Consider the following 48,609-nt stretch of genomic DNA (forward strand, 5'->3'; position numbering starts at 1 on the left):
ACCAATATGGGCCCGGGCACCGAGTTTGCCGTTAGCCATCATGGGATACCGGTACAAGTTCCCCACCTGGTCAACCCCCAAAACCTCGCCACGACCATCACGATCCATATCTGGCGAAGCCATGATCTGGCCGAACGGCGTCACCGGCGCTGGGCCGGGGTCAACGTAGGCGGCAATTTGGATCCAGGTTGACTTCAGGCCTAGTTTGGAGCGGAAGTCGGTGGTCTTGAGTGTGGCGGTTTTGCCGTTGGAAGCGGTGGCCACTATTTGGCGGGGCGAGCCGCCGGCCGTCTTGCCGCTAGCACCAATCTTGGCAACATCTGGCAAACCGAAAGCCTTGGCCATGGTGGCCTGGGAAACCGTCTCGGTCCACGAACGGTAGTTGGCCGGGGTGGTTGTTTTCATGGACCAGGAATCTGCCACTGACCTGGTGTGGGCCAGTGGGGTGCCTCCCCAGACGTCTTCGTTGTTTTCGGTCCGGCCGGCCGAACTGGCGTAGTAGTAGGTCGTAACCAAGGCGCCGGAAGAGTTGACCACGGCGTTGCCTTGGGTCGAGGAGGTTGATGTGGCGTTGACCGCGGCCACCCACTTGCCGGCCGAGGCACCAGGTTCGAGCTCTTTGTCTCGTCCGGTGTAAACCTGAGACTGGGTGGTCGAATAGACATTACAGTTGCAGGCTGATTTCAGGCTTTGCTGCAAAGCGTAGGTGCGGGCGGCGACAGCCTGGGCTTGAAGGGCCGCCGGCGACCAGCTGGCCGGAACCTCGGCCACGCCGTAAATGTAGTCTCGGGCCAGCGGCAAGTTGGCTACTACGTTGGTTTTACCGCCAATGTTGGTGACTTCGATCTGGCCACGACCGTAGCCTGATTTCGAAGCGGCACCGGCCACTGTTACATAACCGCCTGAAGACCATTTGAAAATGGCCGTCGCCCCAGTCATCGAGCCAAAAACTGATCCTCTGGCAACCACATTCGAGCCGGACACCGACAAGCTCACCACTTCGCCTTTGACGGCGTTCCTAGTGGTGGCGCCAACTGTGACGGTGCCGGCACCACCGGTGAAGGTGATTGACGAAGACGATGTTGCCAGCTGAACCCTGATGTTTCCGCTGGTCTTGGCCGCCACTTTGGTGCCGGTGTAGTAGTAGGCCAGGATTTGGGCCGCGCTGCGTCCGGACAGGGCCTGGGCTTGGGCGCCCCACTGGGACATGCCAACGCCGTGGCCAAAGCCGGATCCGCTGATCTTGAAACTGGCTGGGGCAGCCTGGGCTTCGATTGGGGGCAGCGGGGGCGCGACAACAAGGCCTAGCCCTAGCGCAGTGCTGGCCAATGCGGCCAGGGCAATTCTGGGTTTGCGAATTCTTGGGGAAGTGATCACGGTAGTAGCAGCGTCTTTCCGGTTGTTTGGCGCGCCTCCAGGTCCCGGTGGGTTTGGACAGCCTGGTTCAGGGGTCTAACCGCGCCGATCGACACCGCCAGCCTACCTGATCTGACCAGGCCAAGTAGGCGTGACGCGCGCCTATCCAACTCTCCTGGCGCGCTGACGTAGTCATTCAGCTTTGGGCGAGTTAGGTAGAGCGAGCCGTGGGAATTGAGCTCTTGAGGATCAAATGGCTCAACCTGGCCGGAACTGCCGCCAAACAACACCACCAGGCCGCGCCGTTTGGTCAGGGCCAAAGAAGCGTTGAAAGTCTCGCGGCCAATCGAGTCGTAAACCACATCGGCACCTTGTCCATCTGTCAATTCCGCGACACGGGCGGGCAGGTCCAGGCGGGGCTGTTTCATTGTGCCCATAACCACAATGTCCTTTGGGGCAACCCCGAGCCTGGCCACCGGCTCGATTTTGGCGGCGCTGCCCACTACAGCGATCAGCCTGGCGCCGGCCGCAAGAACCATTTGGGTAACCAATTGGCCCACCCCACCGGCCGCGGCGTACAACACCACGGTGTGGTCTGGGCCAACCTTGAAGGTGTCTTCAGTCAGATAGTCGGCGGTCAAGCCTTGCAACGCCACGGCGGCAGCGGTTTGGCTGGAGACATCGTCTGGCAGGGCAAACGCCTGGTCGGCGTCAACCAGGGCGTATTCGGCGTAGGTGCCAGTGACTGAGTCGGTCCAAGCTACCCGCTGGCCAACCCTGGCGCTGGCATCAACCCCGGCCCCTTCGACTAGGCCAGCGCCTTCGCAACCTGGCACATGTGGAAAGGGCATCTGGTAAACGCCGGCTCGGCGATAAGTGTCGATGAAGTTGACACCGGCGGCCTCGACTCGCACCAGCAGCTGCCCGCCTTTGGGCTCTGGAATGGGGATGTCGGTAAAAACCATGACCTCGGGCCCACCGGCCCGGGCCGCCTGAATTGCCTTCATGGCCACACAATGCCACAGGAAAAACGACGCGGCGTGGACCTTTGGTGATGTTTCACCGGTCCACGCCGCGCCGGACGTAGGAAGAAAACGGTTACCTGTGCACAACCATCTTCAGCGCCTGGTTTTGGGCTGCGGCGCTAAAGACTTCATAGGCGTGTTCGAACTCGTCCAACGGGAAGTGGTGAGTCGCCAGGGCGTCGACCTTGAGTTGGCCGGCGGCAATTAGGTCAAGCATCATTGGGCCTGTGGTCATGTTGACCAGGCCGGTAGTGATGACGACATTGGCTGTCCACAACTTCTCCATTGGCAAGGAGACCGGGGCGCCGTGTACGCCCACGTTGGCCACGCGGCCGCCGGGCTTAACCAGATCCCAGCAGGCTTCGAGGGTCACCGGAATGCCGACGGCCTCGATCATGACGTCGGCGCCATCGGCCCCGACAATAGCCTTGACCTGGGCTTGCCAGTCCGGGTCGCCGGAATTAACTGCATGGCTGGCGCCAAAGCCGGCCTTAGCACTCTCCAGGCGGTTGTCATCCATATCAACGGCCACAACCTGCTTGGGGCCATGCAACCGGGCGGTCAGCATAGCGGCCAGGCCAACCGGGCCGGCGCCAATCACGACCACTGACTGGGCGGCGGCGACTGCGCCGTTGACCACGCCAATTTCATAGCCAGTTGACAGAATGTCTGAGCACATCACGGCCTGGTTGTCCGTGACGCCCTCTGGGAGCTTGAACAGGGAGAGATCGGCTAAGGGAGTGCGCACCATCTGCGCTTGAGTGCCGTTGATGCGGTGGCCTAGTTGCCACGAGTCGCCGCCCATGACCTGGCACTTGGAAGTTAGGCCTTTGCGGCAGTATTCACAGGTGCCGCACATGGACATACAGCTGACAACGACGCGGTCGCCAACTTTGTGGCTACGAACTTGATCGCCGACCTCCAACACGGTGCCCACACCTTCGTGGCCCAGGACGGTGCCGTCGGTGGTCTCCGGCACGTCGCCCTTCAAGATGTGAAGGTCTGAACCGCAAATTGTGGTGGTGTCGATCTGGACAATGGCGTCCAAGGGGTCGGCTAGTTTTGGATCTGGAACAGTCTCCCAGGCCATCTGACCAGGCCCGTGGTAGACGAGTGCTTTCATCCTCGAAAACCCTTTCATATGGGATGTTAGTGCTGAAATTTCTGGCGCCCGCTGGCGCCAAGGTCACAATATGCCTTTTTGTGAAAAAGGGCCAGTATTGGTGGAAAACCCTTAGCGTTGTTTGGCTGCGGTCCCAACCGAACGGCAGCCGGGCCTTGTTTTCTAGGGCCGATGCCGCGCCGTGCGGCCCCAAAAGAAAAGGTCACCTGGGGCCGGGCACCAGCAAAAAAGGCCCCGGTTCCCCCTGACGGGGCCGGGGCCGGTGAGCTGGACGTCAGTAGCCGGCGGCGTGGTACTTAGCCACCACCTTGGCCGGCACCCGGCCGCGGGTTGAAACCGGGATTCCGTTCGACGAGGCCCAGGCGCGCACAGCAGCTGGGTCAAAATCGTCATGCTGGCGCTTGGAGGGTCGCAAGGCGGAACGATGGGTGCCTACCTTCCTCCCGGCCGCCACGTACTTGTCCAAAAGGCCGCGCAACTCAGCTGCGTGGTCCGAGTTGAGATCTATCGTGTAGATCTTGCCGTCTAGTCCAAAGTTGACTGTGGATGTGGCCGGCGTTTGGTCAATATCGTCGAGTAGTTCGACAACTACGCGTTGCGCCATGAAGAGGTCCCGTTCTAATTAGTTGGTCGTGTCCTAGACACCTTTACACAGCCAATATACCCAATAATTGGCCAAGTAAGATCTTCAGCACCATAGCCGAGGGATAGACCATGGCGTAACCGAGTGCAACCCGGGCGTCAGCATTGGTCTTGGCGTTAGCAAATGAGAGCACGGCTGGTTGGGTTTGAACGCCGGCCACCATGCCGGAAAGGCGCGTTCCGCCAATTTTGAAGACTTGTCGCATCACAACGAACATCGAGGCCCCCATGACACTTGTGATGACCGCGCCGAGCAGCAGAATTCGCCACCATTCACCGGAAGAAAAGGCTAGGGAAATCTGAGTCCCAGCGGTCAAGCCGGCCTGGGCCAGGAACAGCAGTAAGCCCAGTTCAGAGATGGCTTGGGCCGAGCTGGTCGGCATGGTTAGGACAACTGGTCCACATCGCCGTAGCCGCCCAAAAATGAGCCCAACTATCAAGGTGCCGGCGGCCGCACCGAGTTTGAATGTGTTCGCCCCAATCGGCACCGGAATCAGGCCAATGCCCACGCCCAGAGCCAGGCCAAGGGCGAAGCCGACCGGGTTGATATCGGCCAGGCCGCGCACTGAATCTCCGAAGAATTTCGTCAATGCGTCCATTCGTTCGCGTGATGCAGTTACCCGGACTCGGTCACCGGTTTGCAGAACCAATGAACCCCGAGCCACCATGTCGACATCGCCTCGCCGCACCCGAATGATGCGGGCCGAATACTGTTCCTCTAGGTCGAGTTCGGCAATGGTGCGGCCAGAAAGCATTGGGTTGGACACGGTGATACGCCTAAAGTCCAAATAGCGGCGGTCTTGCTCTAGGTTGTGCGATGACAAGTGACCCAGTTCCCGAGTTATCGCAGCGGCGCAATCCTTTGACCCAACCACAGTCACAAGGTCATCGCGCCGCAATACATCATCCTCGCTGGCGGCCAGGATTGGCTGGTGTTCACCGTGGCGCACCCGGGCGAATTTGATTCGACCCTCGTAGCGTTCCTCTAAGCCGGCGATGGATGGCAGCGAGTCTGATTCGACCCTAATTGTGCGCGAAACCAACGGGGCCGGTGCGTCAGTGTCGCGGGAGGAGACCCGCAACGCCATCTGCGCCACAATCAACATCCCCAGTACGCCAAAGATGTAGGACACGGCGTAGCCAACAGTGGGTAAAGCCTGGTCAGCCAGGGGCAGGGCACCGGTGGACGCGGCCAGGGCCGGGGTGTTGGTTAGCGCCCCGGCGAAGGTGCCGGCGGCCACCCCGCCAGGCAACCCCAGCAGCCGGCCTCCGCCAAAGGCCAGGCCAGCGCAGGCCACGAACATGACCAGAGTGGCCAGGATTGGCCGCCAGCCGTCGCGTATGGAGGCGAAAAAGTTTGATCCGCTAATCACCCCAACGGTGAAGGTGAACAGGACCAGGCCAAAGGTGCCCAGAATCTCAACCTGGTGGGATTGGCCTGCTTCCATCACAAGGCCCATTGAGGTGGCCCAGGCGGAAAAGCCGATGGCGACGAAAAGCACGGCGGCAGCCGCGATGGAGATGCCCTTGATGCGGATCTCGCCCAGAACCGAGCCCAAACCGACCATTAGCATCATGATCAGCACGGGCTGGGACATCAAAAAGCTGGCCACATCTCGCACCCTTTGTAGGATACTCTTCAGCCAGTTCGGACCAGGTCGTCTCATAGATGGCGTCCACATTGTGGACGCCGCTCGCGGCTGTGGCTTGTAGGCTCTAGGATTGCGGCCATGGAAAAACTGACCGTGGTAGTTACCGGGCGCGTGGTCTAACGCCGCCGGTTCGCCACGCGCTTGCCCTCCAGCCTAAGCTAGCCGGCCGGGGGGTTTTTTCTTGTCCGCCTGGCCCATCCGAAGGAGAAAGCAGATGACACCAACGCAGCCAACGCAGCGCATGACCGGCGCTGAGGGCATCGTCAAAAGCCTCGAGGCGCTCGGTGTTGAAGTAGTCTTCGGCATCCCCGGAGGCATGATCCTGCCCACCTATGACCCACTGTTTGACTCCTCGATCCGCCATATTCTGGTGCGTCACGAGCAGTGCGCCGGGCACGCCGCAGTCGGTTTTGCCGCTTCAACCGGGCGGGTTGGCGTCTGCATCGCCACCTCTGGGCCGGGTGCCACTAATTTGATGACTGCTTTGGCGGACGCCAATATGGATTCGGTTCCCGTGGTGGCTATTACTGGCCAGGTGCCGTCTGGGTCCATTGGCACTGACGCCTTCCAGGAATCTGATGTGGTTGGCGCGACCATGCCGCTGACCAAACACTCCTTCCTGGTCAAGGAGAGCGAAGACATTCCGGACACTATTGCCGCCGCTTTTCATTTAGCGAAAACTGGCCGGCCCGGACCGGTTTTGGTCGACATCACCAAATCAGCCCAAGTGGCGGAGTTTGATTACCACGAGCCGCGCCGCCCGCCGCTACCCGGTTACAGGCCCACTATCAAACCGCATATTGGACAGCTGCGTGAGGCGGCCGAGGTTCTTTCACGTGCCACCAGACCGGTGGTGCTGGCCGGTGGCGGCATTATCCGGGCCGGCGCCGGGCCCGAGCTCGAGGCTCTAATCGCCACCACCGGCCTACCTGTGGTTTCGACTCTGATGGGGATAGGTGTTCTGCCGGACCGCCATCCGAACTATTTGGGCATGGGCGGTATGCACGGTTCTGTGCCAGCCGTGGTGGCGTTGCAGCGGGCCGATCTGATCCTGGCCGTGGGCTGCCGCTTCGATGACCGGCTAACCGGACGTTTGGATACCTTTGCCCCTGAGGCCACGGTGATCCACGCTGATATTGACCCGGCTGAAGTTGGCAAACTGGTCAAGGCCCAAGTTCCGCTGGTCGGTGACGCCAAAGCCGTATTGGCTGGGTTGAAACAGCGGGCCGAAGCCTGGGAGAAACCCCTGGACCTGGGCGACTGGTGGCGCCTCCTGGAGGACCTGCGCCAGCGCTACCCCAAGGGCTACGACCAGCCCAGTGATGGCATGTTGGCGCCCCAGAAGGTGGTCGAGCGCATCGCCGCGCTCAGCCCGGACGATTCGATTTTCGCCACCGGCGTTGGTCAACACCAAATGTGGGCGGCCCAGTTCTTGGAGCATAAGGCGCCGCGCACTTTTCTCAACTCCGGTGGCTTGGGCACCATGGGTTACGGCGTGCCAGCGGCTATGGGGGCTCAGGTGGCCAACCCGGACCGCACCGTTTGGGCGATTGACGGTGACGGCTGTTTCCAAATGACCGGGGCGGAGTTGTCGACCTGCTCAGTCGAGTCGATTCCCATCAAAGTTGCCTTGATGAACAACTCATCCCTTGGCATGGTGCGTCAGTGGCAAACCCTGTTTTATGGTTCGCGCTACTCCAACACCGACCTGCATACCGGCCCGGATACACGCATGATTCCAGATTTCGTCAAACTGGCCGACGCCATGGGCGCTGTCGCTCTGCGCTGCGATCGCGATGACCAAATTGACACTGTGATTGAACAGGCCTTGGCCGTGACCGACCGGCCGGTGCTGGTTGACTTCCACATTTCTCGCGATGCCATGGTCTGGCCCATGGTGGCGGCCGGCGCCTCAAATGACGACATCCAGTACGCCCGCGGCATTGCGCCCGAGTTCGACCGCGAGTAAAGGAGCACCTTCATGTCATCACATACACTTTCGGTCCTGGTTGAAAACAAACCCGGCGTCCTGGCCAGGGTGGCGGGGCTGTTTGCCCGCCGCGGCTTCAACATCAATTCCCTGGCGGTTGGACCGACCGAACGACCCGGGGTTAGCCGCATCACAGTGGTGGTCGATGTTGAGCAGCTTCCGCTTGAACAGGTCACCAAGCAGCTCAACAAACTAATCAACGTGCTCAAAGTGATTGAGCTGGAAGGACCAGAAGGTTCGGTCCAACGCGATTTGCTGCTGGTCAAGGTCAAAACGCCGCCGGAAAGCCGCTCCGCCGTGACCCAATTGGTTGACCTGTTCAGAGCTCACGTAGTTGACGTGGCGGCCGAGACGATGGTGATTGAGGCCACCGGCACCGAATCCAAGCTGGCGGCCATGCTGACCCTGCTTGAACCCCACGGCGTGGTTGAACTGGTCAAGTCCGGCACCGTCGGTATTTCCCGCGGCTCGAAAGCCATGTCGGAGCGGGCCAACAAGAAATCATCCAACTAGAGGTACCAAAACACAGTTAAAAGGAGAAATCAGTGGCAAAGCTGTATTACGACGATGACGCGGATCTGAGCATCATTCAAGGACGCAAGGTTGCGGTGATCGGCTACGGCTCACAGGGCCATGCCCACGCCCAAAACCTGCGTGATTCCGGCGTCGAAGTCCGGGTTGGCCTAAACGCCGAGGCTCCCGACCGCGACAAGCCCGTGGCTGCCGGCTTCACCGTCGACTCCCCAGGGGAAGTAGCCGCCTGGGCCGATGTCATCATGATGTTGGTCCCAGACCAGGTGGCCCGCCACGTCTACGCCAACGAGATCGCCCCCAACCTGGCTGCTGGCAACACTTTGATGTTTGCCCACGGCTTCAACATTCGCTTCGGCTACATCAAGGTGCCCGATGGCGTGGACGTCGCCATGGTGGCGCCCAAGGGCCCTGGGCATTTGGTCAGGCGGGAGTTCGCTGACGGCCGCGGCGTGCCGGTACTGGTGGCGGTCGAGGTCGACGCTACGGGTCAGGCTTGGCCGCAGGTGTTGTCCTATGCCAAGGCCATTGGCGGCCTGAGGGCTGCCGGGATTGAGACCACCTTCTCCGAGGAAACCGAGACTGATCTGTTCGGTGAGCAGGCAGTGCTATGCGGCGGGCTCAGTCACCTGATTGAGGCTGGTTACGAGACTTTGGTCGAGGCCGGTTATCAACCTGAGATCGCCTACTTCGAGGTCTTGCACGAAACCAAGCTGATCGTCGACCTGATTTTCGAAGGCGGTTTGGGCAAGATGCGCTGGTCGGTCAGTGACACGGCCGAATACGGCGACTATGTCTCTGGTCCGCGTGTGATTGATGACCAGGTCAAGGCCAGGATGAAAGACATCTTGGCTGATGTGGTCTCTGGCGCCTTCGCCACTCGTTTTGTGGTTGATCAAGACGCCGGCGGCTCTGAGTTCAAGCGTCTGCGCTCCGAGCAGGCCAGCCACCCAATCGAAGCCGTGGGCCAGCAGCTGCGCCAGCTTTTCGCCTGGTCCAAGGTCCAAGACGACTTCGAAGAGGGGCCTGGCGCCTAATGAACAGCCAGCTCGACCTGGCCGTCATAGCCGGGGATGGCATTGGCCCAGAGGTAGTCGAGCAGGGTCTTAGGGTGTTGCGGGCGGCCTTGGAGCGCGAGTCGCTGGAGGTCAAGGCGACTGAATACGACCTTGGCGCCAAGCGTTGGCACGCCACTGGCGAGACCCTGCCGGCAGACGAACTGGCCGCCATCGGCAGGCACCAGGCCATCTTGTTGGGCGCCATCGGCGATCCGACTGTGCCCAGCGGAGTGCTCGAACGCGGTTTGCTGCTCAAGCTGCGCTTCGCCCTTGACCAGTACGTTAACCTGCGGCCGGCTAAGTTGTACAACGGCGTCTCATCGCCTTTGTACAAGCCCGGCGCAATTGACTTCATGGTTGTACGGGAGGGCACTGAAGGACCGTACGTTGGCAACGGCGGCGCTATCAGGGCCGGCACGGAACACGAGATCGCCACTGAGGTCTCGATCAACACTGCCTTTGGCGCCTTGCGCACTATCGAATACGCCTTCGAGCTGGCGGCCAAACGTGAGCGCCAAAAGCTCACTTTGGTCCACAAACACAACGTCCTGGTTCACGCCGGACATTTGTGGCAGCGCCTGGTTGAGCAGGTCAGCCCGGCATATCCGCAGGTCACAGTCGACTATTTGCATGTCGATGCGGCCACAATTTTCATGGTCAACGACCCGGGCCGCTTCGATGTGATTGTGACAGACAATCTCTTTGGCGACATTTTGACCGACCTGGCCGGTGCTGTGGTGGGCGGCATTGGTCTGGCGGCCTCCGGCAACATCAACCCCGAGGGTCGCTTCCCCTCAATGTTCGAACCAGTCCACGGTTCGGCACCAGATATTGCCGGACAATCTAAAGCCGATCCAACCGCCACCGTCCTGTCAGTTGGTCTGATGCTGCGGCATCTGGGCCATCAAGCTGCGGCGCTGCGGGTCGAACAGGCCGTTGCGGCCGATCTTGCTTTCCGCGGCACCGCCAGCCGCTCGACTGAAGAAGTTGGCGATTCACTGGTCACCTTGGCCACCTCAGCCCCCTAGGAGGAAACGACATGGCAGAGCTAACTACTGCCGCCGGCCCCAGTTTCGAGCTGGAGCTAACGGCCAAACCTCTGCCCCAAGCCGAGCGAGCGGCTGTCATGACCAACCCAGGCTTCGGCTCAGTTTTCACCGATCACATGGTCAGGGTCGACTGGGACAGCCAAAGCGGCTGGGGTGGTCACCGGGTGGTAGCGAACCAACCGATCTCGCTTTGGCCGGCGGCGGCAGTCCTGCACTACGCCCAAGAGATCTTTGAAGGCCTCAAGGCCTACCGCTGGGATGACGGTTCGATTAGAACCTTTAGGCCCTGGGCTAACGCCGAACGTTTTGGACGCTCGGCGCAGGCCTTGGCTTTGCCGGTGCTCGATCCGGCCGCATTTGTCGCCTCACTGGAGGCCTTAGTGCAGGTGGACGGGGAGTGGACACCCAGTGGCGACGGTACCTCGCTGTACTTGAGGCCGTTCATGTTCGCCACCGAGCCGTTTGTTGGAGTCAGGCCTGCCCGCCAGGTGACCTACCTGCTAATTGCCTCGCCGGTCGGAGCCTATTTTGCCGGCGGCCTGGCGCCGGTTTCGATCTGGATTGACACCGTCCACCACCGGGCGGCCAGGGGCGGTACCGGTGCGGCCAAATGCGGCGGCAACTACGCCGCCTCGCTGGTCAGCCAGCAATTGGCAGCGGCCAACGGCTGCGACCAGGTGTTGTTCCTAGATGCTGAGACCGAGAGCCACCTCGAAGAGCTGGGTGGCATGAACGTAATGGTGGTGACGGCAGCGGGGCAGGTGTTGACCCCGCCGCTGGACGGTTGCATTTTGGCGGGCATTACCCGCGAATCGATTATCCAGCTGTGCTGCGAGCGCTCCGTCGAGGTCCAAGAACAAGCCATTCGCCTGGACTGGCTGCTCGAGGCGGCGGCCTCAGGCGAGGTCAGTGAGGTCTTTGCCTGTGGCACAGCGGCGGTGATCACGCCGGTGGGCCGCCTGGCCGGTGAAGGCTTCGAGATCGAAGTTGGCGGCGGCGAGATTGGGCCGCTAACGCTGTCGCTCTACCAAGAACTGACTGACATCCAATACGGCCGGCGCCCAGATACCCGCGGCTGGACCCACCGCCTGGCCTAGCGTCGTAGCCTTCACATTCCGAGAAGTGCTAGTGGAATGACGGCCACACCGTCGGAGCGCCGGTACGCGTGGGCGCCGGTGTTGATGACAATCTTGTCGGCTAGTCGGTCTCTGATTTGTTGGTGGAGCCAGTGAAGGTGGCGAACGTCGCGATCGGTGACGGTGCCAGCTAGCTTGATCTCGATGGCTACGACCCGACGGTCATCACCCTCCACTATGACGTCGACCTCACGTGGCCCGCGTCCATTGTTAACGCGAAGGTGGCTGACGCTTGCACGTTGGGCCTCGGCATAGACCCGAACGGATTGGACAACAAGAGACTCGAAGAGCGCGCCCAGCCAGGTGCCCGTGGCGGCCGATGGCGCGGAACCGTCACCCATGAGCAGGGCGGTCTTTTTGACGCCAACTAGCCGCGCGGCGAGGGCAGGGTCGACCAGGTGGTGTTTTGGTGCGGCTGCCAGCTTTTTCAACGGGTTGAACGACGGGTGCCAGGCTTGAAGTGGTTCAAGGATGAAGATGCGGCTGAGGTGGTCGCGGTAGGTATCGGCTGTGGTCCGGGTTGGCTTGCTGTCCTCTCCGGGCGTCGCCGCGTCAAGAATCGTCGAATACGAGGCGGTGCCTGCTGTAGCCGCCGCGTAGGCGGCAAGCCAGGAGCGCAACACGCTTGACCTGCGAACTGTGATGCCGTTTTCGGGTAGTTCGTGGTCGGCGATCCGTGCAATGTAGGTGTCAAGCTGGTCGTCTCGGAAATCCTGGTCAGGTAAGCGCCGGATGCCCGGAAACCCCGAAGCCAAGATCTCATCGGTGTAGTCGCTCAGCGTGAGAGGCGAGGAGCCCTCCACTGGCCGGGCTTTGCCGGCAAGGAGTTCACGCAAAGACACCGTCGGGCTGACCAATCCGCGCTCGGCGATTGACATGGGGCGCATCCGAAGGCTCACAATGCGTGCCGCGCCCGAATGGATTCGTACGCCAGGGTCTGCTGAGGCTGATCCAGCCAGGATGAACCGCCCAGGTGTCCAGTCGGCGTCGACTGCCCGCCTGACGGAGTCCCACACGCTGGGAACTAGCTGCCACTCGTCGACAAACACAGGCCCGGGGAGCGCTGCAAGTAAATCCTCATTCGCCTGCGCCGCCGCCCGCCGTTCGGTCATCGACAGGTCAACCACGGTTGCCGCCCGCTGGGACGCTGTTGCGGTCTTGCCCACACCTTTCGCCCCTTCTAGGGCAATAGCCGCATGTCCCTGCAGCCAGCGATCCAGCGTCGTATCGACCGCGCGCCGCGTGTATCTCATGCCTGCAATCTAGCAGATTTGCGCATCCCTACTATGAAGATTTCCGCATTTCTATTAGGAACATTTCCGCATCCCTACTATGAAAATTTCCGCAGCCTGAGACTCACGGTTTGTCTTTTCGCCTGTGCCGGGCGGCCAAGAGGAGCGCGCCTATGAGCAGTGCCGCAAGTGCGACGAGTCCCGGCAGGAGCAGATTGGAGCCGGTAAAAGGGAGAGCTCCGCGGGCGTCCCCGCGGGCTTCTGGGCAATCGCCACCTTGCAGAGTTACTTGTACGTCGTAGGTCAGGATCTTGGAGGCTTGACCCTGGTTCTTGCCGGTTGTGATGGATTTGGGGAACTCGTAGATCAACGAGAGTTGTTCGGTCTGGTTCTTGCCCAGGGGGATGGTGACCAGGTCATACTGGCTGCGCCAGGCCAGGTCTGTGAAGCGGATGGTGCCGCTCTGCCCGGCCAACGTCCAGCGGATTAGCGACATCTGGTCGAACGGATCGTCCGCGTGATTAACCGTGCCGCCGGCGACATCGGCCTTGGCGCCTACCAGGCTGACGGTTAGAGTCCCGCTGCAAGGCCCACAGTTTGTGATGCCTTCCTCGCGGTGGATTACATCACCGGGAACGGCCACCGGTTCCCCGTGGAACGAGCTGGTCGCCTGGCTGTACTCATAGGACCCGGACCAGTGCAGGTGCATGGTGGGCCCATCCCAGTGGGCGTCCAGCGCGGATGGAACCGGTGTTGGCGGCGGGGCCGCCAACACCGGAACAGGGGCCAGCCAACCCGCACACACCAATGCCAGCAACAAGGCGCCAAAGGAGGGTATGACGCCCCGCCAGCGCCCGCCTTTGCAGGCGGGCCTGGTCAAGGATCTGTTGCTGGACACTGGTGTGAGCTGGGCTGCCTAAGTTCTAGTTCTAGGGTCTAGCGGAAGTTGCCAACAAATGGCTCGCGCGTTTGTTCCAGACTGGCCACGACCTGGTCCAGATCCAAAAGCACCGACTGGGCGTAGTCCCTGTCCTGGTGGTTGCCATCAAAGGTGACGGACATGATGAAGCAGACGTTGAAGTCGGTCCCGGTCAGCGCTGCCCTGTCAATAACTGGGATCAGTTCGCCACTGGGGTAGACATAGTCGTAACGGGCATCTGGTCCCGAACCTTTTCCGGCTTGGAGCAGAGCCACCGGCTGGCCGGTGGTGTCAACCGGCACCGGCGTGCCATCAATCAGAAGCCAGAAAACCGGGTCCGTCAGGGCCGGATCGCTCAGGTTAGGCAGGCCGTTGAGCTTCAGTTCAGCCACCATGTTGTCGCCATCCAAAGCCACCTCGAGCGGCCACACGGCCAAGACCCGGTCACCGGGAACCATGTTCCACTCATCGATGTTGGGAATGCTATGCGCCAGGTAGTTGGTTGGGTCAACGCTTGGGTCAACGTTCGAGTCGCTGCCGCCACAAGAAAGCCTCTTGCCGGCCAAACTAGGCTCACTGTTGGCCAACAAGAACTTGACTGGCTCGGTCTGGTCGGTCCGGCCACTGTTTTCCGGTGTTGAGGGCGCCGGCTGGCTCGGCGTGTAGTTGCCACCGGCATCGACGGTGCCGCCAGTGGAGATGTCATAGAAATAGGCGTGGTGAGCGCTGCTGATGTCCAGATTGCCGGCCGTAATGGTGCCGCCGCCAACAGTGGTTGAGGCCGACCAAAGGGCCCAAGTGCCGCCAGCAGTGAGTATTGCGGCGCCGGCGGCGATGGCGACTAGGCCTTTGATGCGGCGCTGGCGCCGTGCATTGGGGGTTTTCAATTCCTTCTTACCTTTCATTTTTGTGTTCAGGGACCAAACTGGCCGCCTGTGTAGGGCACCGAGGGGGTGGGGCGGGTGCCGGTGCCATTTTGGGTTGGGTGGCGAAGCTTGCAGCGAAGCGCCAATTGGGCGTCCGCATTGTGGGACCGGCGCCGATGGCGAGGCCTCCAGCGGGGGGAGGAACCGTCATCGGGCGGGGTTACTTACTGAAAGTGGCCAATCCCCGGGGTCCGTACCTGTGTCAAAGTGACAGGAGAATCCTGGATCTCCAGCAGTTTGGTCAACACCAGGTCCCTGTTCTGTGTGTCGGGGTCGAAGCGAGCGCCCAGCGCCACACAGACGTTGTATCCGGCAGCGCCCGCGCCCAAGCTGGTCTTGGTCACAACCGGGATTTCCAGACCGGTGGCTGGATCAACATCCCTGCTGCCACCTGGTTGGCTGTCAGCCTGGAGCAGGATCGAGTACGAGCCGCCTTGGTCGGTTGGAATCTCGGTTTTGATGCCGTCTGTCCAAACAGCAAGCTCTATGTTGTCTAGACCATTTGTGGTGTTGAGGCTAGGTAGACCCAGAGCCAACTCGGCCACCAAGTTGTCACCCTGGAGGGCCACCTCAAGTGGCCAAACAATGGTCACGCGGTCGCCGGGAACCATATTCCAGGCCTTGATGTCGTCAATCGGATGGCCGTGCCGCCAGATCGGATCACGGTCGCCCGGAATGTGACCCCAGTGCGGGCCAGTGCCAAAGCAGGGTAGCTGGTCCTCGTTGACGCGTGATCCGGCCATCCAATGCATCACAGTTTCGGTCTGGTCCGCCCTGGGAGAGAAGCTTTCCTGGTAGACGTTCCACATGTTGTAGGCGCCGCCTCTTGAGACGTCAAAGAGCTGGGCGTCACCGCCACCCAGCTCGAGGTTGCCGGCGGCAACGACGCCTCCACCAAGACTGGCCTGATCCGACCAAAGGGCCCAAGTGCCGCCAGCCAGCAGAAGAGCCACACCGGCCGCGCCCGAGACAAAGCCTTTGACACGCCGTTGGCGCCGAGTATTGGGGGTATTCAATTCCACATGCCTTTCCATCGCGCGGTCAGGGGCGGGTCAACGCCATTGTTTGTCAGGCAGCGGCGCTCAGAGCGAAAGTGGGACCAGGCGTCCACATTCTGAGATGGCAGCCGATGGCGAGACCCCCAACAGGATTGCGCCAAAGCACAGTGTCGCGGCAAAGAGGCTGGTGGGCGCGCCGCCCGAGTGTCGCGGTTAGGAGGTGGGTTCGCCTTCGCGGCGGGATTGTGCGAAGGCTCGGTGTCGCGGTAGATGTGTGAATGCTCGGTGTCGCGGCAAAGAGGCTGGTCAGCCATGCCATTCCAGCGAGGCCGAGGTTTGACACAGTGGGGGATTGTGCGAAGGCTCGACGTCGTGGCAGAAGTGTGTCAATGCTCGGTGTCGCGGCAAAGAGGCTGGTGGGCGCGCCGCTCGAGTGTCGCGGTTAGGCGGTCGGCTCGTCTTGGCGGCGCCGGCGACGGCGGGCGGCTAGGAGCAAGACTCCGGTCAACAGGAGGACCGCGGCGGTCAAGCCGGGGACCATCGGATCAGACCCAGTGAATGCGAGGGCGCCCTTACCGCCAGGGCCCCCAGGACCGCCGGGGCCCGGGCTGGTCGTGGGACTGATTGTGGGGCCGGAACAGGGTTGGCCCTGAACGACGAATTGAACGTCATAGAGCAGGATCTGCGACGGGGAACCCAGGTGCTTGCCCGTGGTCATGGCGTAGGGGAAGTCGTAAGCCAGCTTGACCTGCTCGGTGGCGTTCAGGGCAATTGGGATGGTGGCCAGGTCCATTTGGCCAGCTGCGGCCACATCGGCAAAGCTGATGGTACCGGTCTGCCCGGCCACATCCCAATGGATCAGCGACATTTCCTCAAACGGGTCACCGACGTGGTTCTTGGTGTTGAAGGCGGTAATGGTGCTGGCGCGAATCATTGACACCGTTAAGGTGGCGTCACATGGTCCGCAGTTCTGAACGTTCAGCGTGCGATGGACTAGGTCGCCGGGCACGGCGGTGACTTGACCGTGGAAGGCGTCGATCACGACGTACGTACGGCTCATACCTTGCCAATGCAGACCTTTTGTCGGGCCGTCCCAGTCAGACACGACGATTGAGGGGTTGGGCGTGGCCGCAACCGGTGCCGGTGCGGCCGTCGCAATTAGGCCGCCGGCTATCGCCAGTCCGGTTGTTAGAGCAACGACTGCCAGGGTGGTCAGTTGGCGGGTGCCGAGGCGCATCAGTAGTCTCCTCCGGCTCGATGGCGCGGGCCAGCGTGTTCCGCGGGGGCGGCCGGAGGCCCTTGACCAACCAAAACCGGTGCCTCTTGTTCGGCATTGGCTTGAGGCCGGGCCTGACCCGGCGAAGCGGCAGCATCGCCAGGGCCCTGGTCATTGGCGTTGGTTGGGTCCGCACCAGTTGGTGTTGCCTGGTCATCAAGACGGTCACCGCGGCTGTCCTGACGGCGGCCAAAGAATTGCCAGGCGCCATATCCAATTAGGGCAACGCCAAACAGGACCACGGCGGTTCGTTTCTCGCCGCCGGCCCAGTTGGTCAAATAGCCCAGTTTGGGCAGTTTGAAAAGCAACTTGCCGCGAATCTGTTTTGGGTAAACTGGCGGGTCATCAGCCCCGTTATTGTCCCCCCTGGTGACGAAGTAGCTGCCGTCTTTGCCGTCACCATAGCCAATGATCCGGTGAGTGATCAGGCTCGGATCGTCAGGCTCTGGCAAGAAGGTGACAATGTCGCCCACCTTCAGCTTGTCGGGGTCATTAACGCCGCTGACAATCAATAGATCACCCGGCTTGAGGGTCGGTTCCATGGAACCAGACAAAACCGCCAGGGCCTGGCCGCCGGTGGCCGCCGGAACGGCGACCACCGTGACGGCAAGAGCACACAGCAATACCAGCAACACTGTGCCGATCACGGCGATGGCACCACGCCAGAACCCGCCCTTTGGGGCGGGTCTGGCCAGGTCGTTGTTGCTGGACACTGCTGCTACCTGGTAGTTAGAGGATCACCAGAAGTAGTGTCCGATGCCCGGTTCGCGCGTCTGCTTCAGCGTGATGTCTACATTTTGCAGCGCACCGAGGATCCGGGTTGCGTGCATCCGGTCCTTGACAGTGTCCCCATCAAAGGTGACAGCCAGGACCACGCAGGCGTTGGCATTGCCGGTGATCGTGGTGTTGGTAACGACCGGAATCCCGGGATCGTTTGTCCCATTGGGTTCGTTGTCCGCCTGCAGTAATGCCACCAGCTGGCCGGCAGCATTAACCGCCGAAGCCTGGTCACCGTCGACCCAGACGTCGAAAGTTGGGTCAGTGAAATACGGGGGCAGGGCGTTTAGGGCGGGCAGGCCGTCGAGCGTCAGCTCGGCCACCAAGTTGTCACCCTCAAGTGCAACCTCAATTGGCCAAATCGCCACAATCCGGTCGCCCGGAACCATATGCCAATCGGCAATAAAGGGGATGTCATGAGCGTTTTCCGTGGTGGGGTCATGGAAATACGAGTTGTAGGGGGTCCAGCAGGGCAGCTGGGCCGTGCCGCCAAGCAGGGCCTGAGACAGGAACCAACGTGGGTGGTGGGTCTGGTCTCCACGAGCTGCCGAGATCCTCGGGGTGTAGACGCCTGTTGTCGGGTCAATTGTGCCGCTGGTGGAAATGTCGAAGAAGTAGGCATCGCTGGGCGCGCTCAATTCGAGGTTGCCGGCGGTAATGATGCCACCGTTGACGCTGTCCGAGTCCGACCAGAGAGCCCAGGTGCCGCCGGCCAGGAGAAGAGCAGCGCCGGCCGCGCCGGCGATCAGGCCCTTAACGCGCCGTTGGCGCTTGTTTCGATCGGTTGTCATTTGAGTTGTGCCTTTCTGGGTTATGTGCCAGGGGCCGCACCGGCCACCTGCATTTCATACGGGTGGCCGGGTTAGCCCGGCCGGATGAGCTCATGGCTCACCAAGATTTTCGTGTCGACGGAGCCGGCGAGGGGGGTAATCGCGGGCCAATCCGCCCGGGCCTGCTGTGGTCCCAAAGGTGTGCCAACCTCGACCGAGGCGCTGGCGCCAAAACCGGCTGCCCGGTTGGGGTCTTTGGTGATCTCCAGGCAGTATTCGAAGCTGTCCCGCCGATCCGTCCATGAGGTGGAGACCAGGGGCACATTGGTGGTGGCTTCGGGTACCCCACTGTCCTTGCAGTATCCGCCGCGCGTTGTCCCGTTCGACGGGTACCAACCCAGGATCACGCCGGTGCCATTGAAAGCAGTGTCATCAATGGTGAATTGCAGGCCGACGTTGCCATCGGCCCTACCCCACAGTGTCACCAGCATGTAAAACGGCACACCTGTGTCTTTGACGCCGTCCAATTCCCCGACGGTCACTACAAACCCAATTGGGTCGGCCTTGTTGGTGTTATCCACCACTTCATATGGCGCCAAGCCGTCGTATCGGGAACCGGAAAACCCCACCTGGCCCTGGCCAACGCTGGCGCCTTCCAGTTGTGTGTCGTCCTGCCACAGACCTGAGGCCAGCTGCGAAACACCCAGGGTGCCACCAAGCAACAGGGCTGCTACGGCGGCCCGAGCTGCCCACCTGCGACCGGTCATGGTGCCCACCCCGCACCGGAACGCACCTGCTTGACGGTGACGGTGAGATCGGGCAAAAGCTTGGAATCCTGGGCGATAGGTAGCCGTGCCCTGGGGTCGACGTAATCAAAGCCGGTTTGGCTGTCCCAGGAAACAGTCACCACCAAATGCCATTCCAGATCCGTTGGCACGGACCGATCAGCGGAGGATGGCCCGCGGGCGTCGGGGAAAACATGCTGAGCGGTGCCAGAGGTCCCGATCGGCTGTTCGAAGACGGTACCCGCCGCGTTCAACGGCACCGTAACCTCGTCGAGTCCGCCACCGGCAGTCCAGCGGTAGGTCTTGACCTGGTAGGTGGCACTGACACCAGGGGGGAGCTGCGATGAATCCCAACCGGGCTGCCAGGTGAGTTCCAGGTCAACATCAAGGTTGTCGCCGTCGATGTAGGTTTCGACGCAATAGTCGATCTCCAGGGAGTCGCCTGGACGGTCAGGATTGTTGAGCCCACCCTGGGCCAAGAAGGTTTTCAGGCTGGGCAAATCCGGACCCTCTCTAAGGAGGCTCGCGTCTTTCTGGCCTAGATCTGCAGTAGTTTCCTGCCACGTCACGGGATCGTTGGTACAGGCCCGTGCTGCCAGGTCACCGGCCTGGATGGTGAAGCCATTGGCGTGAGTGTCATTGTTCCACAGGGCGCTGGTGGTGTAACCACCAGCCAGGGCGGTCACCAGCAGACAGGCGGCTCCTAGGCCCGCGGCCAGCCGGCCGGGACGGCGCTGGAGTGTGCGGCGATGTCGAAAGGCGGCGGCTTGCTGGATTTGGGCATCATGCCGGGTGGCGATGGTCAGTCCGCCCCAGGGGTCGCCTTGTTCTGGGACCGGCGGCGGTTGCCAGGTCAAGTTTGGTGCCGCCACCGGGGGCGGTGGGGTGGATACCACGGTCGCGGTGGGGACGGGGACCGAGCTGAGGTCATGGTCCTGGGCTGGCCTGGGCAGGACTGGTGCCGCCGGTTTGATCGCTCTGGGTTTGGCTGGGCGAATTGTGGTGGAGCGGGGCCTGGTGCGCCAGGCTGGGGCCGCCAGAGCGACCATGCGGCGTGAGGCGTTTGCGCCCTTGGCCCCGGTCACTGGGCGTTGCTTTCGACTGGTTGACTGGCCGTTGGGCTGAGGCAGGAGGCGGTGTAGCCATGCGGCACCACGTCGTTGGCCAGCACCGGCACCGACGGGAATTCAGCAGTAGCCGTGGCCTTCAGCCACTTTGGCAGGCCATAGGCCCCCGCCAACTCCTTGGCGTAGTCCGGGCCTGAGTCCTGGTCCAACGCTGGGCGACATTGCCACATTGGACCGCCGGTGGTCGGATTGACCACATTGACCGTGCCACCTTGGAATTGCAGCGCACCCCACTGGCCAGTGTTGGTAATGGTGTAGCGCCAAACCACTTTGGCATTGCGCGGCAGCCCGTTTACTTGGTCGGGATTGTCAGAGTTTTGCAGCAGACGTCCCCGGGCTACGCATTCGGCAGGTTTGGCCTGTCCCGGCGGGCAGAGGTAACCGTCAACCTCAAGGTTAACCATCCGCTGGCCATAGCCGCCGCCGGTGGCTGGCACGGTGGCCAAAGCGGCGGCGTAGAGCTCTTCAATGGCTTGGCAGGTTTGACGCGCCCCAGAGCTGTCGGCACCCATCCAGGCGGAATCGACCGCTTGGCGCAGCTCGACCTGGGTGGACTGGGAGGTTGACCGGGCCAGGACTTCACCCATGGCCTCGATGTTGAACAAAACCCTGTCTAGGTCGCCTTGGCTAGTCACCGAATCGCAGCCAAGACCACTGGGGGGCATCTGGAAGGGCTGGTCAACCAACCCACCGACACCAGCCGAACCAAATTGGTTGTTGGTATTGGGTGTTACTGCACTTGGCGGGGGCATCCGGTTGGTGCTGTTGCTGGGTTTGGGCGCCGGCAATTCGGGCGGAGCGGGAGCGGAATTGTCGACAGGACCAACGGACTGGCCGACGGCGTCAGTGCCGTCCTGGTCGCCAGCATCGCCCATGGCCATGCCGGACTGAACCAGCAAACCCACTGCCGCCAGAACGGCAATGGCTCCAAACTTTGAGGCGGTCCAGGGGAACCGCCCCATTTCCTTGCCCATCGCACCTCGGTGGGGATATAGGGGATAGTTCGCAGAGCGGTTCCGCGCTGGGCAGTTAAGCCCTGCGCCAAACGAAGACAACGCTAGCGCATTTAGGGTCTGTTGCTTAATGTGGCGCCGTTCACAGTTACTCCTGCCCTACGAAAATAGGAGTTTCTACGTATAGCTAAGGTTGAGACCAGCCCAATCGCGCCTTGCCCAACCCCAAATGCGCGACTTGCTGGGGGCCGGTGGGCCGGGCCACAGCTCAACCACTCGCCTTGACCGCTTGGAGACTTGGCGTATTATGACCGGGTGCCCATAACGGTGCTGATTATTTGCTAGCGCGCTGCGGTTTGCCCCGGCGCGCAACCTCCTGTCGCCTTGGCGGGAGGTTTTTTGTTGCCAGGACACCCCGACAGGGCCAAGACTCAAGGATTACCTCATGAGCCAGTTCCACGTCTACGACACCACTTTGCGCGACGGCGCCCAGCAAGAAGGGATGAATTTGTCCGTGGCGGACAAACTCGAGATTGCCGCGCTGGTTGACCGCTTGGGCGTGGGTTACATCGAGGGCGGCTGGCCCGGCGCCATTCCCAAGGACACTGAGTTCTTTGCCCGGGCCAACAAAGAACTGCGCTTGGCCAACGCCCAAATGGCGGCTTTTGGCGCCACCCGTAAGGCCGGCGGCACCGCCGCCTCAGACCCACAGGTCAGGGCCCTACTTGAAGCCGAGACCCCGGTTGTCACGCTGGTAGCCAAGTCAGATATCCGCCACGTTGAGCGGGCCCTGAAGACCACGCCAGAAGAGAACCTGGCCATGATCACCGACACGGTGACCTACCTCAAGGCCCAGGACCGGACGGTTTTCCTGGACTGCGAGCACTACTTTGACGGCTACCGTTTTGACCCGGACTACGCCCTGGCCTGCGTCGACGCGGCCACCCAGGCCGGCGCCGATGTAGTGGTGTTATGTGACACCAATGGTGGCATGTTGCCGCCCTGGATCAGTCAGGTGGTGGCCGCCACCGGCGCCAATTCCGGCGCCAAGCTGGGCATTCACTGTCACAATGACACTGGCTGCGCTGTCGCCAACTCACTAGCGGCCGTTGAGGCCGGCGCCATGCACGTCCAGGGCACCATCAACGGCTACGGTGAGCGGACCGGCAACGCCAACCTGGCCGCGGTCATACCCAACTTGATCTTGAAAACCGGGGTAGACGCCATCGGGCAAGCCAAGCTGACGGAGCTGACCGGCATCTCCAATGCTGTCTCCGAAATCACCAACATCGCACCGCAGGCCAGGGCGCCCTATGTGGGCTATTCGGCCTTCGCTCACAAGGCCGGGCTGCACGCCTCGGCCATCCGAGTGGACCCGGATATGTACCAGCATTGCGATCCGCAGCTGGTCGGCAACGATATGCGCATGCTGGTCACCGAAATGGCCGGGCGGGCCTCGGTTGAGCTCAAGGGCCGCGAGCTGGGTTTCGAACTGGCCGGCAACAACGAGGTCCTGACCCAGGTGACCAACCAGGTCAAGGACCTAGAAGCGCGCGGATACACCTTCGACGCGGCCGACGCCTCCTTCGAACTGCTGCTGCGCCGCGCCCTGGGGTTGCTGCCCAGCTATTTCGCGGTCGAGTCGTGGCGGACCATTTCTGAGGCCGCTGGCGCCATCGGTGTGCCGCCCGATGCCGGCTCCCGCGCTTCGGCCGCAGGCGTCAGCGAGGCCACGGTCAAGTTGCATGCCGGGGATAGGCGGATTGTTGCCACCGGCGAAGGCAACGGCCCAGTCAACGCTTTAGATGCGGCCCTGAGGTTGGCCCTGATTGAGGTCTACCCGGAGCTGGCCGGGATCGAGCTGGTTGACTACAAGGTCAGGATTCTGGACACCTCTCGCGGCACCGATGCGGTCACCCGGGTTTTGATCGAATCAACTGACGGCAGCCGGGTTTGGCGGACGGTGGGGGTGGGCCCCAACATCATCGAAGCCTCTTGGGAGGCCTTGACCGACTCGGTGGTCTATGGCCTGGTCCAAAGCGGGGTCGAGGTACGCTAAGAGGGTGTTTGGCAGCACGTTCGAGGACGCGGCTCAACCTTTTCACGCCACGTTTTGGCTGGTGAACGCTTCGCATCCAAGGTCCGCGATACGACTTGTGGTCAAATGAGCGCTTCGAACTTTGGGCAGTACAAGGCTCCCGGCGGCAAACTGGTTTCAGTCAGCCTGATTGTGGCGGCTGGCGGCTCGACCATCGACCGGCTGGTGGTGGCTGGGGACTTCTTTCTTGAGCCCGACGAGGCCTTGGGGCGGATCGAAGGCGCCCTGGTGGGTGCTGATCTGACCGAATCCGCTGCGTCGTTGGCCAAACGGATCGAAGCCGCCCTAGACCCGGACGATGCGCTGATCGGTTTCGATGCCCGGTCGGTGGCCGTGGCTGTGCGGCGTGCCCTGGGCCAGTCCTCGACCTGGGCGGACCACCAGTTCACCCTGATCGAGGACGGGCCGCGCCCACCGTTGATGCATATGGCCTTGGACCAGGTCTACGCCGAAGAATTGGCGGCCGGGCGGCGAGGTCCAACCCTGCGCTTTTGGCAATGGGGTGCCAACGCCGTCATCATTGGTTCCTACCAGTCTCGGTCAAACGAGGTTGACCTGGCCGGGGCCGAGCGGCATTCGGTTGAGGTGGTGCGCCGGGTTTCCGGCGGGGGAGCGATGTTCGTAGAACCTGGCAACACCATCACCTATTCGCTGGTGGTGCCCACGTCCTTGGTTGACGGCATGAGTCTGGTCGATTCCTACGCCTTTTTGGATGCCTGGTGCCTGGGGGCGCTGCGATCACTGGGCATCAACGCCACCTACCAGCCCATCAACGACATTGCCTCACCGGGTGGCAAAATCGCTGGTGCGGCCCAAAAACGCTTCGCCAATGGCGCTGTGCTGCACCACGTCACCATGGCCTACGACATCGACGCCGCCAAGATGATGGAAGTGCTGCGCATTGGCCGGGAAAAGGTCTCTGACAAGGGCACCAAATCGGCCGCCAAACGGGTCGACCCGCTGCGCTCGCAAACCGGTCTGGCGCGCGCCGATGTCATTGATGCGTTCACTAGCCACTTTGACCAGCTGCACGGGCTGGAGCGTTCGGCCCCCACCGCGGCCGAGCTGGCCCGCGCGGCCGAGCTAGTCGAAACCAAGTTCGGCACCGAACAGTGGCTCAACCGCGTGCCGTGAGCCCGGCTCTAGCCGCCGCCCCCACCAGCCCCACCACCCGCCAGGTTGAGCCCTGGCATGAAAAGGCCGGGACGGGCCGCGGAGCGTCGTCGCGCGCCGTGTTTTGGGGCGATCCCGCGCATCGCCAAAAACACATGCCCGGAGCCAATCCCCGACTACACTCCCCGGCCCGCCCCTCAGCTCGAGGGGGTGGCCTTGGCGTCGCACCTCTAGTTCGCCAGGTTGAGCGTTGGCATGAATGACGACGCCACGCAAGAGCGCGCCATCGGGCGGCGGGTTGTCGCCCTGGCGGTGCCAGCGCTAGGCGCCCTGGTGGCCGAACCGCTGTTCGTGCTGGTCGACAGCGCCATTGTGGGGCACCTGGGCAAGGACGCGCTGGCTGGACTGGCGCTGGCGGGCACCGTGCTGAACACGGTGGTTTATCTCTGTGTTTTCCTGGCCTATGCCACCACGGCCAAAGTGGCCCGGCTCTTTGGCGCCGGGGACATTGGCGGTTCGGCCCGGCTTGGACTGGACGGAATCTGGCTCGGTTTTGGCTTGGGGCTGATCTTGATGGTGACCGGCTTTGCCACGGCCGGGCCAACCCTGCGGGCATTGGGCGCCGAAGGTCCGGTGCTCGAAGCGGCCTTGGCCTATTTGACCTGGTCGTTACCCGGTCTGCCGGCCATGTTGGTGGTATTGGCGGCGGTCGGGGTGTTGCGCGGTTGGCAGAACATCAAAGCCACTATGGCGGTGGCAGTGGCCGGCGCTGCCGGCAACGCCCTGCTCAGCTACCTGCTGACCTGGCCGTTGGGCCTGGGGATTAGGGGTTCGGCCCTGGCAACTGTCCTCACCCAGTACGCCATGGCGGCGGTGTTGGCCTGGCTGGTCATCAAAATGGCGCTGGCGCATCAGGTCGGCTTGCCACCAAAGCTGGCCGGCTTGTGGGGTTCGATCAAGGCCGGCGCACCGCTGTTGGCGCGCACGGTCTGCCTGCGGGCCGCCATTTTGCTGACCGTCTGGACGGCCACGGCCTTGGGGCCCGTCGCCCTGGGTGGCCACCAGATCGTCAACTCTCTTTGGGCGCTGGGGGCCCTGATAGTTGATGCCCTGGCCATCGCCGCCCAGACGCTGGTTGGGGCCGCCCTTGGGGCCGGCTCCGGTAGGCAATTGGCCCAGGTCAGCCGGGCCGTGACCCGGCTCGGCTGGGTGGCCGGAGCGGGCGTTGGATTGCTGATCGCGGCGCTGGCGCCGTTCTTGCCCAAGTTGATGACAACTGATCCGTCGGTGCGTTGGGCTGCGACGGTTGGCCTGTGGGTTTGCGCCGTGGCCATGCCGATTGGCGCCTACGCTTTCATTCTTGACGGCATTTTGATGGGCGCGGCCGATGGCGTTTACCTGGCCTTTGGCATGTTGCTGGCCCTGACGTTGTACACCCCGTTGATCATGGCGATCAGAGCTTGGGCGCCCAGCGGGGCGGCCGGGCTGGCCTGGTTATGGGTGGCCTTGGGTGGTTTCTACATGGCGCTGCGTTGCGCTTTCTACGCCCCGCGTGTCCGCTATCTCTTGCGCCGTGCCGCCGCCGCGTAGGGCAGCCTATTCGCGACCAATCGAGGCAAATGTGGCGCCGGTCAGCCGGGCTAGATCATCGGCCGAGACTTCGATATCCATGGCGCGGGCACCAGCTGAGACCAAGATGGTTGGGTATTCGCAGGCCGAAACGTCAATTACCGTGGTGTGTTGATTACGCTGGCCAATTGGCGAAATGCCACCAACGATGTATCCGGTGGCGCGCTCGGCCGCGGCCACTTCAGCCATAGTGGCGCGTTTTGTGCCAACGGCTTGAGCCAAGGCTCTTAGGTCAAGCGAACCGCTAACTGGCACAACCGCGCAGACCAAGCCCTTGGGAGTGGTGGCCATTAAGGTCTTGAATACGCGTTTTGGATCGACGCCCAAGGCTCTGGCACTTTTGACTCCAAAACTGCGTCTGGCGAGGCGGTCGGCTTCAAAGCGGCGCAGCTTGTAGTCAACGCCGGCTTCCTGTAGGGCTATTAGGGCTGGGGTGCCACTTGGACGTTTGGTCAGAACCAACGCCAACCAACTCCTCCCATTCAGTCAACAGTGACGAATCAACTCCAGTAACGACCGCTTCGAGCCAGCCGACAATCGGTGCGAGCCCCTTTCGCGCCGTTGCGGGTGTAGAGCGGTCAAGAGCATGATACGCGTCTGTCAAGTAGCGCAAAAGACCTCCTTCGGTTCGTACCACCCCGAATCTTGATACGAACTCGTGGAACGTCATTGCTCCTTCCCGCATTAGCCGAACAATCGACTTCGGTTCCAGTTGACTATCATCTACCCAAGGGTGGCCTTGGCGGTAGACCCTCATTGCAGCCTCTAACATATCCTTCAGCGGTTCTGGATAAGTTACCTGGTCAAGGGCGTCCATACGCTCGTAGTAATCCCAGCCTTCGGCCTTGATACGGGCCAGGGTTTCGGATTTGGCCGCCTTCTCCTGGGCGATCAGAATTGCCTTGGGTCCCTCCAAGGTGGCCTCAAAGCAGCTCACCACATCCAAGGCATAGCTGTCCGAATCGGGGTCGAGCAGCTCAATGGCCGCCAGCGCGAATGGCGTGAGTGGCTGGTTCAATGCGAAATCGGCCGGAAGATGCGCTGTTAGGCGAATTCTGGGTGGTTCGGAGTGGGCCCCGGAGTGGGTCACCAAATCACCGGATTTGAGCGCCCGGTAAACCCTGGCGCCTTGGCGCAGTAGCTTGTTTCGCGCTGCTTTCGGTTCGTGGTTGTCACTCAGCAAGTTGTAGGCCGCTTTGACCGGATCACCCGGGCGCTCGAGCAACTGCAGGGCCATGGCGGCGGAAAAGCGCATTTGAGAGACAAGCTTCTCCGGTTCGGCTTGTTTGAGCTTGTCGAGGGTTTGCTGTGACCAGGACACCTGGCCCTTTGGCGCGGCCGGAGTCTTTTTGGTTTTGCGGCCGGTGGCTTGAGCCTTGGCTTGGGCTTTCATTTGCTCGATGGCGTGGGCTGGGGCTTGGACAATAACGTGGCCGTCAGAGTCGTAGCCGGCCCGGCCGGCACGTCCGGCGATTTGATGGAACTCTCTGGCTTTGAGCCGGCGAAGGCGGCGACCGTCGAATTTGACCAAGCTGGTCAGTACGACCGAGCGAATCGGCACATTGATCCCGACCCCAAGGGTGTCGGTCCCACATATCACCGCCAGCAGTCCCTCACCGGCTAGGCGTTCCACCAGGCGCCGGTAGACCGGCAGCATGCCGGCATGGTGGACGCCAATGCCGCGGCGGACCAGTTTCGACAGCTGCTGGCCAAAGCCAGCTTTGAACTTGAAGTCGCCCAGGGCCTGGCCAATTTGGTCCTGTTGGTCCCGGCCAATCAACGGCAACGACAACAAGGTGCCGGCCGCCTCAACGGCCTCACGTTGTGTGAAGTGGACCAGGTAGGCCGGTGTGCGGTAGGTCTTGATCAGCTCGGTGACCAGCTCAGGCGTGCGCAACAGCTCGTATTCGTAGCTCAGTGGCACCGGCCGGGGCGCATCAGTGATGGCGGTGACCGGCCGGCCGGTGCGGCGTTGAAGGTCTTGTTTGAAGAAGCTGACGTCTCCAAGGGTGGCGCTCATCAGCGCAAACCGGCTGTTGGTCATTTCCAGTAGTGGAACCTGCCAAGCCCAACCGCGATCTGGGTCGGCGTAGTAGTGGAACTCATCCATCACCACCGTCTCGAAACCAGTGGTTTGGCCGTGGCGTAGGGCCAGATGGGCCAGCACCTCGGCCGTGCAACAAATGATGGGCGCCTCAGGGTTGACCGAGGCGTCGCCAGTCATCAGACCCAGTTTGTCTGCTCCAAACCAACTGGCCAGGTCAAAGAACTTCTCTGAAACCAGCGCCTTGATCGGTGCGGTGTAGACCGCCCGGCCGCCTCGCTGGACCGCAAAGGCCAAGGCGCCAGCCGCCACTAGGGACTTGCCCGTGCCAGTCGGGGTCGACAAAATCAAGTTGTCATCGGTGGCCAGGGCCATGACGGCCTCATCCTGGTGCGGATAGAGCTCATAGCCCAGGTCAACCGCCCAGGCCAGGTAGGCCTCATAGAGCTGGTCCGCCGTCGCCTCTACCGGGACACCTGGCCAAATCACCCTCCCAGACTAAGGTGTCACGCCAAACCCGGGAGCCGGCATCGGGCATGGTGCCAAAGCCCGGCCCACGACGCTAGCTTGAGGCTTGGCGTTTTTGGATCTTGGCCCATTCGTCGCGCAGACCGACGGTGCGGTGAAACAGCCTGGGGGAGTCGGGGTCAGCGGCGAAGTAACCGAGCCGTTCGAATTGGACCACTTGGCCTGGTTCGACCTGGTCCAGGGCCGCTTCGGCCTGGCAGCTGGTCAGAATCTCGACCGAATCAGGGTTGAAATCATCGAGTACATCGCCGGTTTTGTCGCCCGGGACCTGGGCGGCGAAAAGGTGGTCGTAGCATCGGGCCTCGACCGGCACGGCGTGGCCAACCGAAACCCAGTGCATAGTCGATTTGACCCTGCGCCCATCTGGGGCCGAGCCGCCGCGGGTGGCTGGATCGTAAGTCGCGTGGACCTCGACCACATTGCCGGCGGCGTCCTTGACCGCCGATGTCGCGGTGACAAAGTAGGCGCCGCGCAGCCTAACTTCGCGGCCGGGAGCAAGGCGGAAGAACTTGGGCGGCGGATCCTCGGCGAAATCCTCCGCTTCGATGTAAAGCTGGCCTGAAAAGGCGACTTGGCGGGCGGCATCGGCCGGGTTTTCAGGGTTGTTGGGGATTTCGAAATGCTCTACCAACCCACGCCCGTCGGGGCCTTTGGGCCAGTTGTCGATCACCAGCCGGATTGGGCGCAGCACCACCATGCGGCGCAGCGCCGTCCGGTTCAATTCCTCGCGGATGAACCATTCCAGCTGTTCGATGGCGTGGCGAGAGTTGGTTTTTGACGTGCCGATGGCGCTGCAAAAGCGCCGTATGGCGGCTGGCGGGTAACCGCGTCGGCGCAGGCCAGACAGGGTAGGCATACGTGGGTCGTCCCAACCGCTGACCTTGCCCTGATCGACCAGCTGGGCTAGCCGCCGCTTCGAAGTGACGGTGTGGGTCAGCTCCAGCCGGGCAAACTCGAACTGCCTGGGCTGGTCGTGTGGCAAGGTCAAATGGCTCAAGAACCAGTCGTAAAGCGGCCGGTGGTCCTCGAACTCAAGCGTGCAGATCGAATGGGTCACCCCTTCTATGGCATCGGATTGGCCGTGGGCCCAATCGTAGGTCGGGTAGATGCACCACTTATCACCGGTGCGGAAATGGTGGCCGCGGCGAATCCGGTACATAACCGGGTCGCGCAGCTGCATATTGTCTGCCTGCATGTCGATTTTGGCGCGCAGGACCTTGGCGCCATCGGGGAATTGCCCGGCTCTCATTTGGCGGAACAGCTCGAGTGATTCCGTTGGTGGCCGCTCGCGGTAGGGACTGTCCACCCCCGGCTGGCCAAAACCGCCACGGCCGGCGGAAATGGCTTGGGCGTCTTGCTGGTCAACGTATGCCAGGCCACGTTCGATCAGTGATTCGGCCCAGAGGTAGAGCTGATCAAAATAGTCCGAGGCGTGCAGCACCTGATGCGGCTGGTAACCCAACCAGGCGATGTCCCGCAAAATCGATTCGGCGTAGGCGGCCTCTTCAGTGTCCGGGTTGGTGTCGTCAAAGCGGACATTGCAGATGCCGTCGAACTGTTCGGCCACAGAAAAGTCGCTGACAATGGCCTTGGCGTGGCCAATGTGCAGGTAGCCATTGGGCTCGGGCGGGAATCGAGTCTGGACGCGGCCGTTATGTGAGCCGTTGGCTATTTCGGCCCGAATCGAATCAGCTACAAAGTCGCTGGCCTCGGGTTTTGCCGGCTCGGTCATGATGGCAAGCTTTCTGCCAGAGCCCGCAGCCGGGTCAGGCAAGAGTCCTGACCCAGCAGCTCCATCGACTCGAACAAGGGCGGGGAGACCTTCTGGCCGCTGATGGCGGTGCGGATTGGGGCAAAGGCAACTCTGGGTTTGAGCTCCATAACCTCGATCAGGTCTTGGCGCAGCGCGGCCTCGATCTGGCTAGCCTGCCAGCTGGCGCTGGGGATGGCCTCAAGCGACCCGATGGTGGCGGCCAGGATTGGCTGGAGGTCGCCTTTGAGCGAGTCGATGGCTTCCTGGGCGAAAACCAAGTCTTGGTCTGGGGTGTACAAGAACTGCAGCTTGGCGGCGGCCTGGCTCAGTGTGGTCAGGCGCTCTTGGATCAGAGGTGCGGCCCCGGTCAGCCGGTCGGCTGGGGCTGCCTGCCAGCCGGCGGGCCCCTGGCCGGCGTGGGCCCAGTGCTCGGCGATGCGCCGGGCCAGTTCCTCCGGTGGCAGTGCCCTGATGTAGTGGCCGCCGAGCCAGTTGAGTTTGTCGAGGTCGAAGATGGGGCCGGCCGGGTTGACACTGGACCAGGCAAAGCTGGTGATGAATTCTTCCAGGCTGGCCACTTCTTGGTCCGGGTGGACCGGCGGGTAGCCCATCAGCTGAAGGAAGTTGACTAGGGCCTGGGGTAGATAGCCTTGGGCCTGGAACCAGGTCAGCGAGGCCGCCGGGTTGTTGCGTTTGGAGATCTTCGACCGGTCGGTGTTGCGAAGGAGCGGCATATGGGCGAAGGCTGGTGGCTGCCAGCCGAGCCAGCGGTAGAGCAGCAGGTGCTTGGGCGTTGAGCTGATCCATTCCTCACCCCGGACCACATGGGTGATACCCATGAGGTGGTCGTCGACCACCACGGCCAAATGGTATGTCGGGAAGCCATCGGCCTTGACGATGACCTGGTCGTCCGGCGGCGGTGCCGTCAACTGGCCTCGAATCAGGTCAGGGAATGACAGCTCGACATCGTCTGGAATCCGCATCCGGATAACCGGTCGTGGGCTAAACCCGGGTAGACCAGCCCGTTCCTCGCGGGTCCGGCCCAAGCAGAGCCGGTCGTATCCGGTTTGCGCCGTTCTCGAAGTGGCCTGTTCGACGCGCAGATTCGCTAGCCGGGCTTGCGAGCACCAGCAGCGATAGGCCTGGCCCTGTTCCAAGAGTTGATCGACAAAGGGCCAATAGGTCTCTAGGCGCTCAGACTGGCGATACGGGCCAACTGAGCCGCCGACATCGGGCCCCTCATCCCACTTCAGGCCAAGCCAGCGCAGCGTCTGGATAATCTGGGCCTCGGAGTTGGCGTCGTAGCGGTTCTGGTCGGTGTCCTCAATCCGCAAGACCAGCTGGCCGCCGCTTTTCCGGGCGAAGGCCAGGTTGAACAGGGCCATGTAGGCGGTGCCAACATGAGGGTCGCCGGTGGGCGATGGCGCCAGGCGCAGTCTTGGCGCGGTGGGATGCAGGTCAGTCATGGTGCCAATCAGCCTAGCGAAACGTTCGCGACAGGCTTTAGGGCGGCGAGTTGGCGCCCCGGTGCGTAAGGCGCGGCGACGGCAACTGCCTCAATGCAGCGCCCAAAGCAGTGACTGATCCCGGGCGGATGGCCGGTTAGCTGGCCTTGGCTCGGTTGATTCGGTAGGGTGTCTGCCCGGTGTTGGCCCTCGAAAGAGGGCTCCCACCAGTGGGGTATGGTGTAATTGGCAGCACGAGTGATTCTGGTTCACTTAGTCCAGGTTCGAGTCCTGGTACCCCAGCGGGCAAACCACCTGCCCATAAGGCTCCGTTGTGTAGTGGCCTAGCACGCCGCCCTCTCAAGGCGGTAGCGCGGGTTCGAATCCCGTCGGAGCTACTCATGTCGAAGATGCGGTGAACGAGTGAGCCAGGAGCTGTTGACGAGGGCGAATGCCCAAGGAGCACAGTTTTCCTGAGCGTTGTGTTTGCGCCTCAAGGCCGAGCGACAAGCAAGTTTGCTTGCTTGCCCGAGGCCGACGACGCTGTTAACGAAGCGGAGGCAAACTTGGTAAAGGATGCGTTGTCGCTCAGAACAGGCCCATGACCAGCACGAGTGCCTGGTCCACCACAGCCAGTTCCTCGGGTAGTAGTCGCCCGGCGAAATCACCCAACTCGGTTTCGGGATTCACAACCGTGACCTGCTCAAGCAGTACCAGTGTGGGCTGTCCACCCAATTCGATTTGGGGCCGGAACACCGTTGGACGGGCGCTAGTCGATGTCGGAGCGACCAGCAGTGTAGACAGCATCAAATCGTCCGATTGAATCACCACCGCGAACCGGGCGCCCGACTGTTTGCGTCCTCGCACGTCGTTCGGGCGAAACCGGTAGATGTCACCACGCACGACGTTGCTGCATCTCTTCCAACACTGCCTCGGCTTCTGCCAGATCATCCGGATCTGTGCGGACCAGTTGAGACTCGGCTCTCATTTGATCGCGCAGAGTTGCTCTGTCAAAGGCGCTGATTGCCTGCCTCACCACATCAGACCTAGTGTGGCCAGTTCGAGCGACGAGCCGGTCAAGGGCCTGCTCGGCAGCAGCGTCAAGCCGAATTGCCAGCTGTGTCATGCGCCTAGTATGTCACATTGCATGACGAACGTGGTTCCAAGCTGAGACTTACTCCGAGCCCAGAGGAAGTCTTTGACCGGTTGCCCGGTGCCCGCGCAGAACGGGTGGATCTAGACATCGTGCTACTGCGGGACCTACTGGGCCGTGATGTTGAAGAAAAGGCGTTGCGCACGTCGCGGCTTTTTGTTGAGGTCCAAGGCGGGTGGGCCCCGAGCAACGGTGGCGTTTTGGTTGGATGCACTCACCTAGAGGCGTTTCTGCCTCACGCCTGGGAACAGTGCGCTCGGTTCCGCGGGCCGCGTAGGCGGGGCGTTGTCGACAAGGCCAACATTCCGAACCTTTTTCAGGATGGTTTGAGGATGGACGCCGTACCTCTCAGCCAAGACGGCGACAGGGCGCCGCTGGTGAAGTCGGCGAGCATCGCGGTCACCTCTTTGGCGCTCGTTTATGTTTGAAGTTTTTTAGAGCAGGCAGCGTAGGTGCCGCCTATCTCGCGGCTGCAAGGCAGGTTCAATGCGCTTGTCCAGCGTGACCAGTTGCCCGCCACGCGATGCGGCCAGACCAAGCAGGTGGAAGTCGGTTACCTGCCGGTGTCCAGTCATCCGGACAGAGGCCATATGGCATCCATTGTCTGGCCAATTGGCAGCCACTAGTCAGCCGCCGATTGCCGAGCCACCATGCAAGCCGGAGTCGCGGTTGGACTGTGCTGCGAGACCTCGGACTCGCGTGTTGGTGGAGCATTGTTGGCTGGCCGGCTCTGTGCCTTGCCTCTAGCCGCCTCGACGTGGTATGCCAGTACCGCTGGTCTGTCGGCGCATTTCGCTCATCACGAGAACGCAGCGGAAACGACATCGGTTCGCCTCGCACGGTTCACTCTCGCGCATGAACTCGGGCATTCTTTGGCCTATGAATACTTATCTGACCCGTTTGCCCATTGATCTCCAATGCCCCGCGGTTGTTTTGATCGGCCGCCACAGGGCTCAACAGGCTTGTGGCCTGCTGGTTTACGTTCTTCGACCGGGTTAGAGCACCGGCTATTCAAGTATTCTCGCCTGATTTCGGTACTTTACTGATGATATTCAGAGCACGCCAATTCCCGCTCCAAAGCCCACGACGGAGAGTCCCAACAGTGCATAATCGCATCAGTAATGAATTATCTCGCGTAATCCCCAATGTGCATCATTTGCCAGGCGGCAACGACCAATACGGTTGCATGTCAATAGTTCACTTCTTTCGCAATCGAATACATTCTGAATTGGGTATCATCGCAGGTCACAGGTGTGATGGACCCTAGTGTTTGCACCGGAGAGGCGCGAGTTAGGGCGTCTCTGATAACAAGATCTGGAATAGTCGAGCGCATTAGTCCCAAGTGGGTACAAAGGCAAGTTGGCCAATTGGCATGACGTATCACGGTCCCGCAACCGAACCCACCACTGAGCAGGGCGTTTACTCCGCGAGGGTCTTCCGTGTAACCAATTGTGAGACTTGTGCCGGGGCTGCGACCAAGAAACGCAAGGCAAGCATGCCCCCGATGCGTTCTATTCAGTGGGAGAATGGAACCCGGGAAGGGCGGTTGATCTTGTCGGATGGGCCGCCCCCTCCCGGGTAGACAGAACCACCTCCAAGGGAAGGGCTCATACCATGAGTATAGGACTGTTTGTACGTGGGTTGGATGGCGGGGCAACTGGAGATTGCAGCCCGACTTTCGATCGCGTAGCAGGTAATGCCCAACGACTTGGGTTCGGTGGGTCGTTCGGCTCGTCTCCCCCGATGGCGTACGCGGGTGTTACCCGGCTGGTTCCGCGATTCGAGCAAGACCCCCTGCCGGACGGAGGTCCGGTAGGCACCGGAAATGAAAGACCTAACAGAAGTCGGTTGGTTCGGCTTACGAGTTCGATGACTGGGTGGGTGGCAACATGGGACTAGGCGCGTTAGCGGTGATCGCTTCGGCTGTTGCGCCCGTAGTGTGCTTCGTTTCTCTGGTTGCCTTGTGCGCATACATTGTGAGACGGTCTGGTGGGACTAGGGGTCTGAAGGATCTCGCGGGAGTAATCCAGGCCTGGCGACGGCACAAGTGAATCAGAGCATCAGTCAACCCATGACGCCGTCCCTGTACCGGCGCTCCGGCCTTCAAAACGAGACGCCGAAGGCTGTGGGCCGTGCAATGTCGAGTTCCTGGCGGTCATGGAAGTAACAGCCAATCTGGTGCTGAGCCTGGTCGGCACCGCCAGCTCAATCAACCGTCCGATTTGGTGCAATGCTGCGGAATCTGAAAACCGCAATCGGTCAGGGTAATGCCTTCGCTCCGAGGGGCCCGCCATATTGGGTTATTTGGCGGGCCCCTTGGCTTGCGGGATGCAGGTTGGCAATTGGTTGTCTCGCCACATCACGACGCAGCCGGGGAATGGTGCCGGTGTGGCGGCTCCTTGGGAGGTGAGGCGTCCTTTGATGCACCGGATCTCGGTTGCCTTCATGGCGTGGTCGTGCCACCACCGGGAATCAGTACGCGACGGAATCAACATCACCACGCTCATGCTCAAAGCAGGCAGCAGAGGTGCCGCCTGTCTCGCGGCTGCAAGGCAGGCTCGATGCGCTTGTCCAGTGTGACCAGTTGCCCACCGCGCGATGCGGCCAGATTGAGCAGGTGGAAGTCGGATACCTGCCGGTGTCCAGTCATGCGGGCAGTGTCTATGCCGGGAGCATCCAGTGATGCTTGTTCGGCCCAGAACTGGTGCTGCCTCCGGCGCCGAACACGAGCTAGAGCCGCCAGTGCATCCACAATCGAGGCTCCAGAGTTGACAGCCGGATTTGACAAGAGGCGGACCAAACCTTGCTCGGTTGTTGCGCAAGTAGCGAAGTGATCAGCGGACCGCAGCCAGCCCAGAGCCAGGTCATGGTGCTGGTGGTTCGCCAGATGGGCGGCTACCAACAGGTTGATATCAGGCAAGAACACTGCGCTAGCCACCAGCCTGCTCCTGGTGCAGCTCCAGATCCTCTTGCGCCAACAGGTTGGCTACATCATCGGTTGTCACGGGTGGCCCAGGCGGATGGAAGACCAAGAAATCCTCATTGGATGACTCCATAGCGTCGGCCCGTTCTACGAGCCGGGTAATGGTGGCTGCTTTTGGTTCCCCAGGCAAACCGTGTTGCTGCAGGATCACGGACAGGCGCGGTGTCTCGGTGAGGTGGATCCGACGTCGCGAGGCAGCAGGCATGGCAGCCATAGTACACCGGACAGAGGCCAGATGGCATCCATTACTTGGCGAATTGGCAGCCATTGGTCAGCCGCCGAGGCTGCCGAGCCACCGTGCAGCCGGAGTCGCGGTTGGACGGTGCTGCGAGACCCCGGACTCGCGTGTGGCCAGTGTGCTGCGAAACCCCGGACTGGCGTGTGGCCAGTGTGCTGCGAGACCCCGGACTGGCGTGTGGCCAGTGTGCTGCGAAACCTCGGACTCGCGTGTGGCCAGTGTGCTGCGAAACCTCGGACTGGCGTGTTGGTGGAGCATTGTTGGCTGGCCGGTAGACTAGGCGGGCTCTGCCCGCGCCGTCGTGTCGCGGGCAGCAGTTGCGCCAGACCTACCGGAGGATTCAGTGCCAGTGAAAAGCGCCGTCGAAACCTTGGAATCGACCAAGGTGAAACTAACCGTCGACGTGGCCTACGCCGACCTCAAGCCCGCCATCACCAAGGCCTACAAGGAAATTGCCGGCCAGGTCAACGTGCCCGGTTTCCGCAAAGGGCACGTTCCAGCCAGGGTGATTGACGCCCGCTTTGGCCGCGGCGTGGTGATGGAGCAAGCCATTAACGACTCGCTCAGTGACTGGTACCGCCAGGCCCTGGACCAGCACAAACTCTTCCCAATGGCGCAGCCAGAGGTCGACATCACCTCCGAACCGCCGCTTGACGCCGACGAACCGGAGATGACCTTCACCGCGGTGGTTGAGGTCCGCCCAGAGATCAAGCTGCCTAGCTTGGGCGGGATCGAGGTCACCGTACCGGTGGTCACTATCAGCGACGAGCAGGTCGAAATGGCCCTAGATGCCCTCAGAGAGCGTTTCGGCAGCCTAAAGACAGTCGACCGCCCGGCACAAGACGGCGACTTCGTCACAATCGACCTCAAAGCCGAAAAGGGCGAGCAGGAAATCGACTCGGTCAGTGGCATCTCCTACCAGATCGGCTCGAAAGACCTAGTTGACGGCCTTGATGAGGCCCTGACCGGCCTATCAGCCGACGAAACCACCAGCTTCGAAACCGAAATGGCTGGCGGCGAGCACGCCGGCGAAAACGCCTTGGTCACCGTCACACCGACGGCCGTCAAGGAACGCGAGTTACCCGACCTTGACGATGACTTTGCCCAGGAAGTCAGCGAGTTCGACACCCTCGAAGAGCTCAGAAAAGACGCCCGCATTCGCCTAGAACAGCAGGTCGAACGCGACCAAGTGGTTTTGGCCCAAGACAAGTTGGTCGAAACGCTGTTAGAGCAGACCGACTTCGAAGCCCCCAAAGGCGTAGTAGAGCAAGACGCCAAGAACCAACTCAGCAAGGCCGGCAAAGAGGACGACGAAGAAGCCCTCGAGGCCGCGCTGAGGGATTCGGCCAAAGCCGTGCGGACTCAGCTACTGCTGGACGCCATGGTCGAGTACCTCCAGGTCACAGCCAACCAAGGCGAGCTCACCGGCTTCATTGTCCAAACCGCCCAGCGCTACGGTATGGACCCGAACCAGTTCCTCCAGACCGCAGCTGACCATGGCGAGCTGCCCCAGTTCTACGCTGAACTGGTTCGGTCAAAGGCCTTGGTCAAGGCGTTGCGTCAGGTCAAGGTCCAAACCGAGGCTGGAGATGTTATCGACATTGAGGCCAAACTGGGCCCGGAGCAAGTCGAAGAACCCCAAGGTGAAGGCGAGCTGGTCGAGCCGGCTGAGGAATCCGGCATCGGGCAAGAGGGTTACATCGAAGACCTAACGGCGGATCTGGGACAAGGCGAGCTTGACCAGTTGGCCATCGAAATTGGCGGCCCCGAGGAAGACAACTAACGACCCTTGGGCAGCCGGCATCACACCAGCTGCGCTTTTAGTGAAACCAGAACCGCCGGGGCCAAGACGGCCAGCGGCAAGGCATTAGGGTCATGATGGACCCGGTAGAACAACCAAGGGGGGAGCGCGTGAGCGGACCATTGGCGGCAGCCGCCGAGGGCGGCAACATGGGCCTAAACGATGTCATCTTCAACCGTTTGCTCAAGGAACGCATCATCTGGCTCGGGGCCGAGGTCCGCGATGACAACGCCAATATGATCTGCGCCCAGATGATGTTGCTGGCGGCCGAAGACCCAGCGCGGGACGTCCACCTCTACATCAACTCGCCCGGCGGCTCAATCACCGCCGGCATGGCGATTTACGACACGATGCAGTACATCGCACCGGACGTGGCCACCGTGGCCGTGGGCGTGGCCGCTTCGATGGGGCAGTTCCTGCTGTCCTCCGGCACGCCGGGCAAACGCTACGCCACGCCGCACGCCCGGGTGATGATGCATCAACCCTCGGGCGGGATTGGCGGCACGGCCACCGACATCCGCATCAACGCCGAGCTGATTCTGCATATGAAACGCCAGCTAGCGGAGCTAACCGCGGCCCAAACCGGCAAAACGGTGGACCAGATCAACGCCGATGCCGACCGCGACCGCTGGTTTACAGCCGAAGAGGCGCTGAAGTACGGCTTCATTGACCACGTCGTCACCCACACCAGCGCGATTGGCGGGCCAGGTGGAGCCGGGGCTGCGACCAGCGGTGATGGCAAAGGTCGAAAGGGGGCCGGCAAGTGAGGCTCGACCCGGCTTCGACCTACGGTTGGCTGCGCCCTGTGGCGGCGCGCCCCGTTTCGCCCAGTGCGCGGTACGTTTTGCCTACCTTTGAAGAACGCACTCCCTATGGTTTCAAACGGCAAGACCCCTACGCCAAGCTGTTTGAGGATCGGATTGTTTTTCTGGGCGTGCAAATCGACGACGCTTCGGCTGACGATGTCATGGCGCAGCTGCTGGTGCTCGAATCACAGGATCCGCACCGCGATATCACCATGTACATCAACTCGCCCGGCGGGTCGATCACGGCTTTGACCGCCATCTACGACACAATGCAGTACGTCACGCCCCGGATCCAGACGGTCTGTTTGGGCCAAGCGGCTTCCGCCGCCGCCGTGGTACTGGCCGCCGGCACGCCCGGGCTACGCTTGGCCTTGCCCAATGCGCGAGTTCTGATTCACCAACCGGCATTTGAAGGTGGTGTTTACGCTCAGGCCAGTGACATCGAAATCCAGGCCCAAGAGATTCTGCGGATCCGGGAATGGTTGGAGCAGACCATTGCCAAACACTCCAAGCGGACGCCAGAACAGGTGCGCGAGGACATCGAACGCGACAAAATCCTGACGGCTGAACAGGCTTTGGAATACGGCATGATCGACCAGGTGTTGCAGAGCCGCAAGGCGCCGGTCGAGCCGTCCACCTAAAGCTGGTTGGTCTGGGTTTGTTTGTTGGGATTGGCCTCGACGTGGTCGAGGTGGCGCGGTTTGCCCGGGCCTTGAGGCGCGCTCCACGGCTGGCCGAAAAGCTCTTTGTCGAAACTGAACGTTCGCTGCCGCTGCGCTCGCTGGCGGCCCGCTTCGCCGCCAAAGAAGCGCTGGCCAAAGCCCTGGGCGGTCCCGAGGGCCTGCGCTGGCATGACTGCTGGGTCATCAACGACGAGGCCGGCCGGCCCGAGCTGAAAATCCAAGGTAGCGTTGCGGCTGCCCTAGTTGATCAGGGCATTGGCCGCCTGCATTTGTCGCTGAGCCACGACGGCGGCCTGGCGGTCGCCATTGTCGCAGCCGAGGCCTAGAGACCGGCTCCCTGACCGGCTCAGGCCGGTCCATCCCTGGGGTGGGCGCATCGTGTGGCGTCGTTGTATCAAAACGGCGCATCGAGTGGCGTCGAAGTATTGTTTCAATCGCCATCACCGGAGCGTCTTCGCTGGTCCCTCGCCTGGTCACTTCGTGTGAAACGAGAAAACGACGCCATTGGATTGGGCGAAACGATAGAAGTGCCACGTTTGATGCCGGCGGGCGGGTGCGCCCCCTGACGCCGCGCCTCAGGGCTTTCGCCTAGGGTGGGGGTATGAGCTTTAGTGACGGGCAAGCCATCATGTGGGTTGATGGGGATTTGGTGCCGGCCGGGCAGGCCACGATCCCGGCGCTGGACCACGGCTTGACAGTTGGAGACGGTGTCTTTGAGGCGGTCAAAGTGCGTGGCGGCAAGGCCTTTGCGTTGCGGCCGCATTTGGCGCGGATGGCTCGATCAGCTGCCGGCTTGCGCCTGCCGTTCCCGGGCGAACAGGCCGTTGACCAGGCCTGCCAGGCAGTGCTCAACGCCAACGCCAGTCTGCTGGTCAATAGCATGGCGATTCTGCGTATTACTCTGACCGCCGGTGTCGGTGAGGTCGGGTCCGGCCGGATCAGCGGGGCCAGCCCACGATTGTTGATCACGTTGACCCATCACGCACCGCGGCCGCCCACCACCAGCTGTATCACCGTGCCGTGGCAACGAAACACCCACGGTGCCCTGACCGGTCTGAAGACTACCTCTTACGCTGAAAACGCCTTGGCCCTGGCCATGGCGCGCGAAGCCAACGCCACCGAGGCCCTATTCGCCAACAGCGAAGGCCAACTGTGTGAGGGCACCGGCTCCAATGTCTTTTTGGTGTTGGACGGCCGGCTGCTGACGCCGCCGCTGAGCGACGGCTTGCTGGGCGGCATAACTCGCCAGCTAGTTCTTGATTGGTCCAACGCGGTCGAAGAGTCAGTCCCGATGCAGGCGTTATTCGAGGCTAGCGAGGTGTTCTTGACGTCGACTGGACGTGACGTGCAGGGTGTCACAGCGATAGACTCGAAGCCAGTGTCCGATGCTGCCCTGGGACCTGTAACGGCGCAGGTCGCCCAGGTGTTTGCAGAGGGGGAGGCAAAGTTCGATGATTCCTAGTTTCACCGCCGCACAGATTGAACAAGCGGAAAAAGACCTAATGGAGACGGTGCCAGAAGGCTCCTTGATGGCTCTGGCTTCCCATGCGGCAGCCAACCTGATCCTGCGTGAGCTGCGCGCCAGGCGTGGCAAAGCCGCTGGTGCCAAGGTCCTGGCACTGGTCGGTCCAGGTAACAACGGTGGCGACACACTTTACGCCGGGGCCAAGCTATGCCTGCGCGGCGTCGCCGTGACGGCAGTAGCCACCGCTAACCGGATGCATCCGGCCGGACAAGCCGCCTTCGAGGCGGTTGGCGGCCGGGTTGTCTCTCTGGCCGAACCAGGACCAGGGCCCCATATGCCAATCGAAGATGTCACAGCCATGGCGCTGAGAGCCGATTGCATCGTTGACGGGCTGTTGGGCATTGGCGCCCGCGGGCCGCTTTCTGGCCGCGCAGCCGGCTTGGTGACCACGTTGATCGTGGAAATGGGTCTGGACGCGCCGCTGCGCTACCGCCGGCCCGGACGGCCGTTTGTGGTGGCGATCGACTTACCCTCAGGGGTCAGTGTTGACGACGGCATGGTTGACGGCCAGGTTTTGCCAGCCGATGTCACCGTCACCTTTGGCGCCTACAAGCCGGCAGCGCTGCTGCCGCCAGCCAGCTCGATGTTTGGCCGGGTCGAATTGATCGACATTGGATTGACCGAGCCGTTGGCTCGGGCCGAGGCCAAAGCCACGGCTCGGCGTTTCGAAGCCAGCGACGTGCTGGCGACCTGGCCGGTCCCCAGGCGGTCAGACCACAAGTACACCCGTGGCGTGGTTGGCATGGTGGCCGGTTCGGACACCTATCCCGGCGCGGCCGTGCTGACCACCTCGGCCGCCGTTTGCGCCGGCGTGGGCATGGTGCGCTACCTCGGCCCGGATAAGGCGATAGAGCGGGTGCTGTCACGGCGCCCCGAGGTTGTGCCTGGTGGGGGCCGGGTCGACGCCTGGGCCTTGGGTCCGGGTGTGGCACCGGGAGCGGAAAGCCAGCTGGGCCGGATCGCCTCGGCTTTGGAGTGGGCCAAAGCCAAGCGGGTACCGGCCGTGGTCGATGCCGGAGGTTTCGCCCTGCTGCCACCCTCGCCTGAGCGCTTGGATCCTTGGATCATTTTGACGCCGCATGCCGGCGAGATGGCCTCACTATTGCAGGACAGGGGAGTGTCGACCGATCGTGAATCAGTCGAGGCCCAGCCTGCCCACCATGCCCGTCTAGCGGCCGAGCTCGTTGGCGGGACAATCCTGCTCAAGGGGCCAGCCACGGTGGTGTCCGGTCAGGACGGTTCCTGCTTTGTCCAGGCCGACGGCCCGCCCTGGTTGGCCACGGCCGGTACCGGTGACGTGCTGACCGGTCTAATCGGTGCACTGCTGGCCGGCCACGGGGATTCGGTCGCCATCACCCCCGACTTGCCGACACATATCGCCGCCCTAGGCGCACTGGTTCACGGCCGAGCCGCCCTGAAGGCATCAACCGGGTCAGTTGACCCTGGCTCGGGCCGGCTGGGCAAGCCGATTGCGGCTATGGATGTGGTCAGGGCCTTGCCCCAGACCATCCAAGAGCTGCTGCAGCAGTGAACTTGCCTTTCGCCGGGAAGCCACCAGGCGCCGGCCAGCCAAGTCCTAACGCGGCGGATGGCGGCCGCGCCTTGGCCGGTGGTCGTCTTGGGTCGACCGGCGGCGGCACGGCTGAGGCCACCTTCCTCCACCCCGCCAGCCGGGCGGTGGTCTCACTCGACGCGATTACGGCAAACACCAGGCGGTTGAAGGAATTGGCTGGTCAGGCGCAGGTCATGGCCGTGGTCAAGGCCAATGGCTACGGTCACGGCATGGTCGCCTCAGCCCGGGCAGCAATGGCCGGCGGGGCTGGCTATCTGGGTGTGGCCCAATTGGCCGAGGCCCTCGAACTGCACCGGGCATTGGCCTGGCCCCGGCCGCCAATCCTGTCCTGGATTTACCCGGCCGGTGCCATTGACCTGCTGGGCCAGGGTTTGGCGAGCCAAATTGAACTAGGCGTCTCATTGCCAGAGCAACTGGACGGCATCGGCCAGGCGGTCAAGCAAACTGGCCAAGTGGCGCGGCTGCACCTCAAGCTGGACACCGGCCTGGGGCGGGCTGGTGGCCCGGCGGCCAGCTGGGAGGCGCTGGTGCGGGCGGCGTTGGCGGCCCAGGCCGAGGGGCTGGTCGAGCTGGCGGCAATGTGGACGCACTTCGCTTACGCCGATTCCCCCAACCACCCCACCGTGCTGGCCCAAGAGGCGGCCTTCGCCGAGGGTATGGCCCTGGCCCAGCGGCTAGGTGCGCGGTTCGAGCTGGCTCACGTGGCTAACTCGGCGGCCCTGTTGACCGGGCGGCCGTGTCGCTACGACATGGTGCGCCCTGGGTTGGCCATGTACGGGCTCAGCCCAATTCCGGACCAGGCCAGTTCAGGTGAGTTGGGCCTGGTCCCAGCGATGACTCTCGAATCGGAGTTCACGCTGGTCAAGCGGTTGCCGCAGGGGCATGGCGTGTCCTATGGCCACATGTACCACACGCCCGGCGACACGGTGGTTGGGCTGGTGCCGATGGGCTATGCCGAAGGCGTTTTCCGGCACGCCTCCAACCGGGCCGAGGTTTGGGTGGCTGGCCGGCGAGTACCGGTGGCTGGGCGGATTTGCATGGACCAATTTGTGGTGGACCTGGGCCCGGGGGCCGGCGAGGCCGCCGGTGAGCGGGTGGTCTTGTTTGGTCCGGGGCACAATGGCGAACCAACCGCCCAGGAGTGGGCAGAGGTTGCCGGCACCATTTCCTACGAGATTGTCACCAGGATCCCGCAACATGTGCCAAGGGTCTACGTTGGCGGCGGCGCTGGCTAATGGAGGTCGGCCTGCCAACTGCGGCGGCGACCCGGGCTTGGGGGCGGTTGCTGGCCGGGTTGCTAGAGCCCGGGGACCTGGTCATCTTGTCTGGCGAACTTGGGACGGGCAAAACGACCTTGGTCCAGGGCCTGGCTGGCGGCCTGAATGTGGCCGGTCAAGTGGCCTCACCAACCTTCATCATGGCTCGCCAACACCGGCCGTTGGGTGATGGTCCAGGGCTGGTACACGTCGACGCCTACCGGCTTGGTTCGCTGGACGAACTGGACGCTTTGGACCTCGACACTTCGCTTGAGGCTGCGGTCACCGTAGTTGAATGGGGCCAAGGCTGGGTTGAGGATCTGTCCAGCGACCGGCTAGAAGTCCACCTGACCCGCCAGCGCGGCTGGAGTTCACCTGGACCGCTCGACGAATTGGCTAACGAGCCACGCCGCGCCCAGGTGCGCGCCGTGGGGCAGCGCTGGGCCGGGATTGCCCTGCCCGGCAGTCCACGCTGGGCCTAGGAAACGGTGATTATCACCAGTTTCCTAGGCCCAAGACCATGCGTTCCTCCGCGTTTTCGCAGGTGGCGCTTGCGCCACCTGGCGTGCAACACGGCCGGTAGCTGGTTATTCACCAGCGCCCTAGGCTTGGCGCTGTGACTGGCCAGCGCTTTGGAGCCCCACCGTGGGCTCTTGGGCTGGTGCTGGTGGCCGTGGTCAGCGCCAACTTGGGTTCGGTTTTCGCCGTCTTTGCCTTTGAGTTGGTGGGGCCCGAGGCGGTGGTGGCTTTGCGCTCGACCTTCGCGGTGCCGCTGCTGTTGTTGTTCGCCCGGCCTTCGTTGCGCGGGCACTCGCGGCAAGCCTGGGCCGTCGTGATCGCTTTTGGGCTTTCCTTGGCCGCCATGAACTCGATGTTTTCCCAGTCGATTGCCCGCATGCCGATTGGGCCGGCCGTCACCATCGAAATGTTGGGACCGCTGGTTTTGTCGGTGATCCTGGCTCGGCGGCTGAGCGGTTGGCTCTGGGCGGTGCTGGCTTTGGCTGGCGTGGTGGTAATGCAGGGCTTGGTCACCGGGCATGGCTTGTTGTTTGACCCTCTGGGCGTGTTGTTCGCCTGCGGTGCGGCCGTGGCCTGGGCTTTCTACATTCTGTTGTCGAGGCAGGCCGGCAAAATGTTCAAGTCGGTCGACGCACTGGTACTGGCCGCCATGGTGGCAGCGGTGCTGACTTTGCCGGTCGGGGTGGCGGTCGAGGCAGCTTCGATGTTCCACTGGCAGGTCCTTGGCCTTGGGGTTCTCGTGGCGTTGTTTTCCAACGCCATCTGCAATGGCACCGAACTGATCGCCTTGCGCCAGGTGCCAGCCCATGTTTTCTCAGTCATGATGGCTTTGGGGCCGGTGGCCGGTTCGCTGCTGGCCTTTGTCCTGGCTCATCAACGGCTGGGTTTGACCACTCTGGTTGGTATTGGCCTGGTAGTTGTCGCCACTATGGGCGCCACCATTGGCGAAGGCCGCCGCCAAGAAGCGGCCTAGCATCGGCCTGGCAAGTCTTGAGGTAGTACATATGTCTGTCATTGGGTTATGATGGCTGTATGTCTGCCATCACGAAAAGGGAGCTGAACCAGCAAACGGCGAAGGTTCTCGCAAGGGTTTCCGCTACAGGTGCGGTTGTCCAGGTGACCGAGCGGGGTGTACCTAAGTGGCAGCTCATGCCCATCGAAACCGCAGAGAGTGACCGGCTGGCGGAGCTGACCAGGCAAGGCTGGGTGATTGCGCCAAAGGATGACCCGCCACCGTGGCCAGACCAAGCTGACACCGACTTGCCCATGTACTCGCCTCAAGAGGTCGATGAGCTGGTCCAGTGGATCAAGGACGACCGCTAATGCGCTACTACCTGGACTCGTCGGTGGCCCTGCACGCCGTGCTACCCAAAGGCGACGCCCAGGCAGTTGGTTGGGTCAGGCAGGCAGTGGAAACCCGTGATCAGGTTTTTTCGTCAGTTTTGCTGCGCCTCGAAATGATCCGGACGCTTAGGCGCGAAGGCCTGACACTGTCCCTTGCCGAGCCCCTCTTGGCCCGGCTCAGCCTGACCAGGCTGACCGACCCCATTGTCAAAGCCGCCGAGATGATCGAGCGTCACGTCAGAGCACTCGACGCCCTCCATTTGGCGACCTTGATTCAAGTTGACCCAACGGCCACATTGGTCAGCCATGACGCGCGCATGGCGGGCGTGGCCGGTCACCTTGGCATCCCGGTATTTGACCCGATGGCGGACCGTAGGCTTGAGGGGTGAGTGAGCTGCCGGGTGCCGTGTTGGGCATTTCGACGGCCGATGACGTGACCGTCGGGTTGGTCCGGCCCGGCCAACCAGACGCCACGCTGCACGGCGGTGGGCCAAGGGCCCACCTCGAATCGCTGGCGCCGCTGGTGGCGGGACTGTTGGCCCAGGCCGGGCTTGAGGGTAGTGACCTGGTTGGGATCGGCGTCGGTCGCGGCCCGGCCGCCTACACCGGTCTGCGCATTGGCCTGGCCACGGCTCGAGCTCTGGGTTTGGCCTGGGGCATCCCGGTTTGGGGGATCAGTGATCTTGACGTGTTGGCTGTTCAGAGCCAGGCCAACCTCCAACTTGGAGCGGGCCAGACCATCCTGGCCACCCTAGACGCCAAACGCAAAGAGGTCTATTGGTCGCTCTACCGTGCTTCCGACCACGGCGTCGAACTGCTTCAGGGGCCGGCCGTGTCAAAGCCGGGGGACGCGGCATCGGCCAAAACCGTAGCCGGGCCAGGTGCCATGCTCTACCCCGACCAGCTGGCCCTGTCTCCTGGCGCCCCCACCACCATCGACGCGGCCGTCTTGGCACGTCAGGCGGCCAGGCTGGCCGCCGCCGGCGCCGCCACGAGCCTGGAGCCGCTTTATCTGCGCCGACCTCACGTTCAAGGGCCCGCCCCGAGCAAGTCCGTCCTACCGTGAAGCTACGTCCGGCCCGGCCAGGCGACATCGACCAGCTTCTGGCCCTTGAACAAGCCTGTTTTGGCGACGAGGCCTGGCCGCGCGGCGGCATTGAGGCCGAGCTGACCAGCCCTGGGCGCAGTTACCTGGTTCTTCAGGCCGGCGACCGGCTCTTGGCTTACGGTGGCATCGCCACCGGGCCGGACTTTGCCGAGGTCATGACCGTCGCCGTCCATCCCGAATTCCAAGGCCAGGGCTGGGGCCGGCGGCTAATGGAACACCTCATCAGCGCTGCGGCACAGGCCGGCACCGACCAAGTCCTGCTAGAAGTTGCGGACAACAACTCTGTCGCCATCAGTCTCTACCAATCGATGGGTTTCGCGGCGATTGGTTCTAGGCCGCGCTACTACCAGCCCTCGGACCGGGACGCCCTGGTGATGCGGCTGGACTTGGCCGAGCCTGGGTCATAGCGGCGCCGCGCTAAGGTGTCTGCGTGCCAAATCCGTCCCAGCCGCTGGTCCTGGGGATCGAAACCTCTTGCGACGACACTGGCATTGCGCTGACCCGCGGTTTCAACCTGCTGGCGGAGCAGACCGCCTCATCGATGGACCTGCACGCTCGCTACGGCGGGATTGTGCCGGAGGTGGCTTCACGAGCCCACTTGGAGGCCCTTTTCCCGGCCATCGAGGCGACCTTTGACCAAACTGACGTGAACTTGGCCCACCTTGACGCCATCGCCGCCACGGCCGGGCCTGGATTGGTTGGCTCGCTGGCGGTGGGCCTGGCGGCAGCCAAGTCGCTGGCCTTCGCGCTGGACAAACCGCTTTACGGTGTCAACCACGTGGTGGCCCATGTGCTGGTGGACCAGCTGGTCAACGGGCCCTTCCGGGGTCCCGTGCTGGCTCTGGTGGTATCTGGCGGCCACACCTCGCTGATGGTCGTCGAGGGCCCGGACGTCACGACAATTGGCCAGACCCTTGATGACGCGGCTGGTGAGGCCTTCGACAAGATCGGTCGTTTGCTGGGGATGCCCTATCCCGGCGGACCGGAAATCGACCGCCTGGCCCGGTTGGGCGACCCGCGCGCCTACAACTTCCCGCGAGCCCTGACCCGGCGCCAAGACCTGGAGCGCCACCGCTACGACTTTTCGTTCTCGGGCCTGAAAACGGCCGCCGCGCGGGTGCTTGAAGCCGCCCAAGACCGGGGTGAGAGCGTTAGCGAGGCCGATTTTTCGGCATCGTACGCTGAGGCCGTGGCGGACGTGCTGGTCTCCAAGACCATTGCCGCGGCCGGCGACCTGGGCCTCGACACGGTTGTCATGGGCGGCGGCTTCACCGCTAACTCCCAGTTGCGGGACAAGGCGGCGGCGCTGATGCCGGCCGCCGGCCTGGAGTTGCGCTTGGCGCCGTTGAAGTATTGCACCGATAACGGCGCCATGATTGCGGCGGCCGGGGCACACGCCATCGGCCACGGGCTGGCACCCAGCGACCTGGGCATTGGCGCCGACAGCGCCATGGACGCCACCTGCCTAGTCGCCCGATGACGGCCCGCCCCGGCCTTTTGTGCCAGGGCTCAACCTCGCAACAAATATGCAGGTCAAACCCCACTTTCTGCGAAACCTCAACCTCGCGGCTGAGGTTACGTTTGGTTGAGTGTGGTCGGGTGGCGGGTTTTCGGGGCCTGGCCTGTGGGTTTACTTCGAGTGGCGGCTACCGGGCTGGGTGGATGCCTGGCAACATCAGCTGCTA

General features: G+C 62.4%; 46 protein-coding genes and 2 tRNA genes. 25 read left to right on the forward strand and 23 right to left on the reverse strand.

The features are described from left to right. The 5 genes from FWD29_03875 to FWD29_03895 form a co-directional block, all read right to left on the reverse strand. Positions 1-1,377 (reverse strand): SpoIID/LytB domain-containing protein (locus FWD29_03875; protein MCL2803080.1); only part of this gene is annotated, 1,377 nt, incomplete at its 3' end. After that, positions 1,374-2,363, reverse strand: a complete 990-nt coding sequence (locus FWD29_03880) for a quinone oxidoreductase (GenBank protein ID MCL2803081.1) — start codon at positions 2,361-2,363, stop codon at positions 1,374-1,376. The genes FWD29_03880 and FWD29_03875, both read right to left, overlap by 4 nt. Positions 2,364-2,454: 91 nt before the next feature. Then, positions 2,455-3,504 (reverse strand): alcohol dehydrogenase catalytic domain-containing protein, encoded by a 1,050-nt coding sequence (locus FWD29_03885; protein MCL2803082.1) that lies wholly within the window; start codon positions 3,502-3,504, stop codon positions 2,455-2,457. 274 nt (positions 3,505-3,778) lie between these two features. Then, positions 3,779-4,108 carry an Lsr2 family protein gene (locus FWD29_03890; protein MCL2803083.1) on the reverse strand — a complete coding sequence of 110 codons (330 nt, stop codon included), beginning with the start codon at positions 4,106-4,108 and terminating at the stop codon, positions 3,779-3,781. 43 nt (positions 4,109-4,151) lie between these two features. After that, positions 4,152-5,759, reverse strand: coding sequence for a transporter (locus FWD29_03895; protein ID MCL2803084.1), 1,608 nt, complete (start codon positions 5,757-5,759; stop codon positions 4,152-4,154). 253 nt (positions 5,760-6,012) lie between these two features. Between FWD29_03895 and FWD29_03900 the strand changes: the two genes are divergently transcribed. Genes FWD29_03900 through FWD29_03920 form a run of 5 tightly spaced genes read left to right on the forward strand, consistent with a single transcriptional unit; the run spans position 6,013 to position 11,523 of the window. Beyond that, on the forward strand, positions 6,013-7,767 hold the full coding sequence (locus FWD29_03900) for an acetolactate synthase large subunit (GenBank protein ID MCL2803085.1): 1,755 nt from the start codon (positions 6,013-6,015) through the stop codon (positions 7,765-7,767). Positions 7,768-7,779: 12 nt separating this feature from the next. Next, positions 7,780-8,301 carry an acetolactate synthase small subunit gene (gene ilvN / locus FWD29_03905; protein MCL2803086.1) on the forward strand — a complete coding sequence of 174 codons (522 nt, stop codon included), beginning with the start codon at positions 7,780-7,782 and terminating at the stop codon, positions 8,299-8,301. A 32-nt stretch (positions 8,302-8,333) separates the two neighbouring features. Continuing rightward, the gene (gene ilvC / locus FWD29_03910) at positions 8,334-9,356 is read left to right on the forward strand and encodes a ketol-acid reductoisomerase (protein MCL2803087.1); all 1,023 of its coding nucleotides are present in this window, start codon (positions 8,334-8,336) and stop codon (positions 9,354-9,356) included. Then, positions 9,356-10,405: a 3-isopropylmalate dehydrogenase gene (locus FWD29_03915; protein MCL2803088.1), complete on the forward strand. Its 1,050-nt coding sequence runs from the start codon at positions 9,356-9,358 to the stop codon at positions 10,403-10,405. The genes ilvC and FWD29_03915 overlap by 1 nt, the downstream gene beginning before the upstream one ends. An 11-nt stretch (positions 10,406-10,416) precedes the next feature. Further along, positions 10,417-11,523, forward strand: coding sequence for a branched-chain amino acid aminotransferase (locus FWD29_03920; GenBank protein ID MCL2803089.1), 1,107 nt, complete (start codon positions 10,417-10,419; stop codon positions 11,521-11,523). 11 nt (positions 11,524-11,534) lie between these two features. On the opposite strand, the gene FWD29_03925 is transcribed toward FWD29_03920, so the two are convergent. The 10 genes from FWD29_03925 to FWD29_03970 form a co-directional block, all read right to left on the reverse strand. Then, positions 11,535-12,815 carry a DUF4143 domain-containing protein gene (locus FWD29_03925; protein MCL2803090.1) on the reverse strand — a complete coding sequence of 427 codons (1,281 nt, stop codon included), beginning with the start codon at positions 12,813-12,815 and terminating at the stop codon, positions 11,535-11,537. A gap of 103 nt (positions 12,816-12,918) precedes the next feature. Next, entirely contained in the window at positions 12,919-13,692 is a 774-nt protein-coding gene (locus FWD29_03930; protein MCL2803091.1) for a hypothetical protein, read from the reverse strand. A gap of 38 nt (positions 13,693-13,730) precedes the next feature. Continuing rightward, entirely contained in the window at positions 13,731-14,618 is an 888-nt protein-coding gene (locus tag FWD29_03935) for a SipW-dependent-type signal peptide-containing protein (GenBank protein ID MCL2803092.1), read from the reverse strand. 185 nt (positions 14,619-14,803) lie between these two features. Continuing rightward, positions 14,804-15,655, reverse strand: coding sequence for a SipW-dependent-type signal peptide-containing protein (locus FWD29_03940; GenBank protein ID MCL2803093.1), 852 nt, complete (start codon positions 15,653-15,655; stop codon positions 14,804-14,806). A 424-nt stretch (positions 15,656-16,079) separates the two neighbouring features. Next, positions 16,080-16,874, reverse strand: coding sequence for a hypothetical protein (locus FWD29_03945; GenBank protein ID MCL2803094.1), 795 nt, complete (start codon positions 16,872-16,874; stop codon positions 16,080-16,082). Beyond that, positions 16,874-17,626: a signal peptidase I gene (locus FWD29_03950; protein MCL2803095.1), complete on the reverse strand. Its 753-nt coding sequence runs from the start codon at positions 17,624-17,626 to the stop codon at positions 16,874-16,876. Before FWD29_03950 ends, FWD29_03945 begins: the two co-directional genes overlap by 1 nt. Before the next feature lie 24 nt (positions 17,627-17,650). Beyond that, positions 17,651-18,481, reverse strand: a complete 831-nt coding sequence (locus tag FWD29_03955) for a SipW-dependent-type signal peptide-containing protein (GenBank protein MCL2803096.1) — start codon at positions 18,479-18,481, stop codon at positions 17,651-17,653. A 71-nt stretch (positions 18,482-18,552) separates the two neighbouring features. After that, on the reverse strand, positions 18,553-19,227 hold the full coding sequence (locus FWD29_03960) for a hypothetical protein (GenBank protein ID MCL2803097.1): 675 nt from the start codon (positions 19,225-19,227) through the stop codon (positions 18,553-18,555). After that, positions 19,224-20,330, reverse strand: coding sequence for a hypothetical protein (locus FWD29_03965; GenBank protein MCL2803098.1), 1,107 nt, complete (start codon positions 20,328-20,330; stop codon positions 19,224-19,226). The genes FWD29_03960 and FWD29_03965 overlap by 4 nt, the downstream gene beginning before the upstream one ends. Beyond that, positions 20,327-21,334 carry a hypothetical protein gene (locus tag FWD29_03970; GenBank protein MCL2803099.1) on the reverse strand — a complete coding sequence of 336 codons (1,008 nt, stop codon included), beginning with the start codon at positions 21,332-21,334 and terminating at the stop codon, positions 20,327-20,329. The genes FWD29_03965 and FWD29_03970 overlap by 4 nt, the downstream gene beginning before the upstream one ends. Positions 21,335-21,770: 436 nt before the next feature. Between FWD29_03970 and cimA the strand changes: the two genes are divergently transcribed. From cimA to FWD29_03985, 3 genes are all read left to right on the forward strand, one after another. After that, positions 21,771-23,384 carry a citramalate synthase gene (cimA, locus tag FWD29_03975; protein ID MCL2803100.1) on the forward strand — a complete coding sequence of 538 codons (1,614 nt, stop codon included), beginning with the start codon at positions 21,771-21,773 and terminating at the stop codon, positions 23,382-23,384. A gap of 105 nt (positions 23,385-23,489) precedes the next feature. Further along, entirely contained in the window at positions 23,490-24,557 is a 1,068-nt protein-coding gene (locus FWD29_03980; GenBank protein ID MCL2803101.1) for a lipoate--protein ligase family protein, read from the forward strand. 234 nt (positions 24,558-24,791) lie between these two features. Beyond that, entirely contained in the window at positions 24,792-26,126 is a 1,335-nt protein-coding gene (locus FWD29_03985) for an MATE family efflux transporter (protein MCL2803102.1), read from the forward strand. Positions 26,127-26,132: 6 nt separating this feature from the next. Here the strand turns inward: FWD29_03985 and ybaK are convergent, their stop codons facing one another. The 4 genes from ybaK to gltX all read right to left on the reverse strand — a co-directional run bounded on the left by ybaK (position 26,133) and on the right by gltX (position 31,956). Then, positions 26,133-26,627 (reverse strand): Cys-tRNA(Pro) deacylase, encoded by a 495-nt coding sequence (gene ybaK / locus FWD29_03990; protein MCL2803103.1) that lies wholly within the window; start codon positions 26,625-26,627, stop codon positions 26,133-26,135. Then, positions 26,563-28,698: a DUF3516 domain-containing protein gene (locus FWD29_03995; protein MCL2803104.1), complete on the reverse strand. Its 2,136-nt coding sequence runs from the start codon at positions 28,696-28,698 to the stop codon at positions 26,563-26,565. The genes ybaK and FWD29_03995 overlap by 65 nt, the downstream gene beginning before the upstream one ends. A 73-nt stretch (positions 28,699-28,771) precedes the next feature. Then, positions 28,772-30,469 (reverse strand): glutamine--tRNA ligase/YqeY domain fusion protein, encoded by a 1,698-nt coding sequence (locus FWD29_04000; GenBank protein MCL2803105.1) that lies wholly within the window; start codon positions 30,467-30,469, stop codon positions 28,772-28,774. Then, on the reverse strand, positions 30,466-31,956 hold the full coding sequence (gltX, locus tag FWD29_04005; GenBank protein ID MCL2803106.1) for a glutamate--tRNA ligase: 1,491 nt from the start codon (positions 31,954-31,956) through the stop codon (positions 30,466-30,468). The genes FWD29_04000 and gltX overlap by 4 nt, the downstream gene beginning before the upstream one ends. A 210-nt stretch (positions 31,957-32,166) precedes the next feature. Here gltX and FWD29_04010 point away from each other — a divergent pair. Together FWD29_04010 and FWD29_04015 are read left to right on the forward strand one after the other, a co-directional pair. Then, positions 32,167-32,238 (forward strand) — tRNA-Gln (locus FWD29_04010). Between the two features lie 22 nt (positions 32,239-32,260). Then, positions 32,261-32,333, forward strand: a tRNA-Glu gene (locus FWD29_04015). 190 nt (positions 32,334-32,523) lie between these two features. Here FWD29_04015 and FWD29_04020 read toward each other — a convergent pair. Together FWD29_04020 and FWD29_04025 are read right to left on the reverse strand one after the other, a co-directional pair. Then, positions 32,524-32,886, reverse strand: a complete 363-nt coding sequence (locus FWD29_04020) for a type II toxin-antitoxin system PemK/MazF family toxin (GenBank protein MCL2803107.1) — start codon at positions 32,884-32,886, stop codon at positions 32,524-32,526. Next, positions 32,828-33,061, reverse strand: a complete 234-nt coding sequence (locus FWD29_04025; GenBank protein MCL2803108.1) for a ribbon-helix-helix domain-containing protein — start codon at positions 33,059-33,061, stop codon at positions 32,828-32,830. The genes FWD29_04020 and FWD29_04025 overlap by 59 nt, the downstream gene beginning before the upstream one ends. A gap of 17 nt (positions 33,062-33,078) precedes the next feature. Between FWD29_04025 and FWD29_04030 the strand changes: the two genes are divergently transcribed. Then, the gene (locus FWD29_04030; GenBank protein ID MCL2803109.1) at positions 33,079-33,516 is read left to right on the forward strand and encodes a hypothetical protein; all 438 of its coding nucleotides are present in this window, start codon (positions 33,079-33,081) and stop codon (positions 33,514-33,516) included. 2,081 nt (positions 33,517-35,597) lie between these two features. Here FWD29_04030 and FWD29_04035 read toward each other — a convergent pair. Beyond that, positions 35,598-36,026 carry a VapC toxin family PIN domain ribonuclease gene (locus FWD29_04035; protein ID MCL2803110.1) on the reverse strand — a complete coding sequence of 143 codons (429 nt, stop codon included), beginning with the start codon at positions 36,024-36,026 and terminating at the stop codon, positions 35,598-35,600. Beyond that, the gene (locus FWD29_04040) at positions 36,019-36,276 is read right to left on the reverse strand and encodes a hypothetical protein (protein MCL2803111.1); all 258 of its coding nucleotides are present in this window, start codon (positions 36,274-36,276) and stop codon (positions 36,019-36,021) included. The genes FWD29_04035 and FWD29_04040 overlap by 8 nt, the downstream gene beginning before the upstream one ends. 382 nt (positions 36,277-36,658) lie before the next feature. Between FWD29_04040 and tig the strand changes: the two genes are divergently transcribed. From tig to tsaD, 14 genes are all read left to right on the forward strand, one after another. Continuing rightward, positions 36,659-38,092 (forward strand): trigger factor, encoded by a 1,434-nt coding sequence (gene tig / locus FWD29_04045; protein ID MCL2803112.1) that lies wholly within the window; start codon positions 36,659-36,661, stop codon positions 38,090-38,092. Between the two features lie 167 nt (positions 38,093-38,259). After that, the gene (locus FWD29_04050) at positions 38,260-38,877 is read left to right on the forward strand and encodes an ATP-dependent Clp protease proteolytic subunit (protein ID MCL2803113.1); all 618 of its coding nucleotides are present in this window, start codon (positions 38,260-38,262) and stop codon (positions 38,875-38,877) included. A gap of 38 nt (positions 38,878-38,915) precedes the next feature. After that, positions 38,916-39,557: an ATP-dependent Clp protease proteolytic subunit gene (locus tag FWD29_04055; protein ID MCL2803114.1), complete on the forward strand. Its 642-nt coding sequence runs from the start codon at positions 38,916-38,918 to the stop codon at positions 39,555-39,557. Positions 39,558-39,574: 17 nt separating this feature from the next. Beyond that, a complete protein-coding gene (locus tag FWD29_04060) occupies positions 39,575-39,925 on the forward strand; it encodes a holo-ACP synthase (protein ID MCL2803115.1) in 351 nt (116 codons plus the stop codon). Positions 39,926-40,200: 275 nt separating this feature from the next. Next, positions 40,201-41,061: an aminotransferase class IV gene (locus FWD29_04065; protein MCL2803116.1), complete on the forward strand. Its 861-nt coding sequence runs from the start codon at positions 40,201-40,203 to the stop codon at positions 41,059-41,061. Then, entirely contained in the window at positions 41,051-42,655 is a 1,605-nt protein-coding gene (locus tag FWD29_04070; GenBank protein MCL2803117.1) for a bifunctional ADP-dependent NAD(P)H-hydrate dehydratase/NAD(P)H-hydrate epimerase, read from the forward strand. The genes FWD29_04065 and FWD29_04070 overlap by 11 nt, the downstream gene beginning before the upstream one ends. Then, complete coding sequence (gene alr / locus FWD29_04075; protein MCL2803118.1) at positions 42,652-43,932, forward strand: alanine racemase; 1,281 nt, start codon at positions 42,652-42,654, stop codon at positions 43,930-43,932. The genes FWD29_04070 and alr overlap by 4 nt, the downstream gene beginning before the upstream one ends. Next, positions 43,932-44,435: a tRNA (adenosine(37)-N6)-threonylcarbamoyltransferase complex ATPase subunit type 1 TsaE gene (gene tsaE / locus FWD29_04080; GenBank protein MCL2803119.1), complete on the forward strand. Its 504-nt coding sequence runs from the start codon at positions 43,932-43,934 to the stop codon at positions 44,433-44,435. Before alr ends, tsaE begins: the two co-directional genes overlap by 1 nt. A gap of 134 nt (positions 44,436-44,569) precedes the next feature. Then, positions 44,570-45,445, forward strand: a complete 876-nt coding sequence (locus FWD29_04085) for an EamA family transporter (protein MCL2803120.1) — start codon at positions 44,570-44,572, stop codon at positions 45,443-45,445. 59 nt (positions 45,446-45,504) lie between these two features. Beyond that, complete coding sequence (locus tag FWD29_04090; GenBank protein ID MCL2803121.1) at positions 45,505-45,795, forward strand: type II toxin-antitoxin system prevent-host-death family antitoxin; 291 nt, start codon at positions 45,505-45,507, stop codon at positions 45,793-45,795. Next, complete coding sequence (locus FWD29_04095; GenBank protein ID MCL2803122.1) at positions 45,795-46,205, forward strand: type II toxin-antitoxin system VapC family toxin; 411 nt, start codon at positions 45,795-45,797, stop codon at positions 46,203-46,205. The genes FWD29_04090 and FWD29_04095 overlap by 1 nt, the downstream gene beginning before the upstream one ends. Beyond that, the gene (gene tsaB, locus FWD29_04100; protein MCL2803123.1) at positions 46,202-46,882 is read left to right on the forward strand and encodes a tRNA (adenosine(37)-N6)-threonylcarbamoyltransferase complex dimerization subunit type 1 TsaB; all 681 of its coding nucleotides are present in this window, start codon (positions 46,202-46,204) and stop codon (positions 46,880-46,882) included. Before FWD29_04095 ends, tsaB begins: the two co-directional genes overlap by 4 nt. After that, on the forward strand, positions 46,879-47,331 hold the full coding sequence (rimI, locus tag FWD29_04105) for a ribosomal protein S18-alanine N-acetyltransferase (GenBank protein MCL2803124.1): 453 nt from the start codon (positions 46,879-46,881) through the stop codon (positions 47,329-47,331). Before tsaB ends, rimI begins: the two co-directional genes overlap by 4 nt. A 23-nt stretch (positions 47,332-47,354) precedes the next feature. Continuing rightward, positions 47,355-48,404, forward strand: coding sequence for a tRNA (adenosine(37)-N6)-threonylcarbamoyltransferase complex transferase subunit TsaD (gene tsaD / locus FWD29_04110; protein MCL2803125.1), 1,050 nt, complete (start codon positions 47,355-47,357; stop codon positions 48,402-48,404). Positions 48,405-48,609: the final 205 nt, after the last annotated feature.

This window comes from Micrococcales bacterium (assembly GCA_009784895.1).
Taxonomy (GTDB): Bacteria; Actinomycetota; Actinomycetes; order Actinomycetales; family WQXJ01; genus WQXJ01.

Excerpts from the sequence above, each read along its gene's own strand:
- gltX (MCL2803106.1), bottom strand. The coding sequence starts at position 31,956 with ATGACTGACCTGCATCCCACCGCGCCAAGACTGCGCCTGGCGCCATCG.
- FWD29_03880 (MCL2803081.1), bottom strand. The coding sequence starts at position 2,363 with ATGAAGGCAATTCAGGCGGCCCGGGCCGGTGGGCCCGAGGTCATGGTT.
- FWD29_03885 (MCL2803082.1), bottom strand. The coding sequence starts at position 3,504 with ATGAAAGCACTCGTCTACCACGGGCCTGGTCAGATGGCCTGGGAGACT.
- FWD29_04020 (MCL2803107.1), bottom strand. The coding sequence starts at position 32,886 with ATGATCTGGCAGAAGCCGAGGCAGTGTTGGAAGAGATGCAGCAACGTC.
- FWD29_04000 (MCL2803105.1), bottom strand. The coding sequence starts at position 30,469 with ATGACCGAGCCGGCAAAACCCGAGGCCAGCGACTTTGTAGCTGATTCG.
- FWD29_04090 (MCL2803121.1), top strand. The coding sequence starts at position 45,505 with ATGTCTGCCATCACGAAAAGGGAGCTGAACCAGCAAACGGCGAAGGTT.
- ilvN (MCL2803086.1), top strand. The coding sequence starts at position 7,780 with ATGTCATCACATACACTTTCGGTCCTGGTTGAAAACAAACCCGGCGTC.
- FWD29_03920 (MCL2803089.1), top strand. The coding sequence starts at position 10,417 with ATGGCAGAGCTAACTACTGCCGCCGGCCCCAGTTTCGAGCTGGAGCTA.
- FWD29_03915 (MCL2803088.1), top strand. The coding sequence starts at position 9,356 with ATGAACAGCCAGCTCGACCTGGCCGTCATAGCCGGGGATGGCATTGGC.
- FWD29_03955 (MCL2803096.1), bottom strand. The coding sequence starts at position 18,481 with ATGACAACCGATCGAAACAAGCGCCAACGGCGCGTTAAGGGCCTGATC.
- FWD29_04040 (MCL2803111.1), bottom strand. The coding sequence starts at position 36,276 with ATGCCTGCTGCCTCGCGACGTCGGATCCACCTCACCGAGACACCGCGC.
- FWD29_04025 (MCL2803108.1), bottom strand. The coding sequence starts at position 33,061 with ATGACACAGCTGGCAATTCGGCTTGACGCTGCTGCCGAGCAGGCCCTT.
- FWD29_03900 (MCL2803085.1), top strand. The coding sequence starts at position 6,013 with ATGACACCAACGCAGCCAACGCAGCGCATGACCGGCGCTGAGGGCATC.
- FWD29_03985 (MCL2803102.1), top strand. The coding sequence starts at position 24,792 with ATGAATGACGACGCCACGCAAGAGCGCGCCATCGGGCGGCGGGTTGTC.
- cimA (MCL2803100.1), top strand. The coding sequence starts at position 21,771 with ATGAGCCAGTTCCACGTCTACGACACCACTTTGCGCGACGGCGCCCAG.
- FWD29_03970 (MCL2803099.1), bottom strand. The coding sequence starts at position 21,334 with ATGGGGCGGTTCCCCTGGACCGCCTCAAAGTTTGGAGCCATTGCCGTT.
- tsaE (MCL2803119.1), top strand. The coding sequence starts at position 43,932 with ATGGAGGTCGGCCTGCCAACTGCGGCGGCGACCCGGGCTTGGGGGCGG.
- FWD29_04070 (MCL2803117.1), top strand. The coding sequence starts at position 41,051 with ATGATTCCTAGTTTCACCGCCGCACAGATTGAACAAGCGGAAAAAGAC.
- FWD29_03945 (MCL2803094.1), bottom strand. The coding sequence starts at position 16,874 with ATGCGCCTCGGCACCCGCCAACTGACCACCCTGGCAGTCGTTGCTCTA.
- FWD29_03890 (MCL2803083.1), bottom strand. The coding sequence starts at position 4,108 with ATGGCGCAACGCGTAGTTGTCGAACTACTCGACGATATTGACCAAACG.
- FWD29_03935 (MCL2803092.1), bottom strand. The coding sequence starts at position 14,618 with ATGAAAGGTAAGAAGGAATTGAAAACCCCCAATGCACGGCGCCAGCGC.
- FWD29_03960 (MCL2803097.1), bottom strand. The coding sequence starts at position 19,227 with ATGACCGGTCGCAGGTGGGCAGCTCGGGCCGCCGTAGCAGCCCTGTTG.
- FWD29_04065 (MCL2803116.1), top strand. The coding sequence starts at position 40,201 with ATGAGCTTTAGTGACGGGCAAGCCATCATGTGGGTTGATGGGGATTTG.
- FWD29_04095 (MCL2803122.1), top strand. The coding sequence starts at position 45,795 with ATGCGCTACTACCTGGACTCGTCGGTGGCCCTGCACGCCGTGCTACCC.
- FWD29_03980 (MCL2803101.1), top strand. The coding sequence starts at position 23,490 with ATGAGCGCTTCGAACTTTGGGCAGTACAAGGCTCCCGGCGGCAAACTG.
- FWD29_04050 (MCL2803113.1), top strand. The coding sequence starts at position 38,260 with ATGGGCCTAAACGATGTCATCTTCAACCGTTTGCTCAAGGAACGCATC.
- FWD29_03925 (MCL2803090.1), bottom strand. The coding sequence starts at position 12,815 with ATGAGATACACGCGGCGCGCGGTCGATACGACGCTGGATCGCTGGCTG.